The organism is Brucella pseudogrignonensis (assembly GCF_031454375.1).
GTDB lineage: Bacteria > Pseudomonadota > Alphaproteobacteria > Rhizobiales > Rhizobiaceae > Brucella > Brucella pseudogrignonensis_A.
Genome location: NZ_JAVDQT010000006.1, coordinates 173015 through 230685 on the forward strand (window position 1 = coordinate 173015; position 57671 = coordinate 230685).

Here is a 57671-nt window from a genome sequence, read left to right on the forward strand (position 1 = left end):
ATCGTTTAGCAAAGGTGGCACGATCCGTCGGACCGCCTGAGGAATGATGACATAACGCATGGTTTGGATATAAGAGAGGCCGAGCGATCTTGCTGCCGCAACCTGACTCCAGTGAATGCCTTCAATGCCCGAGCGATAAACCTCGGCCACATATGCGCCAAATGTTAAAGTCAGTGCGATAATTGCGTAAGTCTCAACTGACAGTCCGCTGAGTATCGGTAGACCACTTAAAGGTAACCCAAACCCCACCAGATATATGGTGATGATAGCGGGCATCCCCCGGAAGATATCTGTATAGAGTATAGCGAGTGCTCTGATAGGTGCGCCAGTTTTGCCCGGAACAAGTCGGGCGATTGCAACGATAAGCCCCCAAACAAGAACGCAAACTTCGGCAATCAGGAAGATATAAATGTTAACCCAGAAGGCCTTGAGTATCAGAGGGAATGACTGCCAAATGAGCGAAGGCGAGAGGAAGGTTTTGCTGACCGCAAGATCATTGGCCAGCAAAAACTGGGTGAATGCGACAATGACGGCTGCGAATACGGAAAACCCAATTGTATATTGGGCGTAATCCAGCGCCTTGGCGGTTGCAACGCGTGCCTCTATAAGTTGATCTGCCTCAAGCGCTCTTCTTACTTCCTGTGTTTTCAGAATAGTGTGCACAGCTGGCCAGCAAAGCGCTAATATGCAGATGATTGCTATTCCTGGTATAGCGCTGGCTAAAAGTGGCTGCACATCAAGTGTTACAGATTCGTGATAGGCTTCGCGGGCTGTAACCCACATACCAATTGAAACCAGAAAGAAACATATGACAGCAGAGGCTGTCCACCCGCGCACATCTTTTGGCGCAGCACCTGCGCCAAAAGAACGTTTGCTATTTTGAGATTGTAGGGTCGGTTTACCCGAAGAAATCGAAGTCATACCATTCCTCCAACGATTATGGTTGAAGGTAAGGTATTGCTGTCGGATCAGCGCCCCATATGCCAGAAAGATAGCTCGATGCCATTTTCTTTAGCGTGCCGTCAGCGCGCATGTCATCTATCACCTTATCAATGGCTTCTTTGTTTGGGGAGCCTTTCGGCAAAATTGCACCGTAAGACTCACCTGTTTCATATTGTCCGGCGATTTCCAGTGCGCCGTTCGATTTTGCTGCTTGCGCCAATAGGATGGCAGTATCGGTCACAGCCGCATCAATCTGGCCAGCCATAAGTGCTGCAAACATTGCAGGGTTCTCGGAATAAACACGAATGTCTTGGGGTTTTATGCGATCGCTTACAAAGTTTGCACCGGTGGTCCCTTGCAGAACGCCAATGCGGAATGTTTTCATCGCATCTGCGTCGACTTTTTTACCGGCTTTTACCAGAACTCCAATGTCGGAAGAGAAGTAAGGCGATGAAAAATCGATAACTTTCTTGCGCTCGTCCGTGATGGAGAGCGTTGCCATGCCCAGATCTTTCTTCTGGTTGTTATTCGCAATCATCGCGGGCACTGAGGAGACGACAAGCTTAACTTCGTCGAAGCCGGCACGATGAGCAATGTTTGCTGCAAGGCAATATTCGAAGCCATCAAGGATCTGGTCCGGAGTATCGCCATTCAACCAACCAGGATTTGGAAGGGCGATCTCGGCAGTAATCACGCCGGGGTTCGCGGGAGTGAGTGATATATCCCCTTTCGTGCCTGATAAAATGCACTTTGAAATGTCATTAGCCTTTGCCAGACCAGCGGATGAAACTAGAAATCCACACGCAATAAGCAATGCCCCAGAGAGTTTTCTGGTGGTATTCATACCGTTCCCCTTTTTGATAGGTCGATTGGTTCGGCACTCTAATCAAAAGTTCATAAAGCCCGCACACCAGCAGACTAACAGCAGAGCCAGCGAAAGTTTGTCGCTCGCGGGACTGAAACTTCTTCGATTTGGCCAATTTGAGGTAATTTAGAACTATACTACTTGAATTTGGCTATAGGGGCGTCAAAATCGGCAATGAATATCAGGGAGTCGTAATGCGCCGGGAGATACAATGAAACGCAGCCAAGATTATCCTCTTACAATTCGACCAGTGGTAACGCTGTCTGATGAGTATCCGGCTGGCTATGTTGATCCGTTTCATTCCCATGAACGAGCACAATTGAGCTTCTCGATTTCAGGCGTTCTTTGTATCACGACGGAAGATGCGAGCTATATTTTGCCGCCCAATCGCGCTATCTGGATCCCTCCCGGTGTGCGCCATCAAACCAGTTGTCGAGAGAATGTCAGGTTTCACGTTGTTTACATCGATCCTACACTCGATAACTTGCCTGAAAAATGCCGTGTATTCGAGGTGTCTGATCTGATCTGCGCGCTGATCGGCGAGATTGTAACCTTCAACTTTGCCTATGATGAAACGGGACGCGAGGGGCAGATTGTCCGGTTACTTCTTGATGAAATCCCGCGCATGCCGACGATGAATATTCATATCCCCATGCCGCGCGACAATCGCATCTTACGCGTTTGCAATCAGTTGATCGAGAACCCAAGCGATCAGAGTGATATCGACTATTGGGCATCTATTGCCAATATGGGACGCCGTACTTTCACCCGTATTTTCAAGAATGAGACCGGTATGGGAATGGCGACATGGCGTTTGCAGGTTCGGTTGATGCACGCAGTTTCTTTGCTGCATGCAGGCCATTCAATCACATCAGTGGCCTTTGGTATCGGCTATGAAAGTGTTTCGGCTTTTACCTCAGTTTTTCATCGTTCTTTCGGCTTTCCACCGAGCCATTATCGGGCAGCGCAGAATTTGTCGCGGCGTTCGATAACGGCCTGAATGAGAAAGTAAAAGACCCGATAGAACGAGCAGTTCAAAGTGGACAGTTGCTAGGGTCGTCTGGCCAAGACAATTGATAGGAACAATCCAGTGAACAAAACTCTTCTGGCTGCACAATCCGAACTCGATCTTTCGCCCATTGATGAGGAGATTGGCCTTTTTCTCGCAAAGATGCGTGAAGGTTGGGCGAAGCATCCCTCATTATCGTCTGTATCGACGGACGAAGCGCGTAAGATTGCTGAAGCTGTTCGAGAACCATTTCGTCAGGGTGGGCCCGAAATGGCAGATGTTCGCGAGTTTTCGATCCCAACGCGGCACGGTGCGATGCGCACGCGCCTATACAATCCCGGTCTTGATGATGAGGCACCGCTGCTCATTTATCTCCATGGCGGAGGGTTCACACTTTTTAGTATTGATACACATGATCGCCTGATGCGGGAATATGCTGCTGCTGCGAATGTTAAGGTTCTTGGGTTGGATTATTATCTCTCACCTGAATACAAATATCCCGTAGCAATCGATCAGGTCGAAGATACTTTAACCTGGCTGAAAACGGCGGATATTGGCATCGCTCTTGATCGCGTGGCAATTGGCGGAGATTCTGCCGGAGGCAATATTAGCATGGCTGTTGCAATACGCTTGCGGGAAAAGGGTGAGGGGGCCTTTCTCAAAGGTGTTTTGTTCAACTATGCAGGTTTTTCGACCGAATGCTCCGATGAGGCTGAAGCATTGCATGGTGGTTCTGGCTCGGTCATGGATCGCGATGAGATTAACTATTATTATTCGAATTACACTCGCTCTACCGAGGATTTGATAAGTCCGGAAATCTATTCGCTCAAGGCCGATGTCCGTGATCTTCCGCCCACATTTTTTGTTATTCCTGACCGGGACATCATTGCCGACAATAGCTACGCGATGGTAGCCAAGTTGCAGGATACTGGTGCAAAACCAGATTATAAAATTTACAAAGGTGCAACGCATTCATTTCTTGAAGCGATGTCCATGTCGAGTTTGGCACGGGAAGCAATCGCTGATGGCGCCCGATTTATAAAAAACGTTCTCAAAAATTAAGATGAAGGAAGCGCACATTGACTGACCAAGCGGGGCAAGCTTTGTTCTCTGATCAGGATATTCGGGAATTGGTTGCATTTCGACATGATCTGCATCGCAATCCAGAAATATCGGGCGAAGAGTATGAGACAGCGCAACGCGTCGTCTCATTTCTCGAACCTCTTAAGCCGGATCGCATGTTAACGGCGCTCGGGCAGACTGGTGTGGCTGTTGTGTTTGAAGGTCGTGAGCCAGGCCCATCAGTTCTGTTTCGTTGTGAACTTGATGCTTTGCCGATTGCGGAAACGAATGGCCTCGCTCACGCATCGGTTAGGGCTGGTAAGGGTCATATGTGTGGACATGACGGTCATATGGCTACGATGGCAGCCTTTGCGCGTGTTGTTTCCCGAAACCGCCCCGCCAGGGGGCGCGCAATTCTGCTGTTTCAGCCCGCTGAAGAAACAGGGGCGGGTGCTTTAGCTGTTCTGGAAGATCCGGCATTTGAAGAAATACGACCAGATCTGTCATTTTCACTGCATAATATGCCCGGCTATGACATGGGCTATTGTGTATTGAAAACAGGTCCGGTCAATTGTGCATCACGTGGTATTAGAGTGCGTTTAACCGGACGGACAGCGCATGCATCGACGCCCGAAACCGGAAAATCGCCCATGATGGCGTTGTCGCGCCTTATGCCGAATTTGGCAGCATTTTCGGAAAACATGCCGAAAGCGGGGCAGGAGATTGCTCCTTCATTTGCGATGATTACCGTCACTCATGCTGCGCTGGGCGAGCCCACATTTGGGGTTGCGCCGGGTTCTGCCGAAATATGGGCAACGCTTCGAACCTTGACGGATAGCCGCATGGATGTACTGCAAGCCGATGTTGAGGCGCTTGTGCAAAAGGTGGCGTATGAGGACGGACTTGATGTCGTGATAGACTATCATGATGTGTTTCCGCATTGTGAGAACAGTCCTGAGGCGGTGGAACATCTTATGGTCGCTATGACTGATGAAGGTGTGGCTTTTGGTCCCGGAGATTTACCAATGCGTGGATCGGAGGATTTTGGACGATTCCGCTCTGTGGCGCCTTCGGCGATGTTTTTCTTAGGCGCAGGACACGCAGTACAGGCTCTTCATAGTCCGGACTACGATTTTCCTGATGAGCTTATACCGATTGGTGCCAGCGTATTTTCGCGTGTGGTGCTTAATATTTTGGGCCACGCTGACAAACGATAAACCGGCTTTTCTGATGCCTCTATGATCGCTTCTGCTGAGAAGGGATAATGAAAGAATAAAATGAGTGATAAGTTCAGTACCTGGTCAGATCAGGATTTATCGGATGTCGTTGGCGCCTATCCGATGGCCAGTATTCTGGGGTTAGATGAAGATCCTTCCACGCTTGATATGCCGGTTTTGCTTGAAACGGATGCATCGGGTAAGCCCTCAAGTCTGTTGGGCCACTTACCGCGCCGGTCGGCCCTCGTTCGGGGAAAAGGTGTTGTCGCGCGCGCTATCTTCATTTTTCACGGTCCGGCGGGATACATTTCCCCCGCAATGGCCGGGCGGTCAAACTGGGCGCCGACGTGGAACTTTATAACGGTCAAAATCATCGCTGATATCAGCACTGATGATGGGCTGACTGATGAAGCACTTCGCTGTACAGTCGCGCATATGGAGCAGGATCAACCATCGCCGTGGTCTATTGATCAGATCGGCGCGCGATATGAGAAGCTCAAGACAGCAATTGTTGGCTTTAGGGCGCAGATTGTTTCTGTATCGGCACGCTTCAAGCTCGGTCAGGATGAAACATCTGAGACTTTTGAGCACATTGTTAGCAAACTTGATGATGCAAGCCTAAAATACTGGATGTTGCGAATGCGCGAAGCCGACAATACCGAATAGCTTTCGGTGGTTGCCAGTAAACAGGCTGCAAAGGTCCGAAAAGACAAGTTCACGCCTTGGCTCTGCATTTTAACTGAGGTGGCGTGCGAGGAATCCGTAGAATTCTTCATTGTCCGTGTGGGCAACATTCAAACGGATTCCCCGCCGCACTGGATTGTCTTTATTGACGCAGAAGACACTTCCCGGGGCGATGAAGATACCATCTTTTGCGCCGCGTTTTGCCAGCTCAATGTCATCGATATGCGAAGGAAGTTGCAGATAGAGATAATACCCGCCGCCATTATCTGAGAAAACGCGATATCCCAGCATTTCCAGTTGCTTCATAGCACGGTCAGCTGCTGTCTCGATACGATGTGATAGCCGCTTAAGATGTCGTGCGTAATGGCCCTCCATAAGCAGCCGATGGATAAGTCGCTCAACATGGCCGGAACTGTTGACGCTTGTGAGCATTTTGAGCTCAGTCAAAGCATTAATCCACTCGGCGCTTCCGACAATATAGCCGCTGCGCAAGCTGGCCGAGAGTGTCTTTGAAAAAGTGCCAATCGACATGACCCGGTTGAGTTGATCGAGGGTGACAAGGCGACTCGGGACGTTTGAAGCTAAATCAGAGAAAGGATCGTCTTCAACAATCGTAATGTTATGTTGGGCTGCAGCGTTCAACAGAGCGTGGGCCACGGGTAGGCTGATTGAGCTTCCCGTTGGGTTGTGCCCGATTGATTGGGTGAAGAAAAATCGTGGGCGTTCTGATGCCGCTTTTGCGATGAAATCAGAGACGTCGGGTCCATCAGCGTTTCTGCGTATACCGACCATTCTTATCTGTGCCAGTTTTAGTTTCGCAAAGAGTGGATAATAGCCAGGCTCATCAACCAGCACGACATCGCCAGGCGACAGAAAGGCACGAACGATAAGATCAAGCGCGTGATTTGCACCAAAGGTCATCAGTATCTGCTCAGGTGACGCATTAACGTGCTGTGAGGCCAATTTTTTCGAGATTTCCTGACGAAGCGGTGGAAAACCAAGTGCGGAGCCGTAGGCGTCTGTTCCCATGATGTGAGCGATGCCTGACGCGCCCAAATGACGCTTTATTTCTGACTGTTCTGCCCATGAAGCTGGCGGGCGTCCATCGCCGACACGAATTGTAAAATTCTCGTCTAACTGGGCGCTGAGAAGAGTGGCAATATCAACGGCCTCTGCCACATGGCGCGGGCGCTCATTTCGTTGCATATCCTGCGGCAAACAGACCACAAATCCCGAACCAGGTCTCGCTACGGCTAAACCTGCGGCGACGAGTCGATCATAGACCTCAATGATAGTATTCTTAGAGACATTAAACCGTTCGGCTGCTTTACGGATCGACATCAAACGACTTCCAACCGGCCGCAATCCTTGTTTAACCTCGCTGCTCAACAGCGTGAATAGTTGATCGGTCAATGTACCCGATTGTTCAGGCGCAATGTTAGGGCTTGTCAAAAAGCTGCCTCCGTATTGGGTACAGTTTGGTAACAATTAAGTTTAACTGTACCTGTTCAATCATAGCAATAACGTTGATTTCTGATCAAGAGGAAGAATACATGGGAGGCGGCATTGGCCGACATTCACAACAGCGGAACACATCAGCTTAGTTCGCGTATTGAGGGCCTGCGCAATTTAGAACCTGAAGAGCGCATGGCACGCGTCGTTGAGGCGGCACGGCTGAATGACGCGCAACAAAAGGCGTTTGAGCCGGGTTCATTGCCGCTTTCGCTTGCTAATGGAATGATCGAGAATGTTATCGGAACCTTCGAACTGCCGATAGGCATCGCAACGAATTTTACCGTTAATGGCAAAGATTACCTGATCCCGATGGCAGTGGAAGAGCCTTCTGTCGTCGCTGCTGCGTCCTATATGGCAAGGCTTGCACGCGAGGGTGGAGGTTTTTTCACTTCCAGCAGCGGACCGATTATGCGCGCGCAGATTCAGGTTATTAATGTGACCGACCCTCACGGCGCACGGGCGCGGATTTTGCGAGAGCGGGATGCGATTATAGCTGCCGCCAACGCACGCGACAAAGTGCTGGTTTCGCTTGGTGGTGGCTGCCGTGATGTCGAAGTTCATATCTTTGATGATACGCCGGTTGGGCCAATGCTCGCTGCACATCTAATCGTTGATGTTCGCGATGCTATGGGTGCGAATACCGTTAACACCATGGCAGAAGCCGTTGCGCCACTCATCGAAAAGGTTTCGGGTGGTGTGGTGCGCCTGCGTATTCTGTCCAACTTTGCCGATCTTCGTTTGGCGCGCGCCAGTGTTAGGCTTTCACCTGATATTCTCAAGACGGATGAATATGAAGGTGCGCGGATTGCGCAGGGAATTGTCGAGGCTTGCGCCTTTGCGATTGTTGATCCATATCGTGCTGCCACCCACAATAAAGGTATTATGAACGGCATTGATCCGGTCGTGGTAGCAACAGGCAATGATTGGCGCGCAATTGAAGCAGGCGCCCATGCTTATGCAGCGCGAAGCGGTCGTTATACCTCACTCACCCGATGGGAAATTGATAACGAGAACCATCTTGTCGGTACACTGGAACTGCCAATGGCCCTTGGTATTGTTGGCGGAGCAACCAAAACCCACCCGTCTGCTCAGGCCGCGCTGCGGATTTTAGGTGTTTCGACGGCGCAGGAACTTGCTGAAGTGACGACAGCGGTCGGGCTTGCACAAAACATGGCAGCGCTGCGTGCTCTCGCGACCGAGGGGATCCAACGTGGTCACATGGCTCTTCATGCTCGTAATATCGCGATTGTTGCCGGAGCTGTTGGCAGCGAAATAGAGCTTATAGCTGCCAAGCTGGCAGCGGATCACGACGTGCGTGTGGACCGAGCAAAAGAGCTTATTAACGCAGTGCGCCTTGAAAAATCTTAAATAAAATAACGGTTTGCAAACGCTAATCGATTTCATTCCGCTGAATTCTACGCTTTATCGGGCGATCAGGCAGATAGTTCAGACTTTGGGAGAAACATGATGACAGAACAAAACGAATTCGACAGCTGGAAGGCCCGTCGCACCGGGCCGCTGACTGGCGTAACAGTTCTGGATATAACACGCGTTGTCGCTGGACCGTTTTGTTCGATGCTGATGGCAGAGCTTGGCGCAACAGTCATCAAGGTGGAACACCCCGCTGAACCAGATTATGCGCGTACTTTTCCTCCCTTCGTCGGTGACGATGAAGAGCAGCTTAGTGCATTTTTTACGCAGTTTAATCGCAATAAGCTGGGTATCACACTCAATTTGAAGTCGGATGAAGGGAAGGAGCTGTTGCGTAAATTAGTGCGCAAGGTTGATATTCTTGTCGAGAATTTTCGACCGGGGACAATGGAAAAACTGGGCCTTGGCTATGATAGCTTGAAAGCAATTAATCCCAGGCTTGTTTATGCAGCTATCAGTGGTTTTGGACGTACAGGGCCAAACTCGTCACGGCCAGCATATGATAATACTGGTCAGGCTGCGGGTGGCTTGTGGTCAATGAACGGCTACGCAGATCGTCCGCCTGTGCGTGTAGGCACAATCATCGGTGATCTTGCTGCATCGCTTTACGCTGCAATTGGGGCAATCGCAGCATTAAGGGAAGCTGAACGCACGGGGCAAGGCCAAGTCGTCGATGTATCGCAGCAAGACTCAGTTTTGACGCTGACAGAAAATGCGGTTGTTCGCTATACCACGCAAAAAGAAGTGGCTACACCACTTGGCAACGACCATCCCTTCGTGCGGCCTTATGGTCAGTTTCGTTGCAAAGATGGCTTTGTCTTCTTTGGTGGCTACACTGACAAATTCTGGGCCATCACATGTGCCATGTTTGGCAATCCTGAAAAGGCAACGGATTCAGCGATTGATACAATGGAGAAGCGGTTTGATCCGGTCATTGCGGACACTGTGGTTAAGCCTTTGCTTGAGGGATGGTTCTCCAATTATACCAAGGCCGAACTTGAGGATATGGCGGGCGACAAAGTACCATTGAGCGCCATTAAAACAATCGCCGAGGTCGTTGAGGATCCACATATCGCCGCGCGAAACATGATTGTTAATGTTCCTGTTGCTGGCAAACTGATCGGTATGTTTGGTATGCCAATCAAACTTTCAGGCAAGCAGGAAACGGACCATGAAAAGGCGCCAGCACCCGGCGAGCACAATGCTCTGGTCTTGGAAAGACTGATTGGAATTGATGCGGATGAACTCAACCGTCTCAAGGTTGCGGGGGCCATCTGATGTCAATCGATTATCACAACGACAAAGGCGTTGCTACCATCTGCATCAACCGGCCCGATAAACTCAATGCCTTGACGCTTGCGATGTATGACGATCTTGGCAAAGCTTTTGATGAAGCGGCTAAAGATGAAGCAATACGAGCGGTCGTACTCACGGGGGCAGGAGACAGGGCGTTCTGTGTGGGTGCTGATCTGACCGAGTCAATTCCTGCATTGGCGGAAGGCCGCTTCGATATCTCTGAATGGGATCCGGCCCATCTGAAGGTTGAAGGCTTTTTTAAACCTGTGATCAGCGCGATCAAAGGGCTTTGTCTTGGTGGCGGGTTCGAGATCATGCTCGCTACCGATATTCGTATTGCAGCGCATGACGCTCAATTTCAGTTGCCGGAAGCAGGTCATGGTTTCGTGCCTGCGGGAGGCACACTTGTGCGATTGGTTCGTCAGGTTGGCTACGCACATGCGATGGAAATTATGCTGACGGCAAAGCGATTTTCTGCGGCGGATATGTACAGAGTGGGCGTGGTTAATCACCTCCATGGCATTGCCGACGTCGACGAGGTGGCACATGAGACAGCGCATCACATTGCTTCGTTAAGCGCAACGGCTGTGCAGACTATCAAAGAAGCTGCGCTGACGTTGCAGCACTTACCTCTCGTGGAGGCTTATCGGCAGGAAGCTGCTCTCGGGCAACGTACTTTCACAAGTGAAGACGCGCAGCGCGGCCTCGCAGCTTTTGCCAATAGATCGAGACAAAAGTGATGATCATGCTGCGGCGGATAACAGAGCAGCTTTTGTGGTGATGTGCTGATGACCCATATTTCAATCGTTGAAGTCGGCCCGCGCGACGGGTTGCAAAATGAAAAACACATTGTGCCAACCAATGATAAGTTGCGGCTGATCGAACTTCTATGTGATGCCGGATTGTCGCGCATTGAACTCACCGCATTTGTGTCACCGCGATGGGTTCCACAAATGGCAGATCATGAAATGGTGTTGCGCAATGTGCCTGAAAGTTCGGGGTTAAAGAGGTCCGTTCTGGTGCCCAATGAAAAGGGCGCATTAAGCGCTTTGGCAATCGGCGTTGAAGAAATTGCCATCTTTACCAGCGCCTCAGAAACCTTTGCACAAAAGAATATTAATTGCTCGATTGCTGAAAGCTTTGAGCGGTTTGCACCTGTGGCAGCTCTCGCACAAGAATATGGGGCGAGATTGCGTGGCTACATATCCTGCACCACGGAGTGCCCATTTGAAGGTCTCATAACGCCACAAGCCACAACTCAAGTGGTTGCTGCTTTAATGGCCCTGGGCTGCACGGAGGTTTCTCTTGCGGATACTATTGGCCGTGCTTCTCCAGATCAGGTCGATGCCATGTTAAAGAACGTGAGGGCACAATTTCCGGCTGAGGGCTTGGCATGTCATTTTCACGATACGTCAGGACAGGCGCTCAATAACGTCGACGTCGCTCTCAATCATGATATACGTGTCTTTGACAGTGCTGCCGGGGGGCTTGGTGGCTGTCCTTACGCGCCCGGTGCTGCTGGAAACCTTAAAACCTCTACTCTCGTCACACATCTTCAAGAGAGAGGATATTCAACCGGAGTTTCGCTGTCCGCATTGGAACAAGCAGAAAGATTTGCTGTGGGCTTACGCGCCGATTTGGTTTGAGTGTTGGAAGTATATGCATTGGGAGGTGCATGAATATGGGAATATCTCTGAAGATTTTAGGCTATACGCTCTGTCTGACCAGCTTGCTCGCCACATCTGCAAGTTATGCTCAGGAAAAGATCAGTGACGGTGTCGTTCGGATTGGTCTGATTGAAGATATGAGCGGAGTTTATGCCGATATCACAGGCATGGGAGCCGTTACGGCCGCACAGATGGCGGTAGACGAGTTTGGTGGAACCGTTCTTGGTATGCCAATTGAAATTATAAGCGCAGATCATCAGAATAAACCGGATATAGGTGGGGCAATCGCGCGTAAATGGCTAGATGAAGACAAGGTTGATGCAATTCTTGACGTCGCTTCATCATCGCCTGCATTGGCAGCTCTTGAAGTTGCCAAGCAAAAAAATAAACTGATCGTTTTGAGCTCTCCTGGTTCATTGCGCATAACAAATGACCTTTGTGGTCCATATGTTATGCATTGGGCCTACGATACCTATGCTATTGCCCATACGACGGGACAGGCTCTCGTTGATCAGGGTATGAATAGCTGGTATTTTGTAACGGCGGATTACGCTTTTGGGCATGGTCTTGAGAAAGAAACAGGCGATGTGGTTAAGGCGCGTGGTGGCACTGTTTTAGGTAGCACCCGTCTGCCGATTGGAACCACAGATTTCGCTTCAGTTCTTCTGACGGCTCAGGGTTCAGGTGCTAATGTCGTAGCGCTTGCAAATGCTGGTGCAGATACAATCAACTCGGTGAAACAGGCTGCGCAGTTCGGTCTTACGCAGGCAGGGCAAAAAGTTGCAACACTCGGTGGCTTTATCAATGACGTCCATGGGCTGGGACTTGAGGAAGCACAAGGCTTGACCATTGTCGAAGCGAGTTACTGGGACATGAATGATGAAACCAGAGCTTGGTCCAAGCGGTTTTATGAGCAGCGCAACGCAATGCCCAATATGTTGCAAACAGGTGTTTACTCGTCAGTGCTGCATTATCTTCGCGCGATTGAGAAAGCAGGAACCGATGATACCGAGCAAGTCGTCGCAAAAATGCGGGAACTGCCCGTCAATGACGTTTTCTACAAGAACGGTTATGTCCGTGAAGATGGTCGAATGATGCATGACATGTATCTGTTTGAGGTAAAAACGCCCGCGGAATCGAGTGGTGATTGGGACTACTATAAGTTGTTGGCTACTGTTTCACCTGACAAGGCGTTTCAGCCTTTGGACAAGTCACAATGCGCACTGGTAAAAAAATAAATGGTTTGCATTGATTAAGTATTTCGGCGGCCAGTTTGCTGGCAAAGTCTAGCAAATGGGCTGCCGCGTATGACTGTAAGGAAAAATGTCCCCATGCATAAAGACTCAGGCCCGATCGATAAAAACATACGTACAACTACTGCTAACCTGCCAGCCGATAAAGTGACTATCAGATCAAACTGCGAGAAAAGAAAATGGAATTGCCTGCTTTAAAGTCAGGCATCAATCCATTCAATCGTTGGTTTAAAGGCCAAAACCTTGGGGAAAATAGATGAATTTGAATGTAACAACGCCAAATAAGGGCAGCATTCTGTCCAATGAAATTGATCTGGCAGATAGCCCGGTTAAAAAGAAAGTTGTGGTTGCCGCGGTCGCTGGCAATGCGTTGGAGTTCTATGACTTCATCGTCTATGCGTTTTTTGCTGTCTATATTGGCAATGCTTTCTTTCCGGCAACGGATCCGTATGTCAGTCTGTTGTTGAGCGTTGCAGTCTATGGCGTTGGCTTCTTTTCCCGACCATTAGGTGCAATTTTTATCGGCGGTTTTGCTGATAGGATCGGTCGTAAACCGGCCATGCTGCTGACTATCATGCTCATTACAGTTGGGACTTTGGGGCTTGCCTTTACACCAACATATGCAGCAATTGGTGTCGCTGCTCCTATTATCATCGTTATATGCAGATTGATTCAAGGTTTCGCTTTGGGTGGCGAGGTTGGACCATCGACGGCATTTCTGGTTGAGATCGCCCCGGAAAATAAAAAAGGCTTCTTCGTTAGCTGGCAGCTTGCAAGTCAGGGTGTTGCTGCGATGATGGCAGGGTTAATAGGCCTGCTGATGTCCTTAATTTTACCTCTCGAACAGCTTGCCGATTGGGGTTGGCGGGTTCCATTCCTTTTTTGTCTGCTGCTTATCCCTATTGGTATCTACTTGCGTCGCGATATGCCGGAGACACGCGAGCAGGGCACGTCGTCACGTGAACATCAGGGCTGGGGCGAGCTGCGTGGCTATACAGGGCTGATCATTCTGGCGATATTAAGCATTATGGGCCTGACCGTTTCGACATATGTTGCTCAATATATGACGACATATGCAATCACCACGCTAAAGCTTTCACCTTCTGTGGCAATCGGTGCAACAATTGCGGGCGGCTTGGCAGTTTTGATTTGTAGTCTTATTGGCGGCTGGATGTCTGATCGTATTGGGCGGTGGAGCGTGATGTTCTGGCCTCGTGTTATGACGGCTGTCATCATCGTGCCGCTATTTATTTGGCTGACGCTGCATCCGTCACCTACGACACTTTTTCTTACATCCGCAATCCTTGCAGGCATAACTTCAATCAGCGGAGCTGCTACCTTCATAGCTATTCCGGAATTGCTGCCCCGGTCGATACGTGCAACAGGTCTGTCGATTGCCTACGGTCTGAGTGTGACGATTTTTGGTGGCACCACCCACTTCATCATTACTTATTTAATTAAAACGACTGGTAATCCGATTTCTCCGGCTTGGTATGTGATGGTTACAAGCCTAATTGCCGCTGGTGCTATTTATCTTATTCCCGAAAGCAGTAAGAGCCGGCCTTGAACGGGTTAGTCTTCAAACCTTGAAATCTCCCGTTTAAAAAGGTCTGTTATGTCTTTGCTTAATCTGGAAAACAATTCGGAGTTTCTGCAAGAGCTTATCAGCTGGCGGCACGAACTGCATCGATATCCTGAGCTTATGTATGCGTTGCCCCGGACCGCGTCTTTTGTAGCCAATAAACTTCGTCAGTTTGGCTTTGATGAGGTCGTTGAAGATATAGCGCAAAGCGGTGTTATCGGTGTTTTGCATGGCAGAACGGGACCTGCAAAAAATCAGCAGCATCGCATTCTGCTGCGGTCGGATATGGATGCTTTGCCGATTGAAGAGCGAACAAGTCTTGGATACCGTTCGCAATTTCCGGGCAAGATGCATGCATGTGGCCATGATGGCCACATGGTTATGTTATTAGGTGCAGCAAAACTTCTTGCGGGTGCTCGCGATTTTGAAGGCAGCATTGTCTTCTGTTTTCAGCCCGCTGAAGAGGGTGGGGCAGGTGCTCAGGCAATGATTGATGCGGGTTTGCTGGAAAAATACCCGGTTCAATCAGCGTTTGGTTTGCATAACTGGCCGGGGATGCCAGTTGGATCTTTTGGCATTGCACCACGTGCTATGATGGCTGGCGCGGATGCGCTCCTGATTACGATTGAGGGTACAGGTTCACATGCCGCACAGCCACATCTTGGACGTGATCCAATAGCCGCTGCTGGTTATCTTATCACCCTGTTGCAGACGATTGTGTCACGCAAGCTGGACCCACTGGATCCTGCAGTCGTTTCGATCACATCTATTCATGGCGGCGAGGCGTGGAATGTCATCCCAGACACGGTGCAGATGCGTTGCAACATTCGCAGCTTTTCGGAAGATGTCGCCGCAACCATCGGTAATGAAATTCAGTCTTTATGTTTGCAAACCGCGAATGGCTTTGGTGTCAATATTGAAGCAGTCCTGCCTGAAGGATGCATTCCGTATCCGGCTACGATCAATCATCCGGCACAGGTCGATATTGCAGTAGACGCAGCCAAAGCGGCGACAGATACGGGCCTTGTCAATGCAGACATGAAGCCGACTATGGCGGCAGAAGACTTCGGCTTTATCCTGCGCGAGGTGCCGGGGGCATTCATGTTCATTGGCAATGGTGACAGCGCATCACTGCACAGCTCAGAATATGACTTTGATGATAAAGCTATACCATTCGGTGTGGCATATTGGCTGAACCTCGTGAAGAAGTCGTTAGTATAACATGCACCAGCACGAGGTGTGCTCCATTTAAAGGAAGCAGTTACCGGGTTCGGTGCCCACAGTTATGGTTTTTAAGTGCATCTGTGGACTAACGCTTTTGGTTCATAGTCAATCTGTCACGAGACTAGGGTTTGCCAAATTCTACGACAAATTGACTAATGCCAGATGCGAGAAATTGAACTGCAAGGCAAGTTAAAAGAAACCCCATAATTTTCGTCACCGCTTGCATGCCATGATCACCGAGAAATTTTTCAATCCAGTTGGATGATAGCAAGCCAATATAGGCGATGATGGACATGATGGCGACGCCGATAGCGATCACTGTATGGCCAAATATGCTATGATCACTTGGAATCTGGGATGAGAAACCCATGACTACAGCTATAGAGCCGGGACCTGCCAAGCTTGGCATGGCAAGAGGTGAGAATGAGTAATCGAGATCCGCTTTTTTAATGTCTGCAGGATCGGCGTCCACCTCAGAAGAAGTGTCTTCACCGGAGAAAATCATGCGTAAGGCTAATATCATTATGATTATACCGCCAGCGACACGAATGCCTGGTAACGATATTCCAAATATTTTGATAATACCATTGCCCAGCAGCATAAACACCGTAAGGATTAAGAAGGCATAAATGCATGTCTTTCTGGCCTGCGCGCGTTTGTTTTCGTCGCTCATGCGCTTGGTCAATGACATATATAAAGGAATGGTTGTCAGTGGGTTCATAATTGGCAGAAGACCTATCACCACAATAGATACGTATTTTACCAGATCAGGCGCGAAATCCATTTAAAAATCCTTGTATATCCGCCGTGAATATAACTTTTCTTAACATGTATCGAAATTATGAGCGTTACGTAAACAAAAATATTGATCGTCGGCGCGATTTAATGATTGCGGTTTTTAATTTTTTTTGAACGGCATTTTATTAGCGTTTATTTTTTCTGCGCAGATTGATTAATCTAATATTTGGCCTAGGTTATATCGAAATATTCATTGCAGGTTAAATCATACGGGGGTCATGTATGTGCACACGAGTTCTTTGGTCTGATGATGATGGCTTAGTAATAGCCGGTCGAAATATGGATTTTTATAAAGATCTTATGACAAATCTTTGGACGCAGCCTCGTGGCATTGATAGAAATAACGGTGTTAACGGCGATTTGAAATGGACGTCCAAATATGGAAGTGTGGTCGCTACCTGTTTCGATATGATCTCTGTCGATGGATTAAACGAAGCTGGACTTGCCGGGCATATTCTGTGGTTGGCGGAGTCGGAATACGGTGAAGTAGATCCAAGCCGACCGCAGCTTAGTCAGGCGATATGGCTGCAATATTTTCTTGATAATTTTTCAACTGTCGCGGACGCTGTTTCCTGGATCAAGGCGACAAATGTACAAGTCGTGCAGATGGAGGACCCAACAGGTGGCGTTCCACTTGCGCTCCACCTGGCTCTTGAAGATGCTACCGGAGACTCCTGCATTATAGAATATGTTCATGGCAAGCCTGTCGTTTATCATAGTACGGATTACCGTGTAATGACGAACTCGCCTACCTATGATCAGCAATTGAAGTTGGTTAAGCAAATTAGCGGTTTGGGCGGATCACAATCACTGCCCGGATCAACAAAAGCAAGTGATCGTTTTGCGCGCGCTAGTTATTATGTCAGCCGTTTACCGAAACCAAAAAGCGACGTGCAGGCTGTTGCTTCAATGTTTAGCGTCATGCGCAATGCAGCCCAACCCTTCAGAATACCAGATCCAGATGCACCGGAGGCTTCGCAGACCTTGTGGCAAACCGTCGTGGACTTGACCAATAAGCGCTATGTATTTGAGTCGACGACGCGCCCGAACATCGTCTGGGTGAACATCAAGGATTTAAACCTGGCCAAGGGCGCGGATCAGATGAAACTCAACCTGGTTGAGGATTTGACTCTGGAAAATGGCATTGTGAGCGAGGTCAGTAAAGATTTTTCCAGTGCTGGAGAATTGAAGTTTCTGACCGTAGATATTAAAAACTAATCGCATAGACGATTAAATAATTTATGTTATGAACAGCAGAATGAATGACAAGTAGTCTGTTATTCATTCTGTTGTATGTGTATTTTTTGTTTTATATCATGAAAGTGGATAAATATTCATAATATTAAATAAAGTTCTGGACAGGTATTATTCATTTTTCCTAAGTTCACGAAAGGGATCTATCAAAGATCGATGTATTTCGTCAGATGGTTAGGAAATCTAATGTTTTCCCTGGGTGACATATTTAGACATTCGCCAGAAATCGCGCTATTCCTGTCTTTGGCGATCGGCTACTGGATTGGAAAAATTCAGTTTGGTAAGTTTCAACTTGGCGGCGTGGCAGGCTCATTGCTCGCTGCGGTAGTGATCAGCCAGGTTGGCGTGGAAATCGACAACGGTATCAAAGCTGTACTCTTTGCACTTTTTATTTACGCTGTTGGCTTTGAAAGTGGTCCACAATTTTTCCGATCGTTAGGCAAACAATCAATCCGTGAAATCGTGATGGCAACAGTTCTTGCCATTAGTGGTCTTGTGACAGTTGTTATTCTTGCACGGATTATGGGACTCGACAAAGGAATTGCCGCTGGTATTGCAGCGGGCGGCTTAACGCAATCTGCGATTATAGGTACAGCAGGTTCTGCAATTGAGAAGCTAGGTCTGGCCGCCGATGAAGTGCAACGTTTGCAGTCAAACGTGGCGATTGGTTACGCGGTGACTTATATCTTCGGATCATTTGGTGCGATTATCGTCTGCGTTAATATTTTGCCTTGGTTTATGAAGCGCAGCATTCGTGATGATGCTCTTAAAGCAGAAGCGGAAATGTTAAAGGGCGCGAAAGTTTACGGAGTAGGCGAAACGCCAGCACTCCCTGAACTTGTCGGCCGTATATATCGGATAACTTCCGCTGCGGGCAAAAATGTCAGCACGATCGAGTCTCTCACAAATGACGGTGTTATTACTGTTGGTGGTGATGCAGTCACGATTGAACGCATCAAACGAAAAGGAAAAATCATCGGTGTCGAGCCAACCACAAAGCTTCTCGCTGACGATCTAGTCCTGATTGTTGGACGTCGCAATGGTGTCATCGGGCTAGAAGACAAGCTTGGTCCAGAAGTATCTGGCAGCGAAGGCATGGAACTGGTTGTCACAACCCGTGACATTGTCGTTCGTAACAAAGATTTTGCAGATCATACTGTCGCTGAGATTATTCAAGCCAGCGGTGAACTGCGCCATGGTATCTATGTGCTTAATGTTACACGTAGCGGAAGCAAAGTTGATCTCACCAATGACACGGTTATCAAGGTCGGGGATCTTGTAACGGTCTATGGCGTACAGGAAGATCTTCAACGTTTGACCGCACGTGTTGGCCCTGCGCTTATCCCAAGTGATAAAACCGACTTTGTATTTCACGGCCTTGGTATTGCTGTTGGTTTGCTCATCGGTTTGGCTGTCGTCAAGATAGGTTCGATTCCTCTGACTCTGGGATCGGGCGGTGGTGCACTTATGTCTGGCCTCGTGTTCGGCTGGTATAAAAGCCGACATATGACGCTTGGCAATATGCCAACTGCTGCATCAACTTTACTTCGTGATCTTGGCCTCGCCGGGTTTGTCGTCGTTGTCGGTCTTCAGTCTGGCCAGCAAGCTGTGACAACGATTGCACAAAGTGGCCTGTCGATCTTTATCGCTGGTGTCATTGTGACAGTTGTGCCGCTCATTATTACGATGCTTGTCGGAAGGTACATCCTGCGTTACGAAAACGTGGCTGTATTTGCAGGCGCACTGACAGGTTCTCGTAGCGCCAACCCAGCATTTGGCGAAGTTCTCGACAAGGCTGGCAATTCTGTACCCACCACACCTTTCGCCATCACCTATGCTCTTGCAAACGTCTTCCTGACGTTGTTGGGGCCACTCGTTATCGCGTTCGTTTAAATTATTGGAGAGAGAAGCAATGAACGACTACAGCCAGTTCGCCAAGCTCAGCCCATTTGAACTTAAAGACGAGCTCATCAAATTGGCGTCCACCAAAACCGATATGGTTATGCTTAATGCTGGACGCGGCAACCCTAACTTCCTTGCGACCCTTCCTCGTCGGGGCTTTTTCAGGCTCGGTCTTTTTGCGGCGACAGAGTCTGAACTCTCCTTTTCTTACATGCAGCAAGGTATTGGTGGCTTGCCGCGCATTGAAGGCATTGAAGCGAGATTTGAACGTTTTCTTGCAGATAATCGCGATCAGGAGGGGGTCGATTTTCTACGGCGCGCCATCAGCTATGTTCGCGACCAGCTCGGCTTGTCGGCTTCAGACTTTCTGCATGAAATGGTTGAAGGAATTTTGGGTTGCAATTATCCGGTACCGCCGAGAATGTTGCGTGTCAGTGAAGATATTGTTCGCCAATATCTGATGAAAGAAATGGTTGGCGGACATATTTCAGGCAAAGATGTCGATGTGTTCGCGACCGAAGGCGGCACCGCTGCCATGACTTATGTTTTTGACACGTTAAAGAAAAATCACCTTGTCAAAAAAGGCGATAAAGTTGCTATCGGGATGCCGGTTTTCACGCCCTATATCGAAATTCCTGAGCTGGATGCTTATGGTCTGGAAGAGGTGGCGATTAATGCCGATCCAGATGCAGATTGGCAGTATTCGGACGCCGAACTGGACAAGTTGAAAGACCCTTCAATCAAGGTCTTCTTTTGCATCAATCCAAGCAATCCACCATCTGTGAAGTTGGATGAGCGTAGCTTGCAGCGAATTGCAGATATTGTGAAAAATCATCGTCCAGATTTGATCGTGTTGACGGACGATGTCTACGGCACATTTGCCGATAATTTCAAATCACTATTTGCTATTTGCCCCAACAATACAATTCTCGTCTATTCCTATTCGAAATATTTTGGCGCAACAGGTTGGCGTTTGGGAACAGTCGCGCTCCACCACAATAATGTGCTTGATAACACTATTGCCAAGCTCCCTGATGATGCCAAAGAGGCACTAGAAAGGCGCTATTCGTCAATTGTGACTGATGTATCATCACTCAAATTTATCGATAGATTAGTCGCGGATAGCAGAACAGTCGCCTTGAACCACACAGCTGGCCTCTCAACCCCACAACAGGTACAGATGGTGTTGTTTTCATTGTTTGCTCTGATGGATGAGCAAGACAGCTACAAAGCGACACTTAAGCGTGTTATCCGTCGCAGGCAGGCAGCGCTTTATGCAGAACTGGGCATAGATATGCCTGACAATGAAAATTCAGTTGATTATTATACTCTTCTGGACCTCGAGAAGATTGCAAGAAAACTTTATGGTGAAGACTTTGCGGTATGGGTGAAACAAGAGTTTTCTGCCAATGAGCTACTATTCCGTATAGCGGATGAAACGGGTATCGTCCTGCTGCCAGGGCGTGGGTTCGGTACACAGCATCCGTCGGGTCGCGCATCTCTCGCAAATCTAAATGAGTTTGAGTACGCCGCTATTGGTCGGTCATTGCGGAAAATGGCCGATGAATATCATGCTGAGTTTTTGAAGAAAAAATAGACATTACGGCTTCTACTCCCTTGCAAGATCTGTCATTTGCAAGGGAGTTTCTTATTTCGTCAGGTATATCTATGATAGCCTTTTAATCCAAAGCATTATTCATAATATCCAAAAATATCTAAATGATATATTTTCTATTCTGGAGATTATTGATTGGTCGAGGCTTCATTCAATAAGAGTGTTGGTTCCAGCTTTTCGAGTCCCTGATAAGGGTTTGCGTGGATTGCTAAGATCCATAAGCATAAAGTTGCACTACAAGAAAAAATGGTAAGAGCGGTGTTTCCTGCGCGGCGTCTGTCTGCATGTGTCGCCGCAATCGTAATGATGGTCATTGCGGTGAGAATAAGCACGAGATACCATTTATACGCATCAATGGATGTCTTCCCGACTGCCAGCCTGGTGTTTCTTGCATCCTGTAGGATATCAAAATCATTCAGTACATGCGTAACGATCGGGGCTGCAATATCCGATTTTCCAAGAGCCAGTATATTGTCTCTGATGGTTTGTAATGCAGCTTCAACGGAAGTGGCTGGACGAAGATTAATATTCCTGGTCCATTCGTCATCTATTACGGCATTTCTGTATAGTAAAAGTGCGTTTCGCATCTTGATAGCGTTTATTTCTGGTGAACCAGCGATGCCAATTAATCGCTCAATAGCAGATCTTTCATCAATAGTCGCCTGTTCCGCTTTTGCAGAGTTTGCCCATATGTCTGCGGCCACGAAACCCAAGGCCAGCGCCCAGGCCGTTGCAACAGTTCCAATGAAAGCACCAATTGGAATTGTTTGATTGTAGTCTTTGCGTTGCGCAAGGATAAACAATACGAAATATCCAACCAAAAAAAATATCAAGCCAAGGCCTGCAAAAGCCAATAGCGACTTAAAGATCGAGAACCCAAATAGCGCAGCCATTCTTTTACCGTTTCAAAAATATTAAATACGTTCGCAGTTTGACTTTAAAGCCCCTAACCGCCGCGTCCCTCATAACCGTCGCCATGCATGCTGCGTTGTTTTAGCAGTGCTTTGAGCGCTACAATTTGCTCATCAGTCCAGCCCTCTATGCCAGTGACTTCCAACCAGGCATTAAGATAGTGTTCGGGTGCAAAAACATGACCATATCCCATCGGCACGGTATCGGCTAAAGGCATATCAATCAGCAACTGAAGCATACTTACAATCGGATACCAACGAAGGTCTGGTGATACATCCGGTGCTCGTGGTGATTTCATCCAATCGGCTTCTCGATAAAGCAAACTCTTGTCAAAAAAGGTAATCGCATCACTGCCGTATTGCAGATATATAAAGCGTAGATCGCCCCACGGCTGGGTGTTTCCGTCGGGCGCTCCTGATTGATTCATAAAACGCACAAAACGTCCGTTCTGAAAAACAGGAAGCCATTCGGTCGAACCGGGTGCCCTATCTTTTGTCAGCGATCGCCATTTTTCACTTGGGAAAGGAGGGCCGCTCCATACTGCGCCATCTATAGGATCACTCAGAACATCGAAGAATGTAATTGAGCGCTGTGAATTGAACGCACCTAAGCTAAGTCCGTGAAGATAGAGCTTGGGGCGTTGTTCTTTAGGTAGCGTCTTCCAATAGTTATAAACTGTTCTAAACAGAGCCTCCGACGAGACAAGCCCGTTTTCGGGTTGAAATAGCAGGGAGAGTGGGCTGTTTAAATAGGAATACTGCAACGCAACGCTGGCAACATTGCCTTTCAGCAAAAACTCCAGTCCATCAATCGCCGACGGATCGACCCAACCAGTACCTGTGGGAGTTATGATAACCAATGCATCCCGCTCAAAAGCTTTAAGCGTGATTAATTCTTCCAGCAATAATGATGCTCTTTGCTCAGGCGTTTCAGCTATCTGTAAGCCGGCATATAGACGTATAGGTTCAACAGAAGCTTGCTGCGTAAAAGTGCTGATTTCCTGCGCCGTTGGTCCGGAGGCCACAAACTCTCTGCCAGCGCGTCCCAATTTCCGCCAATCCAGTTTTGACTGTGGATTTCCTGCTCGTTCTGCGATCAGTGGCTGCGGTCTGTCAGGCTCCACCAATGCATCCAACTGCCGAAAGGAACTGTCCATTACCTGGAATGAGTACCTGATCAGCACGCCGTTTGTGATCGTGTAGATAAGCGAAATTGTTAAAAAAACGCCGATAACAATAGAAACTCTGGGGGGGAAGAGCCGTTTAAGTTTGCTTATGATGAACTGTCCTAGCCGAATTAATCCCCGCGCCAAAAATAACAGAATGCCAAAACACACAATAGCAATCCATGTAACGCTCAGAGGATAAGCGCTATCGACTGCTTCCATTCCAACTACACGCCTGACAGCGTTTTGCCAGTCAGCGGCATGATAGAGAGCTACAAGCATGATAACGATGCAGACTGTAGCGGCGCATACCTTCCAAATCTTAGTAAGATATTGATCCGCAACTGGCAATTCGAGATACTGCCAAAGATTACGGATCGCGACGCCGATACCATAACCTGCGCTGAAAGCGATTCCAGACAATACGCCCTGCACTTCAAAAGTGCGAGGTATCAAGCTCGGTGTTAACGCAGCAGCAAACAGTACTGATCCAAAAAGAAGGCCAATCCCCGAAATGTTTCGAATTAGCGTCAGTGCGTGCCGTCGCATGAAGTTATCCCCCGAAATTCTGCAATTATAGGTTTAGTCGGCATTCGTGTATTCTGTAAATAAAAATGCGAACGAATTAATCGCTAACCTACAATGGAATATTGCGGATTCTGCCCGCAGCTAAGACTTTTTGTGATTATGCAGGACCGAGCATGATGAAAGTCTCGCTTTTGCTCACACCTTGAAGTGAACGAATTGTAGAGATGACTTCATTCAACTCGGAGATGGTTGAGACTTCGAGCTCGGCGATGACATCCCAAATGCCATTGGTGTTGCACAGGCTGGTTAGTCCGGGAACACGCTTAATTGCGGCAATGGTGGACTTAAGTGATGCACCTGACATTTCGATTAGCATAAAGGCGCGGATCTGGTCTTTTCCGATGTCATCGCGAACGCGCACCGTAAAACCTTTGATGTCACCATTGGCCATCAAGCGGTCGAGGCGTTTTTGAGCCGTCGCGCGCGCGACGCCGAGGAGTTCTGCCAGCTGTGGAACGGACGCACGACCATTGATGCGCAATTCTGTAATCAGTCTCTTATCGAGTTCGTCCATCGTTCCCACTTTCTTTTTCGTAATTATTTCTGATTAAATCGTCAGTTTATTATAAAAATAATCACTTTATATTCTTTTTTGTCAATGAGATTGTAGCTAATGATTTCATCCAAGGGGAATGTAAAAGTGACTCCTAAAATGCTGCAAGCAGGAGGAGTGCGGTATTATTCCCCGTTCAGGCCGGTTACAAGGCTGTGAAAATTGCGTCAACAGCTCCGTTCGGAGCTTTCGTAGGGAACGTTGATAATGAAAATGGCGAGACTTATTTCCACGGCGCTTGTTGCGCTTGGCATTTCTTTCTCCGCACATGCGGCAAAAGCTGATGATCTGGAAAAGATCCAGAAGAACGGCAAAATGACAATTGCGCTTTCGGGCGTGTTTCCACCTTTCAGCTTCGTTGATGAAAACAATCAGGTCGTCGGCTTTGACGTTGACATCGGTTCTGAAATTGCGCGCCGCCTGAAGGCAGAGCCTGAAATCGTAACTACTGCCTGGGATGGTATTATTGCCGGTCTGGTCACGGGTCGTTTTGATACGATCGTTGGATCGATGGGCATTACTGACGAGCGTAAGAAGGCGATCGATTTCGTCGGGCCTTACTACCGTTCCGGTCTGGCGCTGTTTGTGCGTAAGGGTGATGCGGTTAAGTCGCTTAATGAGCTTGAAGGCAAAACCATTGGCGTGACGCTCGGCGAAACTTCCGAAAAGTGGGTTCGTGAGCAGGGCAAATATGAAGTCCGCACTTATAAAGGCCTGCCAGAGATGCTGCTAGACCTCGGTTCTGGTCGCATTGATGCTGTTGTGGCTGACGATGTTCCGGTGCTTGTTGCAATTAGCAAAAGCAATGCGCCAATCGATCAGGTTAAGGACGATCAGCTGCCGCGCTACGACATTGGTATTGCCGTGCGCAAGAACAATCCAGAGCTGCGCGATGCCATGCAGAAAGCTCTCGATGACATGATGGCAGATGGCACCTACAAAACCATCTCTGAAAAGTGGATCGGCGCGGATATCCGCTAATCTTAAACTTGGTTGCGAGCGGCTTATTAGCCGCTCCACCTTCGATAAACGCGACATCACTGTTGATGCCGCTCAAGCTTCCCCCAGCTTTTGGCTTTGACACAATGTCAGGCAATCGTTTGGAGAATGCTTTCGTTCCTAAACTTTGTCATATGCATCTTCTGGCGCCTTGCCGGATTGATCAGATATGGCAGATGCTTCCTGAGTTGGAGCAGAAAGGTTGAAGGATGGATATCGCACTCATTGAGCGGATTTTTCCCTTCATTGTTCAGGCAGGGTGGGTCACAGTTGAGCTGACTGTCGTGTCATTGCTGATTGGTCTTGTTGTTGCCAGCCTGTTGGTGATTGCCAAGTTTTCGCGTTATGCAGCCGTTCGATGGATCGCAATCGCTTATATCAGCGTCATGCGTGGTACGCCGCTTCTGGTACAATTGTTCCTCGTTTTTTTCGGCGGACCGCAATTCGGCTTTGAATTCACGCCCTTTGTTGCTGGCGTGATTACAATGGGCTTCAATATCGGCGCCTATATGTCTGAAGGCATGCGCGGCGCAATTCTGGCCGTTGATAAGGGGCAGAATGAAGCGGCACGCTCGCTTGGCTTTAGTCGTGTTGGAACGATGCGCCTTTTTATTCTGCCACAAGCTGCACCCTTGATGATCCGCTCGCTCGGCGTGAACACGGTTATTTTGACAAAAAGTACCGCGCTTGTGTCCACGATTGGCGTGGTTGAATTGACTTACACTGCGCAGCGTTTTGTGACTTCAACCTATAAGCCGTTTGAGGTTTTTGCGGTGGCAGCGGCAGCATATATTGTGATTATCGCCGTCATTTCCGTGATCATTCGCGGCCTTGAAATCTACTTCAGTGCAGACAAGAGGGCAGGGGCATGAGTCTCGATTTTACCGTTGTTCCGCCCTATGCCGAACTGATGCTGATTGGTCTGACCTGGACGGTTCTAATAACGCTGCTGGCTGGCTTAATTAGTATTTTGTTGGGGATCATCATTGCGATTGTAACGTTGCATGCACCCAAACTGATCAGCCTGCCAATACGCGGCATTGTGTTTCTCTTCATGGGGACGCCACTGCTTTTGCAGCTTTATTTGCTCTATTACGGCCTGTCGCAGATTGGCATTATGGTTCCAGCTTTCTGGACCGGCGTCTTTGGCCTTGGTATGCACTATGCGGCTTACAATGCCGATATTTTCCGTGCATCACTCCAAGCCGTTGATAAGGGACAGATGGAAGCTGCACGTTCGCTCGGTTTTGGAAGCGGCGCATCGCTGCGCTATTTCATTATCCCACAGGCGATCCTGACTGCGTTACCGCAAGTCGGAAATAACAGCATTATCTTGCTCAAGGACACAGCCGTTTTGTCGGTGCTTGGCATCACGGAATTGGTGCTGAGTGCACAACGTGGCATCAGTGAAACCTACCGTCCTTTTGAGTTCTACTTCGTTGCAGCCGTTCTCTATTACCTCGTCAATCTTTTGATGGAGTGGGTTTTGAGTAAAGCGGCCAAGAAAGCGGAAGCTATCCGATGAACACACCGACCCCTATGATCGAACTGCGTCAGATCAGAAAATCCTATGGCGATATTGAAGTGCTGAAAGGCATTGATCTGACTGTAGCTAAAGGCAAAATTGTTTCTATTATTGGACCCAGTGGTTCAGGCAAAAGCACGCTTTTGCGTTCTATCAATATGCTGGAAGAAACCAACAGTGGCGAAATCTGGCTGGATGGGCATCAAGTCAATCGCCCGCTAAAGGGTCGCGCTTTTGAAAAGCACATCAACCATATCCGTCAGGAAATGGGGATGGTGTTCCAGCAGTTTAATTTGTTCCCACATCTGACTGTTCTTCAGAATATCATGGTTGGTCCGATGAAGCTGAAGGGCTTGTCGAAAGCTGATGCACTGGAACGTGCCAATAGTCTGCTTGCGAAGGTCGGGCTTGTCGATAAGGGCCATTCCTACCCCGCTCGGCTTTCAGGCGGTCAGAAACAGCGTGTTGCGATTGCCCGCGCATTGGCTATGCAGCCAAAAGTGATGCTGTTTGATGAAGCGACTTCAGCACTTGATCCCGAACTGGTTGAAGAAGTGAACCAAGTCATGAAACAACTCGCAAGTGAACATATGACCATGCTGATCGTCACACATGAAATGCGTTTTGCTGCTGAAGTCTGTGACCATGTGATGTTCATGGATGGCGGGGTGGTTGTCGAACAAGGTTCCCCTGATCAGGTTCTGTCCAATCCAACGGAAGAGCGCACACGCGCATTCTTGCGTAAGCATCTGTCTCATTAAAATTTGAAATTAATGCCTTATAGGCGTGTTGCGCTGATCGCGAACACGCTTCGATCAAAGGAGATTTGATCTATGACTGCGAATATTGCAAACGGCGCGTCCAACGCCGTAACGATGGCGCACAACCATATTAATGCGCAGCATGTCGAAGAGCTGGCGCTGCGTCTGGTTGGCTGGAATAGCGAAACCGGAACGCCGGGCGAAGCGACATTCTCCGACCATTTGGTTTCTGTATTGAAGGAAATCCCATACTTTCAGCAGAACCCAGACAATATCCGTACCGTTGCCAGCCATGGTGATCCGCTGACGCATAATGTCGTCGCACTGGTGCGCGGTAAGGGCAAGCAAACACTTGCTCTGGCAGGTCATTTTGATACGGTTGCAACGGATAATTATCACGAATTGAAATCCCTTGCCTGCGAGAGCCTCAAACTTAAAGATGCGTTGATTGCGGATTTATCCAAGCGCTCACGCTCTGCACAGGAAGAGCGCGCATTGGAAGATCTGCTAAGCGGCAATTTCCTTCCTGGACGCGGTATGCTTGATATGAAAAGCGGCCTTGCCGTTGGTATCGCTTGCGCAGAAAAATTTGCCGAAGATGAAGATCGCAGCGGTAATCTCCTGCTTGTTTTCACACCGGATGAAGAGCGCGAAAGCCGTGGTATGCGCTCAATGCGCAATGCGCTGCCAGCAATTGCGCGTGACTTCGATATTGAAATTGCAGCAGCTATCAATCTCGATGTGACGTCTGATCAGGGTGACGGTCAGGAAGGCCGCGCCGTTTATGCCGGAACCATTGGTAAGTTGCTTCCATTTGCCTTGGTTATTGGTCTGAGTTCGCATGCGAGTTACCCTTATGAAGGCGTCAGTGCACAGGCTATGGCCGCTGGTATTCTGGCTCGCTTTGAGGGTAACGCTGCTCTTGCCGATCGTGACGAGAATGATATTTCGCCACCACCAATCTGCCTTGAAGCAAAAGACTTGCGCGATGGCTATGAGGTGACGACACCGGAACGCTTCTGGATTGCACTAAACTGGCTTTACCATGCCATGACCGCAGAAGAACTGTTTGAGCGTTTCAAGAGTGAAGTTTTGGCAGGCGCCACGCAAGCGGTTGAGCGTTTTACGGCCCAGTCTGAAGCTTTTGGCAAGCTGATCGGCAAACGTGCAGGTGCAATTCCGGCTGCACCTAAGCTCATCACATTTGAGCAATTACGGTTGATGGCTGCCGAAGTTGCAGGTGACAAGTTTGAGGCACTTTACAGCGAGCAGGAAAAGCGCCTTTCGCATATTGATAATCCTTTATCCGTCAGCCGCCAATTAACTGAATGGTTGGTGGGTGTGGCTCATCTGTCTGGTCCAGCAGTTGTAGTCGGCTTTGCCGGTCTTCATTATCCTGCAAGCCATCTAGATGAAAAGCAGGTCAATGACCGCGCATTCAAACAGGCGATTGACGCGACGATGCAGCAATTCGCAAATTTTGCGGATCAGGCATTGGTCTGGAAGCCTTATTTCCAGGGAATTTCAGATATGAGTTTCTTGGGGCAGGCGACACTGGGTCAGGATCTCGTTTCGCTCAATACACCTGTCGCACGTTTAGTGGATCATCCGGCAAACGATGCATTGCAGTTCCCTGTTGTGAATATTGGCCCTTGGGGACGCGAATTCCACCAGAAGCTGGAACGCGTACATGCGCCTTATGCATTTGAAGTCTTGCCGCAGGTCGTATCGATGATCGCGGAAGAGTTTTTGTCGAAGCGTGCCTGAAGTTCAGCACTAAATCATCCGATAGAGGATTAATAATATGACCATTGAAAAGCTGAACATCGTCCCTTTCGTCAGCGTTGATAATATGATGAAGCTGGTTTTGACCATTGGTGTTGAAACCTTCCTCAAAGAACTGGCCGAGGTGATTGAAGAAGACTTCCGCCGCTGGGAACAGTTCGATAAGACACCGCGCGTTGCATCACATTCGGATGAAGGCGTGATTGAGTTAATGCCAACGAGCGATGGTACGCTCTATGGCTTCAAATATGTCAATGGTCATCCAAAGAATACGAAGGAAGGTCGCCAAACCGTAACCGCTTTCGGCGTTTTGGCTGATGTTGGTAATGGCTATCCGATGCTGTTGACCGAGATGACTATCCTGACGGCTCTTCGCACCGCCGCAATGTCGGCAGTTGCTGCCAAGCATCTTGCACGGCCTGATTCAAAGACCATGACCATCATCGGTAATGGCGCTCAGAGTGAGTTTCAGGCGCTGGCATTCAAAGCGATTGTCGGCATTGAAAACCTGCGTCTTTTCGACATTGACCGTTCTGCCAGTGAGCGCTGTGCACGTAATCTCGCCAATACCGGACTTTCAATTTCTATCTTTGGCACCTCACAGGAAGCTGTAGAAGGCGCTGATATTATCACGACTGTGACAGCAGATAAGCAATATGCAACGATCCTGAGCGACAATATGGTTGGTCCTGGCGTCCACATTAATGCCGTTGGTGGCGATTGCCCCGGTAAGACAGAGTTGAACAAGGATATCCTGTTGCGCTCCGACATTTTTGTCGAATACCCGCCGCAGACCCGCATTGAGGGTGAGATCCAGCAGCTTGATGCCGACTATCCGGTTAAGGAGCTTTGGGAAGTCATTACTGGTGGCATTCAAGGCCGCTCGTCAGAACGGGCGATTACCCTGTTCGATAGCGTCGGCTTTGCGATTGAAGATTTTTCTGCACTTCGTTATGTCCGCAGCAAGCTCGCCGAAACCGGCTTGTTTGACGAGCTTGATATGCTGGCCGATCCCGATGAGCCACGCGATCTTTATGGAATGCTGCTTAGATGCGAGAAGGCCGCGAGCAAACTTTAATAGGTAACTTTTCTCGTCGGCACATGCCTTGAACATAAGAGGTAGTTTCCGGCGACAGAAATATGTTAAACAAATATGGCGTCTTAGTTCAGCAAACAGCTAAGATGCCATATGCAGTGCTTATATCGCCATTTTCAGGTTTGGTTACTGTTGCAGTCACGCTGTCATTTGCGCATCGTAATGTGATCAAAGGCAAAGCAACTCGGCATTCAAAGGTTGCGCTCTTAATCTCGATCCTCCTTAAAAATCATGAACTGCAAAAGTAGCCAGTCTGCATGAATCCGTCACAGCCATGATACACTATGGATAACATTACCGGCTCCCGGATTTGCTCCGGGAGCTTTGTTTGTTTTATGCGTTGTTCCTCACCAGTTCACTTTGAAGCCGATGTGTCCTTTGATTGCATAGCTGTCATAGAAGTGATTGAACGATCCCGAGGGTCAGAGCCTTGCATTATCGTCCAAACCGTATCGTCAATGGTCATTGTGGCTTTTATATATCGACAAATATATATATAAAGCAAAATATTCGATATATTGAGTAGGCGGCCATGGCACAAAACTTTCTTATTCTTACAGCGGATGATGCTTTGCCGGTATTGCGTGGACTCGCATCGGCGGCCCGGCTGGAAATATTGAAAATTTTACATAATCAAGGGCCTTTGAATGTCAACGAGCTGGCTGATCGTCTTGGGCAACCGCAGTCCAGCGTATCGGCCAACATTTCGATGCTTGAAGAAGTCGGGTTGATCCAGACTGAAACGCGTAAGGCACGCAAAGGCAGTCAAAAGATCTGTAAGGTTCTGCATGAAGAAGTCATGCTGGTTTTTAATACTGAGGCTGATAAGTCAGGCAATGACTGGATTGAAGTCGAAATGCCGGTCGGGCTTTATACGGGATTTGATGTCACTGCGCCGTGCGGAATGTGTTCTGACGAGAAAATCATTGGATACCTTGATAATCCTGACACATTCCTCAACCCAGAGCGCATGAAGGCAGGATTGGTTTGGTTTACGCGCGGTTATGTGGACTATCAATTTCCTAATAATGCGCGCATCGACGGTAAAAACATATCAGAGCTGGAGCTTGTATTGGAGCTCTCTTCAGAAGTTCCGGGAACGTCAGAAGAATGGCCATCCGATATCGATGTTTTTCTCAACGGCGTGAAGCTCGCAACCTGGACATCACCAGGGGATTTCGGCGATCAACGCGGAAAATATACGCCAGATTGGTGGAAGTTGCATGGCAGCCAGTATGGTGTCTTAAAGTCATGGCGCGTGACCAATGCCGGTACATTTATCGACGGGACGCGAATGTCTGATGTAACTATTGATGACCTTGGGTTGAAGGATCACCGTTCTATCAGGATTCGTATCGGAGTTTCCGATACGGCCAAAAACCCAGGTGGTGTTAATATTTTTGGTCGAGAATTTGGTAATTATAATCAAGGCATTAAGCTTCGTGTGCGGACCTGATTGAGAAAAGGCTCTTGACGTAACTTCCTCTTCATAACAGTATTTACAAAGGAGATATATATCAGATTATCTGATATTATGGAGGAAGACTTAAAATGCGTGCAGATGTTACCGCAAATCGCGGTTTCAAAGTCGCGGAAATAGATCCGCGTCTATATGGTTCTTTCATTGAGCATCTTGGTCGAGCCATTTATACGGGTATTTATGAGCCGGATCACAAGACAGCAAATGCACAAGGCTTCAGAGAAGATGTTCTTGATTTAGTTCGAGAGCTGGACGTGCCAGTCGTTCGTTATCCCGGCGGCAATTTTGTATCTGCATATAATTGGGAAGATGGTATCGGTCCGAAAGAGGAACGCCCCGTACGCCTTGATCTCGCATGGCATACGTCTGAGAGTAATGCAGTCGGTATTCACGAATTCGCAGATTGGGCAAAAGCCGCTGGCACTGAGATGATGCTGGCTGTGAACCTGGGTTCGCGCGGCCTTGATGCGGCACGGAATTTTCTGGAATATGTTAATCATCCCGGTGGAAGTTACTGGTCAGACTTACGTCAAAAGAACGGACAAAGCGAACCATGGAACGTAAAGCTATGGTGCTTGGGCAATGAAATGGATGGACCATGGCAGATCGGTCAAAAGACTGCTGATGAGTATGGCAGAATAGCCTTTGAAACTGCCAAAGCGATGCGTGCCTTCGATAAATCAATTGAACTGGTTGTGTGCGGATCGTCATCACCCAAAATGGCTACATATCCAGAGTGGGAGGCGACTGTTCTTGATTATACATATGATGTTGTCGACTATATCAGCCTGCATATGTATTTCGAAAATCATGCCGGAAATACTGCCGAATATCTCGCCCAGAATGCGCGCCTTGAACAATACATCGATACGATTGCCGGCGTTATAACCTTTACGAAGGCAAAAAAACGTTCAAAGAAAAATGTCTACATCAGTTTTGATGAGTGGAATGTTTGGTATCACTCCCGCGAAGCTGATCGTGAAGTTCTTGAAGGTAGAGATGGTTGGCCTCATGCACCAGAACTGCTGGAGGACATCTATAATTTTGAAGATGTTTTGCAGGTAGGTTGTATTATTAACAGCTTCATTCGTCGTTCCGATGTGGTGCGGATTGGCTGCCTGGCTCAATTGGTCAATGTTATAGCGCCTATCATGACTGTTCCGGGTGGACCTGCGTGGAAGCAGACCATTTTCTATCCGTTTCTCTTCGCATCAAAGTATGGACGCGGTACAGCCTTGCGCCTGAATGTAGAATGCCCAACCTATAAGTCAGAGTATTGCGATAGCGTGCCATATCTTGATGTCTCGGCAGTAGAGAATGATACAGGCATCACTCTGTTTGTCGTCAATCGCCATGAAAATGAAGCAATCGATTTTAATATCACACTTGATGGCTATCAGGATCTGCAGGTGATTGAAGATAAGGTCATCATTCATCCTGAACTTCGAGCAGTGAACAGCCCGCAAGGGGAGGCTGTAGGGCCGGAAAATGGTGAAGGTACAGTTGCTCGCGATGGTCGCGTAAAGTCGCGTATTTTGCCGCTTAGCTACCGGATGATCCGTCTGGAGGCAAAGCATGTCAGCAGCGATTGAAATACGAAACGTTACAAAAAAATTCGGGAACCTCATGGTTCTCGATGACATCTCATTGGACGTTAATGCTGGTGAGTTTGTTGCATTTCTTGGGCCGTCGGGTTGCGGAAAGTCAACCTTGCTTCGCATGATCGCGGGCTTGGAGACTTTGTCATCTGGAGAGATTCATCTTGGTGGCAAGCGTATTGATGAACTCAAACCCGGCGCAAGGGACGTGGCCATGGTTTTTCAGTCATATGCGCTTTACCCGCATATGACCGTCCGGCAGAACTTGTCATTCGGACTTGAAAATATCAACACGTCAAAAAGTGAGATTGAGCGACGTGTAAACAGTGCTGCTCAAATCCTTGAAATTGCGTCTTATTTGGACAGAAAGCCACAACAGCTTTCGGGCGGACAGCGTCAGCGTGTTGCTATCGGTCGCGCGATTGTCAAAGAACCCAAAGCATTTTTGTTTGATGAGCCGCTTTCCAATCTTGATGCTGCGCTGCGCGGTCGAACACGCCTTGAACTCGCAAGCTTACATCAAAGGCTTGGTGCGACAATGGTCTTCGTTACCCACGATCAGGTAGAAGCGATGACGCTTGCTGACCGTATTGTTGTGATGAATGCATGCAAAATAGAGCAAATTGGTACACCAACTGAGATCTATCAACGACCTGCTACACGTTTTGTTGCCGGGTTCGTTGGGACGCCAGCGATGAGTTTTCTGCCCGTGTTATCAGCACAGGGAGACAATGACAGGACGAGCATAAAAGTCAGCGGTGTTGGGGCTCTTCGCCTTCCTATGCGTGAAGGGGGTTCAATAATTGAAACGATGGGTGTTCGTCCGGAAGACGTGAAGGTTGTTACCCCAGAGGAAAGTGACAGTGTAAAGGCTAAAGTCGAGATTGTTGAGCGACTGGGCGAACGAACCCTGCTTTATACACGCCTGCACGATGGATCCCAGTTAACCGCGCAGGCCGATGGTCGGACTTTGATCAGAGCAAAAGACGAAATTTATCTGAAGCCAGATTTGAATTTTGTACATCTGTTTGCTCAGGATGGAAGGGCTATACCGGCTAAGGTTGGTGCAGCATGAAAGAGCGCCACAGTAATACTCTTTTTGTAGTGCCATTCATGTTGATGTTTATCAGCATGCTTGTTGTCCCTTTGTTTTGGGGCATGTGGCTTTCATTGCTAAAGGTAGACCTGTTTGCACCCGGACAGTTTGTAGGGCTTCGGAATTATGAGCGTCTCTTTAATGATCGCGTCTTCCTTCAGGCATTACGCAACACCGTCGTTTTCGTAGTTTTCTCGGTTCCAACGCTTGTAGTTATCGGACTAGGGCTTGCGCTGGCACTCAACAGACCAGGTCGTCTATCCTCCATATTAAGAGGCACCTTTTTCGCCTCATCGGTATTGTCTGTTACTATTGTGACACTTATCTGGCGCATTGTCTTCATCCCGAATGAAGGGCTGATGGCGATGATCTTTTCCAAACTGGGTTTAGAGCCGATAGGGTTTCTATCTACATCGGGCTGGTCGCTATTTTCTGTTGGTGTCGCGACAGTATGGTGGTGCATCGGATTGCCAATGATGTTGTTTCTCGCAGCGTTGCAGCAGATTCCGCGCGATATTTACGAAGCGGCGGCATTGGACAATGCATCGCATCGTCGTGTTCTGACACACATAACGCTACCTCAAATTATGCGAACGCTCATTCTCGTAACGATCATTCAAATTGTGATGCAGTTTCAGCTCTTTGGTCAGGCATTGCTGATGACCAATGGCGGTCCGTCTGGCTCCTCGCGTCCGATCGTTATGTATATCTACGAAACAGGTTTTGTCCGCTGGGAAATCGGTAGAGCTGCTGCTGCGTCAGAAGTTTTGTTCATGATTATTTTGCTCGCAGCGATGGCGCAATATTTTGTAACCCGACGCAAGGAGGGGCGATCATGATCACATCCAACAAGAGTAATGATCGGATTATTCTGATTGGTGTAACAGTGCTCGCGATCATCATGCTTGCGCCGTTTTTGTGGGTCGTTGGTTTATCGTTTAAGGCAAATGCGGAGCTTGCCTTGGGATCTGAAGCCGTATTCAGCTTCCCCTATACCTTGCGCAACTACGCTGACATTGGCCAATCCAGCATGGTGTTCCGCTGGCTCGGAAACAGTTTCATCGTGGCAGTTGGTATGACTTTCGGTGTTTTGGTCCTCTCATCATTGGCTGGCTATGCTTTTGCCCGGCTTGAGTTTCCATTTCGGAAAGTCTTGTTTGTTATCGTATTGTTTGGATTGGCGGTACCAGAACAGGCGGTCATTATCGCTCGCCATCAGATGTTCACATGGATCGGTTGGCATAATACTTATCAGGCCTTGATATTGCCGGGTCTGTCAGCACCTTTCGGTGTCTTCTTGATGACCCAGTTTTTTAAGGCTATTCCACCCGAAATTGATGAGGCAGCGCTTCTTGATCACGCGTCGCGCTTTAAAATATTCTGGCGGGTTCTGTTGCCGCTGACATTACCGGCACAGGCAACACTCGGTATTTTTACATTCCTTCATGCATGGAATGATTACTGGTGGCCTCTGATTTCTGCGACAAACAAAGAAATGTACACGCTGACCGTCGGAATTGCTTCCAGTCAAACCAACTTTGCGCAGAGTGAAGGTCTTGGCTTTCTAACGGCTCAGGCAGTCTTTGCCAGCCTACCAGTGATCATCGTCTATGTTCTGTTTCAAAAACACATTGTTACCGCTGTGTCCGGCGGAGCTGTCAAATAGCTGGTGGTGGATCGGAGGAGCGATCTTTTACACAAAGCAAAAAAGGGAGAGAGAAATGAAACGAGTATTACTTGGAAGTGTATTTGGCTTTTATAGCCTGATGTCGGTTGCGCAGGCCGAAGTTACGATCAATCTGCAACGTTTCTTCGGTGCTTGCGAAGCCGAATATGGTAAGAGTACCGATGTTTCAAAAGCTGTCGGCGAATGCGGCATCATAACCACTCTGGTCAATAAATTTCAGCAAGATAACCCCGATATAAAAGTGAATGTCACGACCGTTGAGTGGCCCGGATATGACCAGCTCAATGCGCAGCTGGCCTCTCGGTCTGCCCCCGACGTTGTGAGTATGCATTATTCAATCATACCTGATTATCAGTCGCGTGGGCTCATAGAGCCGATTGACGAATTATTGGCCAGCTCAGGGGTTGATTTGGCGACTTTCACCGAGGTGGCCAAAAGTGGCGTGGCAAAAGAAGAGGCTGTTTATGGTCTGCCTTTTGACACCTGGACAATGTTGTTTCATGTCAACATGAACCTGATGAAGGAAGCAGATTTGGTAAATCCGGATGGCACACCAATTCTGCCCAAAACTGTCGATGAATTGTTCGTGCAAGGCGCTCAATTTAAAGAGAAGACCGGAAAGCCATACTTTGTGCAAATCACGGCTAACGAAAGCGCGGCCTATGCAAGGTTATTCTACACGTGGTTGCAGCAACAGAATTCAGATTTCTTCGCCAATCCTTCAGAGGTCAAGCTAAACACACCAGAGGGTGTTGCGGCGCTTTCGCTCATGAAAAAGATTTATACGGAAGGTCTGAGCACTAAGGATATGGATTATGCTGCATCGGTGGCAGCTTTTAGTCAGGGTGCAGGTGGTATTGCTATAAATGGAACGTGGCTTATTGGAACATTCGATGAGCAAGCAAAAAAGCCGGGCAATCCTCTGTCTGATGGATATCGTGTCTATCCGGTATCTCAGCTCTTTCCTGAGAAAGATGCAACGTATGCCGATGGACATGCATGGGTTCTTCCAAAAAAAGATAGATCAGATGAGCAGAGTGCGGCAATTGGCAAACTGTTTAAGTTTTTAGCTAACAATGAAGCCGATTGGGCTCGCACTGGGCATTTGCCTGCAATCCAGTCAATTATTGATTCCGAAACATTTGCAGCGATGCCACACCGGTCTGAAGTTGAGAAAATCGCAACCACAGGTCAGACGCTGCCACCACAAGTTCAAAGACAATTTGCTATTCAGGACATCTTAGCAGAAGAACTAAATTCAGCGATTGTGGGAAACACGCCTATACAAGAAGCCCTTACGGAATCAGAAAATAGAATTAACGACCTTTTGGGAGACCTATAATCAATTTGTTCCCCTCAAGTCAGGCAACAATATATGTTGGCTTGAGGGGCCATATTGAGTAGCAATCGGCTTGTAATGTTTATCTTTTATGTCAGGTTGTTACGATGTTTATGTGTCGATGCAAAAGATAGCTCATCTCGGCACGCATATCTGTTTCTGATTGGGCGGGTACCGTGTGTAAAACTGCTGAGGGTCACTTGGATCACGGAGGCGCTGGATTGAAACCTCTGATTGGCAGTTATCTAATGCGCGATGATTTGATCGTTATTTGCATGCAGACATCGGACTTCAAACAGCCTGCGTCTTTTATCAGCTCTGAAATCGCTCCTTCCAAGCCTGTTCCGGCTATAGGAGGAGCACAGTAGAAGGTACCAGCTGCAGAAAACAGGCCGCTGTAAGCACAGCGTTTATGAATTTAAAAAGCGCATCTTGATTCAAGCTTTTCGCTCTTCCAGCATAATGGAAATTAACCTGGGTCAACAATCGGGGCAGGCTATATAGTCGGCCTATCTTTCTGCGCATAGTCAATAAAATATCATGCAGCATCACCTCCGCTTATCCCTGGCGAAGTAAAAGCCATTGCGTTTGTACTGCAATTCAAATAGGTACGCAGGCGATTGAAGAACCATCTTACAGCTAATCTGGCTCTTTAAAATTATTCTAAAATATTTGTGTGATTTAGTGGCAATCCGCGGGGTAAAGTTGGATTATACCGACAGAAATCTCAGAACATATCTTGATCATCGTCGTGAGCTTGTTGATTACGCAACGACGATTGTAGGTGATCGCGCGCAGGGCGAAGATGTTGTTCAAGAAGCCTTCCTACGGTTGAATGCCGCTACTTTTGACCGACACCTTGAAGAGCCTGTTGGTTATCTGCGCCGTATCATACGCAATCTGGCGATTGATTTAACCCGACGCGCAGTTAATGACCGACGTCGTCATGACAATACCACCGATTTTGAGGCTGTTGCTGAAGACCGGCCCTCTCAGGAGGACGTAATCGCGCATCGCGACGAGTTGCGTGTGGTGATGGATGCGATGGCTGAGCTTCCTGAAAGAACGAGAGTTGCCCTCGAAATGCACCGGTTCGAAGGCTTCAAACTGAAAGAAATCGCCGCACATCTTGGAGTTTCTGTCGCTTTAGCTCATGCTCTCATTTACGAAGGGCTCGATCATTGTCGTAAGCGTTTGATAGATCGCAATTGAAGATATGTGTCGATAATTGAAAAAGTGCCGCTCGATTTCGTTCTTGATATGAGGGGTGATTTTGAAAGTACAAACAGCAAATGTCGAATAGTTTCTAGGGAGTCAGACTTATTTCATCGAGTGAGATATCAGAGCGTGCAAATCGCGAAGCACTCCATTGGTTAATCGCGCTACAGGAAGAGCCAGATGATGCTGACCTTCTTGATCGTTTCAATGCGTGGCTAAAAAGCAGTGCGGAAAATAACCGAGCATGGAATGAGGCACAGTATGTCTCGAATGCGCTCGCGAATGCAATGGGTTCGACGGTTCTTAGCGGCACGGCTAAAGCATCGCAGCGGCCAATCTCTGGGCGGCAAGCTGGCAGACAATCCCGTCTGTGGCCAGCAATCTATTCAGTAGCTGTTCTCGCGGCTGTTTGTCTTACTGTTGTTATCCAGCCGAGTTTTAGCATTTGGTTTTCAGCGGATTGGTCAACTGGCAAAGCTGAAACGCGCAACATACATCTAGAGGATGGCAGTCTCGTTCATCTTGGCGCTGGTAGTGCCTTACAGATTGATTTTGACGAGGGATTCCGGCGGGTCAAGCTCCTATCCGGAGAAGCGTATTTTGAAGTTGAGCCCGATAAAAATCGACCATTTCAAGTTGTCGCGGGAAATGTCGATGCAACAGTTCTTGGCACTGCATTTGATGTCAAGATAATGAGTGAAGCCGTAGCTGTCGCGGTTAATCATGGTCGCGTTGCTGTTGATAGTTCCGCTGCAAATCAACAAGTTGGATCGCCGCTGGAAGCTGGAGATTGGGTGCGCATTGATAGTAACGGGCAGGTTGCACGTGGAAATGATATGCCTGAACTGGTTGGAAGTTGGCGCAGCGGCATGCTTGCAGTCAAAGACCAGACCATTTCCGATGTCGTTGATGAAATCCGGCGGCAGTATAAAGGCAAGATAGTCCTGGCCAGCGATGATCTCGGTAATAGGCGGGTAACCGGGGTGTATGATCTTAATAAACCCATGGATGCGTTGACTGCTCTTGTGCAAGTTCATGGCGCACGTATCCGGCAGATCAGTCCCTGGCTGACAGTTGTTTCAACATTTTAAGCGCGTTTTTGAAGAAAATTGAAAACATGAGTATTTTTATCTGAAAAAACTGAAACCTGTTTCGTTCTTTAGGTAAGAGGCTTTCAGGCAATGCAATTGCATTGCTCCTCATACTGAAGAGTGAAGGGTTTTGGAAATGCGTGCTAAGGGCATTGTGAGACGAGGTGTGGTTGCGGCGTTGTGGATGAGTACCGCAGTTGCGATCATTGGAATGGCTACCCCAGCTCTTTCGCAGCATGCCGAGAACAAGTCTTTTACTATCCGCCCACAATCTCTTCAAAATGCTCTCGTTGTTTTTGGACAGCAAGCTGGGATGCAGGTATCAGTTGATGCTTCTGCATTGCGTGGCCTCACCTCGGCAGGTGTTTCCGGATCGTTAACTCCACAGGAAGCACTTACACGTCTTCTGACAGGTTCAGGGTTAGAATATAGATTTGCGGGACCCAAGACAGTTCTGATTGCAAAACCCGGCATACAGGCCAGTGGTTTAAATGCTGAAGGTACCACTGTTCTGAATACAATTACAGTTCAGGGTAGCGGCAACCAGACTGAAGGTTCCAATCTCTATACGATTGAGTCCATGAATTCTGCGACTGGATTGGCGCTCTCGCCCCGAGAAACTCCGCAATCCACAAGTGTGATTACACAACAGCGCGTCAAAGATACGAATGCGCAAAATATTACAGATGTGTTGAAATCCAGTCCTGGCATTTTTGTAAATGAAACAGATGGTTACCGATCAGAACCATATGCCCGTGGCTTTTATATCGACCGCTTTCAATATGATGGCGTGACGATCAATGTGCAGAATGGCTGGCATGGCGAGCATTCCAATGAGAGTGCTTTTTACGATCATGCTGAAATTGTCAGAGGCTCGACTGGCCTTATGACCGGCGCTGGCAATCCGTCTGCTTCCATTAATTTTGTTCGTAAACGTGCTGACTCCAAAACTGCGCAGGGTTCGATCACAGCAAGTGCGGGTTCTTGGGACAATTATCGAACGATTTTGGACTATTCTTCGCCTTTAAATAAGGAGGGTACGGTTCGTGGGCGCGTGATAGGCGTACTGCAAAATAAAGAAGCGTTTTTTGATCGCGAGCACATGAAACGTGGCGCGATCTATGGAACCGCAGAAATAGATGTATCTGAAGATACGCTTGTCACCATTGGCGCGGATTATCAAAAACGAGATACCGATGGTGCGCAGTGGGGTGGAATACCGGCCATGATGAGTAACGGCCAGCCTGCCAACCTCCCGAGATCATTCTCTACATCAACGGATTGGACTTATTATAAAGCTGAGACATGGAATGTCTTTGGGCGCCTTGATCACGAGTTTGATAATGGCTGGAAACTGCGTGCGGATGCGCTGCAACGTGGCAGCAACTATGATATGAAGGGTAACTTTCCGCGTGGGGTACTTAACCCGGATGGTAGTGGGATCAGCTTTGCGCCAAGCTATATGATTGCGGATGCAGAGCAGCGTGTCCTTAATCTTAATCTGTCAGGCGACTTCGAACTGTTTGAAAGACAGCATGACTTCACGGCCGGACTGACGAGTGACTATGCCAAGCAGAATTACTATTTCCGCTCGAGAAAATCGCTCACCCCGATTGCGAACCTCTTCGACTGGAACGGTTCGATGGCAGAACCAGAATGGACAAACCCTTATTACTACCTCACGGAAACCAAACAGCAGGCGGCTTATGTTGCGACACGGCTATCGTTGTATGATGGTCTTCACGCGATCGTCGGCAGCCGGTTTACAAAGTGGGAACAGAACACTTATGGAACCATCGCCACCGGCAATGAAGTTATCCCTTACGTTGGATTGACCTACGATCTGACTGATAATTTGACTGTTTATGCGAGTTATACGGACATTTTCGCCCCGCAAACCAATCTTGACAGGTATGGCAATTTTCTCGACCCCAAAACCGGAAAAAGCTATGAAATTGGATTAAAGGGTGAGTTTCTGGATGGCCGACTGAATGCTTCTGCTGCGATCTTCCGAACGCTCCAAGACAATGTCGCCGTTGCAGATACCGGCTATTACGTGCCCGGCACATCCAGTCAGGCCTATCGAGGGGCTAAGGGTGTTGAAACGAAGGGTATTGAAGCCGAGATTGGCGGAGAGATTGCTTACGGCTGGAATGCCTGGCTGAGTGGCACCTATATGGAAAGCAAAGATGCTGACGGAGTTCGGGTCAATCCACAAATTCCACGCGCTACCGCCGGTCTGTTTACCACTTATGACTTGAAGGATCGCTTGGACGGGCTGACGCTGGGCGGCGGGGTGCGTTGGCAGGGCGGAACATCCAGGCCAATATCTACTGGTACTGAGACTGTAGACTTCAAGCAATCTGGATTTGCGACGGTCGATCTCCTTACAAGATATAAATTTACCGACAGCATGGAAGCACAGCTCAACGTTAACAACGTATTTGATAAAAAGTACTCGCGATTAACAGAAGACGGGCTCCTGTTTTACGGAGCACCCCGCAATTTTAATCTTACTCTAACTGCAAAATTCTGAGCACAGATAATGTGTGATGAGGCTTCCCCGCAGTTACTGAAAAAGCGTCCTGTGCGTCTATCGCGCAGGCAGCTCTTGATTGGGGGGATCGCTGTCCCCTCACTATTCTTTATCGACCCGGCAAAAGCAGACGACGGCTTTCCTGTTACGATCAGGCATTCGTTTGGGGAAACGCTTGTTCGTAAACCTCCCAAGAGAATTGTGACAATTGGGTGGTGTGGCGAGGATCCGGTTATCGCATTGGGCGAAGTGCCGGTTGGCATGACGGGTTATCCTTATTGGCCGGATAAAATCGCAGATTGGAACACACAGTATATTGGGTCTGAAAAGCCAGTTCTGATGAACTATTTGGTAAATTACGAACAGATTGCTGCGTTGCGCCCAGACCTCATTTTATCTGTTTTTTCGGGAATAGATGGGCTTGCCTATCAAAGGCTATCGCAGATCGCTCCAGTTGTTTGCCCTTTAAATGGTGCCTGGACAAGCGACTGGCGTGAGCAAACCCTATTGGCAGGACACGCCATGGGGAAAACGTCGCAAGCGACGCAGTTGATAGATGCGGTTGATCAGTCAATTGATGATTTGAGAACAAGACACCCGGAAATTGCAGGTAAGTCTTTCGCGCTTGTCTCACATTTTCCGCGGCAAAATGGCTTTGATGTCTATTTGTCTGGTGATAGCCGTTTCGTAATGTTTGAACAGTTGGGTTTGCGTCCATGCCAAGGTGTTGTTAATTTGGGAAAGGCGGAAGGCGGTCGATACGTCAAACCGGTCAGTCTTGAGCAGCTTGATGTGCTGGACTGTGACATCTTAATAGCCTGGTTTTCTGAGGGGGCAGAAGCGGCACTGAATAGACAGCCAATATTCCGTACTTTGCCCTCGGTTCAGCGAGGAACAGTTGTGGCTTTAGAGGACCCGGCAGAAATCTGGTCTGTGTTGACGCCGACGGTCCTCTCAATACCCTATGGTTTTCCCAAACTCGTGTCACGTCTGGCTGCTGCCGCGCGTAAATTGTAGTAGCAATAAACTATTCTCTGGTTCCCTACGACATGAAACGGTTATGCGTTAACCATTAGAACTTCGTCGACATACCGAAATTGAAGTTCTGCACCTTATCAGAGTCAGCTTTGGTAATTGGGAAAGCGTAATCGAAGCGCAGAGGTCCGAATGGCGACGCCCACATAAGACTAACGCCCGCTGACGAACGCAACTTCATATCCTCACCGAGTGCCCCACTTGTATCATTGCCATAAATCGTTGCGGCATCTGCAAAAACGCCGCCGCGCATACCTAAGCTATCTGGTACAAGTGGCAGGGGAAACTGTAGCTCCGCAGTTGCGTTGAAATAAGTATTGCCACCAAGCCAATATTTTTTACCGCTGGTCGATTCCTGATAGGGTCCGATATATTTAAAGCCGCGGATTATGTCAGTGCTGCTTTTGAACAAATCAAAAATGCGCGTTCCGTCGCCGCTATAGTCGTAGATATAACCACCACCTACGCCCAGCATACCGACGATATCAGCTTCCTGTGCGAGTGTCTGATAGTAATTGCCCTTGAAAGTCGTCTTGATGTACTTCGCGTCGCCGCCGAGACCTGCAAATTCCTGATTGAACTTTGCAAAGATACCATCATGTGGGTTCTTCATGTCATCAATCGAATTATAGGTCAGCGAATAACTGATCGAAGAACGAATCCAAGGGCTGTTATTGACAGCATCGATAATCGCTGGCGCATAGTAACTCTCAGGGTCGCTCACATCATCATCCAGCGTGTATTTGTCCTGAACGAGATTATAAGCGATACCACCTGTAACGTTCTCGGTGATTGGAAGACCGAGCCGGACCGTACCACCTGTCTGCTCAACATAGTACGTGCTATTAGCCGTATATGTTCTGCGAAAAACATCAAAACCCGCTGCGACACGTGAGCCAAGGAAGTATGGCTCTGTGAACGAAAGCGCATAGTTCTGTACATCATCTGTTCCGACCCCGGCGCTTACTTTTATAAACTGACCACGACCGAGAAAATTGCGCTCCGTTATGGAGGCTTCAACAGATGGGCCGGGAGTATCACCACCTGTTGTATAGCCACCACCGATGGAGAATTCACCGGTCGACTTCTCGACAACATCAACAATCAGAACAACCTGATCAGGCTCTGCACCCGGAGCGGTTGAAACATTGACTGTCTGGAAGAAATCAAGCGCTTCAAGACGACGCTTTGCGCGCTGAACCATGACCTGATTGAAGGCATCGCCTTCATTCATGTCGAATTCGCGACGGATTACGTAATCGCGTGTCTTGTCGTTGCCACGGATTTCAATGCGCTCAACATAAGCGCGTGGACCCTGATCAACGCTATAAACAACCGAAATCGTGTTGTTTTCGAAGTTACGATCACCGCGTGGCTCAACTTTCGCAAAAGCATAACCGCTACCGGCTACGTTTTCGGTGATCGCAGTAACCGAGTCTTCAACTTCCTTGGCGCTGTAAGCCTTGCCCGAGCGGGTCTTTACGAGGCCATTGAGCGCCTGCGTATCAACACCTTCAACGGTGCTTTCAACAGAAACATCACCGAAGTTATAGCGATTACCTTCATCAACATTGATGGTGATCGTGTATTCATTGGTCGAAGGATCAAGCGTCGCGTTTGAAGACAAGACGCGGAAATCTGCATAACCACGGTTGTAGTAGAAACGACGCAGCGCTTCTTCGTCAGCCTGCAAACGGCCTTCATCGTAAACGTCATTACGGGTCAACCACGACAGCGGGTTCGAACGCTTGGTGGAGATGACATCGCGCAGACGGCGCGAACCGTAAGCATTGTTACCGACAAAGTTAATGTCCGCGATCTTGGTGCGACCACCTTCCGTGATCTCATAGACCACATTGACGCGACCTTGACCGAGATCAACGGTACGTGCATTCACGATCGCATCGCTGCGTCCGATATGCGCGTAAGCACCCTTGATGGCTTCCTTATCGGCTTCCATGGTTGCAGCATCATAAGGCGAACGCGCCTTGAGCTGGACTGCACGTGCCAGATCAGGATCCTTGATCTTCTTATTGCCCTGGAACAGGACGTTATTGACGACCGAACGCTCATCAACATGAACGACGAGCGTGCTGCCGGACTGGTTGATGCGAACATCAGAGAACAGGCCCATTGCATAGAGACGCTTTACAGCTTCATCGATGTCATTAGCGTTGAAAGCTTTGCCCGGCTGAATGCCGATATTATCACGGACCGTCTGCGCATCAACACGCGCGTTGCCGCGCACTTCAATGCGATTGACAACAGCAGCATGAGCAGCAGTGACCGATGCAAGAGAAAGCGCAGCCGAACCTGAAGCTACCAGAGCAACTGACATGGCGAGCGCTGAAGCGGCACCAAGAATCTTGGGGTTTTTCATGCAGGATTAGCTTTCTTACGCGATACTAAAAAACGAGGGCCAGACAAGATGTTTATGGAAGGATTTTCCAGAATCTGTGTCTTTGTGCACGCGATGATATTGAGTGTTGCACTGCTTACAACGCGTAATTTGTAACATTTGTTTGCTGAAAGTTGCTCTAGCAATTAAACATAACTGAAGCTGGTAATGCGCGCTAATGAAGCGTATCAGACTTTATCTTGCATACTTTAAAAAGCGATTTTACCAGAAAAAGTACGCCTAAGAATAGTGCTGCTACTATAGCTATCATGATGAAACGCAGGATCAACAACGCACCTGCAATTGTATATATTATGTCCATATAGGTGGCCTGTGAATTGATCGGGTCTATCAGTTTTTTTGGTAGCTTCTGAGCCTATGGTAGGCCTTCACAATGCCGTTAAGCGGTATGGAAAATTCTTTTCTTTTTGAAGAAATGGCGTCGAAACTGATTATTTTTAATTGAGTGCCAGCTAGAATTTGATCCATGCTTTTATCTGCGACCACCATCGGCACAATGCATCCATCTGGAGCGCAGGTGGAAAAAGGTATGCGATGGTCAGATGGTGTATTGTCTATCACCAGAGTAACGCCTTCCGAAACGGCTAGGCCAAAAGGCAATAACAACAATGCCTTATTTGTATCCTTCTTATCAGGTTGCAGCACCTCAATGCCGAGCTGATCGCCAACTTTCTGACTGATTGAACAACGCGGTCCTTCCGCATAACGCCGACAATCAAATGTCCAGTTGCCGTATCTCTCGATTATAGCATCCGCTTCGCTCGACCATTGAGGAGAAGTTCTCACTTCTTCCGCCGTACCAGCCGTTTGACTGATTTCAGTCGTATCATTCTTTTCCGGCACTTCCAAAGCGATTGAAGGCGACGTCATATCGCTCGCGGTTTGCAACGCGGCAGCAGCAGTCCCTACGTCATAAGTAAACGCAGCAACAATCAAAATGTAAAGAAGCTTCTTCATCAAGAATTCGCCAAGTTTCGTCTTAGAGAGGGGAAAACGCGGAGAGCAAATGTCGCCACGCACTGCCGTTTTTTAATTCATTGATTGACCACTGGCGCCAGGCAAGGTCATGACACCACTGCGTGCGATCAGGTCGTCTCAAAGGCTCATCAATTCGATGAGACCCCATTGGATAAGCAACGGAGCCTTCGTCTTCGACGCAGACCGGAACTCCGGCGAGAACAGCTTCAACTGCTGTTGTTGAGCAGTATGTTACGACAAAGCCAGCGTAGGTAAGATCAGTCTGAAGATCACGCCGCGAGCAGATCGCCCCATCAGGCACAGGCGTATCGGCCAAAGGGTGTGGTCTATAGACAACAACGTGCCCAGCCTTTCGCAACTCATCAGTTCGGGACTGTGCCCACTCCACGATATCAAGGCCGTTTAGCGACGAGTCTCCGGGGACCTGCCCTATGAGCAACGCATAGCCTTTTCGCTCCTGCCACGGTCGCAAATGATGGCTGAAATGCTTCTCCCACCGTTCACCGCCATCATTGGCTGGCGGAAAATGGCCTCGATTGTTGAAGCCATTCAGCGCGAGGCTGACCCACTCATTGCGTGGTTGGATGAAACCACGCTCCATCACAATGAGCGGCGTATTCTTTTGCTGCGCCATCTTAATGATTTTGGGGCGCTTCCAGCTCCAGATCACAGCTATATCGGCATTACTTGGCTTCCACTTAGGGCCGACTTCGGTTTTGATTCCGGTTCTCTGCATCCCGCGGCGCAAAGCATCACTTGCCTCAATTCGATATTGAAACTTGGGATAGGAAAGCCACGAACCCGGGTAGTAAGGCCAACCGCGGGGATACGTGTGAAAGCTGGCAGTCCGTAAATACAATTGTCTGTCTTTCGAATAACTGGATGCTCGGCTTGGACGGCCAAGTGAAAAAGAACGCGTAAGGAAAATCGGATTTAGTTTCCCGAAGAAGCCCCAAGTGGCTCTCTCTCGATATGAGGACCAGATCCAAAAGGCGGCCTGGGCATCAAATGCGGCATTGGATTCAGAACCGCTTGTAATTTTTCCAATTGGTCCGCTCGCAAGGTTGCTGACAATTTCGCCAAAGCATCCTTAAATTTTGCAGCATCCTGCCCATGACGGATTGCGTCATCGGCTTCCTGATGAAGCAGGCCCATCACATCAATATGTGCCGGGGAAAAATCTTTTGGTTTTGGCGGTTCGCGCATAGCAATGAGCGATGTTGTGAAACCGATCCAAGCTTCGTTCTGCCCGGATTCCAGACCGATATATGTCGCAACTGCATTCAGTTCCGCAGCCAAAGCAAGTCCCGGATGGAGAGGTGGCTTCTCGCCCATCCAGGGCTTATTTGCCGGATTAAAGGGCGGTTGCCCTTCTGGAGAGGAACCTTCAAATTCATGCGGTGGAAAATTCTGAGCAAATGCGAATTGTGGGATAATAGCTATCTGCGTGAGCAGAAGCGTAGCCAAAAGATAGCGCTTCACGATCTTTCCCTTCATATTCAAAACATGAAGAGGCTAATTATCGCAGCTGTGTAATTCTCTTCCGTCCAGCATGTTTCTGAACGTGAAAACGGCACCGAAATTTGTATCCCAACATTGCTGAACGCTATTCAGCAATGTTGGGATACAAAAAAGCTCAGCCAAAACTGACAAACTCATTATAAATGTTTCCATAACAAGTGATGGAACTCAATGAACGCGCAGCCACATATCTTAATTGTCGATGACGACCCAGAAATACGCAGCCTCCTGTCTCGCTATATCAGTGAGCAGGGTTTTCGCGTTTCTGTTGCTGGTGACCGCCGCGAGTGCGAACGAAAGTTACAGGAGACAAACCCGGATCTCTTAGTTCTGGATGTCATGTTACCCGATGGTTCAGGGCTGGATATTTGTCGGCGGCTGCACAATGAAAACTCAACCCTTCCAGTAATCTTATTGACTGCACTTAAAGAAGACGTTGATCGGATTATTGGGCTGGAAATCGGCGCTGACGATTATCTCGGAAAACCTTTTAACCCGCGTGAACTGATAGCGCGCATAAAGGCCGTGCTCCGCCGCACACAGCAACTTGGCACATTGCCAAGCGACGAAGTCACAATTTATCATTTTGGCGAGCTTACACTAAATCCGCAGCTGCGGACTGTGGTTGTGGCGGATTGCGGCGCAGTCGATCTGACTGCGGCTGAATTCGACCTTCTTAAAGTGTTTCTGGAAAGACCGGGACGGCTATTATCACGTGATCAGCTTTTAGATTTTACCCAAGGACGCGGACGCGGCCCACTCGACCGTTCCATCGATGTTTTGATGAGCCGTCTGCGCAAGAAGCTGGAGCCTTATCATACGTCCGACGTGTTCAAGACAGTGCGCAATGGCGGATATCAAATGACACTACCCGTCTCAACATCCGTTGTTAAGCAATGAACTCACTTCGCAACCGAATAGCCCTCTTGCTGATCTGCGTCATTATAATGGTCGTTGGATTGGTCATTTTTGCGGCCGATCGTGTTTTAAGTCCACCGCCTCAGCCGTTAATGTTTGATCCAATCGCGCGCCAGATCGTCGTTGCTGCTGCACTCGCCGAAGAAGACGCAGATAAGGCGAGATCTTTGGGAGTGCGGATCGAAACTGCGCCTGATATTCAGGACGTTGACGAAAGAGCAACCGACTTTATTGCTAAATCTCTTCGCTCAAGTGGTCGCAATTGGGAAATCATTGTCAGCCATACCGAAAACCCACGATCTGATGCTGTTTCCGTCTATGTTCAGCCGGGCAAATGGCTGATTACTCAAATACCCCGCATGGGCCCGCCTCCGGGCAGAAACAGTATTCTGGCGATGTGGGTCGTTACGATTATTCTTGGTAGCGGTTTGCTCGCTTTATGGGCCGCGAACAAAGCCACAAAATCATTGCGCCTTCTCGAAGATGCCGTCTCCCATATTGGACCTGACGGCACGTTAAACCATGTGCCCGAAACAGGGTCAGCGGAAATTCGGGCGACAGCGCGCGCACTTAATAATCTGTCGCTTCGCCTGAAGAATGCGATGGAAAGCCGTATGCGTCTGGTCGCGGCTGCAGGCCATGACTTGCGCACGCCCATGACAAGAATGCGATTGCGCGCCGAATTTGTTGCAGATGCACAAGAGCGTGCGAAATGGCTTTCGGATCTCGAAGAACTGGACCTGATTGCTGATAGCGCGATCCGGCTTGTGCGCGAAGAGGTTGGCGGCGCTGAAGAAACGCAGCCTTTGCGTGTCAACGAATTGATTGGCGGTCTTGTCAGTGAGCTTTCAACCCTCGGTTACTCAGTAGAACTCAGCAAACGTGATTATGATAAGCAAACGACTGTCGTTGCAAACCCGATTGCATTAACCCGCGCATTGCGAAATCTCATCATCAATGCAGCCACACATGGCGAGCACGCCAAAGTGTCGTGGTGCACAGATGGAAAGAATGTAGTCGTTCAAATCGAAGATGATGGCCCCGGGATACCCGAGGAGATGATTGAACACATATTCGAGCCTTTTTTCCGTGTGGATGCAGGTCGGCGCAAGAAGCATCCCGGTGCGGGACTCGGCATGGCAATTGCCAAGGAAATAATCGAGCGTCTTGGCGGCACCATCACTGTTGAGAATAAAACGCCCAAGGGTTTTATGCAGCGCGTCATGATAAAAGCCGCTCGGAAATAGAAGCCGAGAGCATGTTGCAAACAACATCAAAGCGAGCCGAGAAACATTCGGACAACAATCATTACAAAACGAAACTTGCTTTAGATGTGGCTAAAAGTAAATTGAATGTGGGTGCGGCAGTACCCAAAACTGATCGGACAACATATGTATCTATGGCCCGCAAGACCCCGTGCAATGTTCTCCAAAATGATCAGCTTACGCGACGCAAAGTTCACTTTGCCCATCGCATAAAAGCCGGGGACGCATGGTATCCGAACCTTCTGCGTCCTCGGCATTTTCATTGCCTCTTCCAGAGAGGAAGGTTTGGTGGTCAGGCTAACTCCGTGTCATCAGACCAAAGATCAATCCGGGCGTTCCGTGCTTTCAACAGGCAAAATGCCGCTTGTAAAGATCGCGATACATTGACTGAGATAGGCACGTCTTTCCGTATCCGATGGCCAGAAAAGCTCCTGCCTGTGTTTGATGATGATCGCGCCGAAAATCATATCCATCAGGATTTTTGCAGCATTCCAAGGATCGCCGAGAACAATCCGTCCAGCATCCTTTTGCCTTTGCAGCCAATCTGCAAGCAAACGACGCGAATATTCTCCTCCGCGCTCATGCAGCACTTCTTCAAGCTCAGGAAAGCGCTCTGCTTCCAGACGCACAAGACGGATGATCGCAAGGCGCTCATGGTCCTGCTCTTTGCTCAAATCCAGCAGGAATATTGCCCAGAGCGCGTCAAAGATCGACAAATGGTCATAGTCGCCGGGCAGCGCAAGCATGGTCTTACGATGGTTGTCGATGATTGCCGAAAAGATATCGCTCTTACTTTTAAACAAAGAATAGAGCGTTCGTTTAGAGATATGGCAATTAATAGCGATGTCATCCATCGTCACATTCGCGTATCCATTAGCAATAAAAAGATCACGCGCAAGATGTGCAATTTCAACGGTACGCTGTTCATCAGATTTCGTTTTTGGACGGCCGCGTTTTGCTTTCGTTTCCGTCATCAGGCCCTCACTTATCATCACAATTTCGCGCGTTGCATATCATTTGGTCCGATTACGGGCCACGCATGATTGACTCATTATGCAAATATAATAATGGTACGACTTCGTTTTATAAATAAGGTTATACGATGTTCCCCCCCTGCGTCACCTATAAAAAAATGAAGAATACCATAAAGTCAGTACGCTATGGCTGCATGGTTTCCGCTGCCTTTTCGCTCATATTGCTTTCTGCATGCTCTCAAGAAGGAACGACAAGTGCCGGTGTCGAGTCCGCACCAAAGCCGCAAGTGGGCGTGGTGACCTTGCAACCACAGTCGATCTCCATAACTGCTGAAATGCCCGGGCGTACGACGGCTTCACTGACATCAGAAGTGCGTCCACAGGTTAACGGCATCATTCAAAAACGCCTTTTCAAAGAAGGCGGTGAGGTAGATGAAGGCGAAGCGCTTTACCAGATTGATCCGGCCAGCTATCAGGCCGCTTATGACAGTGCGGCTGCGGATCTTCAGAAAGCAGAAGCCTCTGTCCCAAGTGCACAGGCTAAGGTCACGCGTTATCAAGGCTTGATCAAACAAAATGCTGTCGCACGGCAAGATTTTGACGAAGCCGCAGCTTCTCTAGCGCAGGCGAAAGCAGATGTCGCGGCAGCGAAAGCAGCACTCGACACTGCGAAAATCAACCTCGATTACACATCCATCAAAGCGCCGATCAGTGGCCGGATTGATAAATCAACCCTGACGCCCGGCGCACTTGTAACCGCAAGTCAGGATACCGCGCTTACAACTATCCGGACAATTGACCCGATCAATGTGGATGTGACGCAATCCAGCACCAACCTTCTTAATTTACGGCAAGCCATCAAAGATGGACGCATAAAGATTACCGGCGAAAATGTGAGTGTTCGCCTCCGTCTGGAAAATGGTGAAACATATCCTTTGGCGGGTACACTCGAATTTGCTGAATCTGCCGTGAGTGAAACGACCGGCACATTTACTGTACGCGCGCAGTTTCCAAATCCCGACCGGCTTTTGCTGCCGGGAATGTATGTCCGTGCCCTTGTTGAAGAAGGCGTCGCGCCGAATAGCTTTCTTGTCCCGCAACGCGCCGTCTCCCGCAACACCAAGGGCGAGCCAACCGCCTTATTCGTGAACGCTGAAAACAAGGTTGAAGAGCGCGTTTTGCAGGTTGACCGAAGCGTCGGCAATAACTGGCTGGTGAGCGCAGGCGTATCGGCCGGCGATCGCGTGATCGTCGAAGGCTCTCTCATGGTTAAAGCCGGTCAGAATGTCGAAGCCGTGACGGTTATCGTTGACGACACCACCGGCGAAGTCCGCGAGCGCAAGTCTGCACAGGCACCAGCAAGTTCAACTGAAAACAATGCGGTGAAGGAATAGACGATGTCACGTTTCTTCATTAACCGCCCCAACTTTGCCTGGGTGATTGCAATTGTCATTATGCTGGGCGGGCTGCTCGCGCTCAACTCACTATCCGTTTCCCAATATCCGCAGATTGCGCCAACGACAGTCCGCATCAATGCCACTTATGCGGGTGCGGATGCAGAGACAGTCGAAAACTCAGTTACGAAAGTGATTGAGCAGGGCATGACCGGGATCGATAATCTCGACTACATGACTGCTACGTCAACCTCGACAGGATCGGCATCCATTTCGCTGACATTTACCAGTGCAGCTGATCCCGATGTTGCGCAGATGCAGGTGCAGAATAAGCTACAGCTTGTGCAGTCGCAATTGCCTGAAAGCGTTCAAAGTCAGGGTATTACGGTCAGCAAATCGTCTGACAGCTTTCTGATGGTCATTGGCTTTGTCTCGCAAGACGGCAAACTCAATGCAACTGACCTTGCCGATTATATCGACAGCACTCTCAACGATACGCTCAAGCGTGTTGAAGGTGTTGGCGACACACAAATTTTTGGTTCAGGCTATGCAATGCGCATATGGCTCGATGCCAATAAGCTCGCAAAATATGCGCTTATGCCGAGCGATGTGACGACGGCACTCGAAGCGCAGAATACACAAGTCTCTGCCGGTCAGCTTGGAGCTCTTCCTGCAAAACAAGGCCAACAACTCAATGCGACGGTTACAGCCCAGAGCCGTCTCCAGACACCAGAACAGTTTCGCAATATTATTCTCAAAAGCACAACAGACGGATCGCTTGTTAGACTTAATGATGTTGCGCGTGTAGAACTGGGTGCAGAGAGTTACACCAACTCTTCCAGCTACAATGGCAAGCCAGCGGCTGGTCTTGCGATCAATCTCGCAACGGGTGCAAATGCCATCAGCACGGCTGAAGCCGTTCAGCAGACCATCAACAACCTGTCCGGCACATTCCCGGAAGGCGTTGAAGTCGTCTACCCCTATGACACGACGCCCTTCGTTCAGTTGTCCATCGACGAAGTTATTAAAACCCTGATCGAAGCCATCATCCTCGTCTTTGTGGTGATGTTGGTCTTCCTGCAAAATATCCGCGCAACACTGATCCCAACACTCGCGGTTCCAGTGGTTCTGCTTGGTACATTTGGTGTTCTGGCTCTGTTTGGTTACTCCATCAATACGCTGACAATGTTTGCGATGGTGCTCGCTATCGGTCTTCTCGTCGATGATGCGATTGTCGTCGTCGAAAACGTTGAACGTGTCATGGAGGAAGAAGGGCTTTCGCCTAAAGAAGCGACGCTCAAGTCCATGCAGGAAATTACTGGCGCTCTTATCGGTATTGCAACGGTTCTTTCTGCTGTTTTCGTTCCAATGGCATTTTTTGGTGGTTCCGTCGGCATTATCTATCGCCAGTTTTCGGTCACCATTGTTTCAGCGATGGTTCTTTCGGTGGTCGTGGCACTTGTGCTCACGCCGGCGCTTTGCGCAACACTTTTGAAAAAAACTGAAGGACATGCTAAACAAACTGGCATAACCGGCTGGTTTAACCGGGGATTTGATCGCACAACCAATGCCTATCGCAATGGTGTGAGTGGAATTCTCAATCGTTCAACACGGTTTCTTGCCGTCTTTGTCGCAATCGTTATTGCGATGGGTTGGCTTTTCACCAAATTGCCGAGTTCGTTTCTCCCGCAGGAAGATCAGGGCATTTTGATCACCGGCGTCCAGCTACCTGTTGGCGCGACGCAAGACCGTACCGAGCGCGTCTTGAAGCAGGTTACTGACTACTATCTCGAAAACGAAAAAGATGCCGTTGATGGTGTGATGAGCGTAGTAGGTTTTGGCTTCGGTGGACAGGGTCAGAACGTCGGCATGGCCTTTGTCCGGCTGAAAGATTTTGACGCCCGCAAATCGGCTGATCTGTCTTCAAGTGCGGTTGCCGGTCGAGCGATGAAAGTCTTTTCGCAGATTCGGGATGGTAAGGTTTATGCACTTGCACCGCCTGCAATTCAGGGTATGGGCAACTCCAATGGCTTTGATTTTTACTTGAAAGACGTCAATGGCGTCGGTCATGCGAAGCTGATTGAGACACGCAATCAACTGTTGGGGCTAGCCCAGCAAAGTGAAAAGCTGACCAATACACGTCCGAACGGTCAGGAAGATACACCACAATTCTCAATCACGATTGATCAGGAAAAAGCGAGCGCGCTCGGCGTATCATTGTCTGACATCAACACAACGCTTTCGACCGCATGGGGCAGTTCTTACGTCAATGATTTCATTGATCGTGGACGGATCAAGCCGGTCTACATTCAGGCCGACAGCGATTTTAGAATGCAGCCGGAAGATCTGGAAAAATGGCAGGTGCGCAATTCAAGCGGCACGATGGTTCCATTCTCAGCATTTGCCACCGGTCATTGGAATTACGGTTCACCGCGCCTTGAACGCTATAATGGTTCGTCAGCTGTCGAGATACAGGGTGAAGCTGCATCAGGCGTTAGTTCCGGTGTCGCGATGGATGAAATCGACGCCATCATGAAGCAATTGCCCGCCGGTTATTCCCATGAGTGGACGGGGCTCTCTTATCAGGAGCGGCTTTCCGGAAATCAGGCAACAGCGCTTTATGCTATTTCGGTGCTGGTCGTGTTCCTGTGTCTGGTGGCACTTTATGAAAGTTGGTCTATTCCTTTTGCCGTCATGCTGACGGTTCCTATCGGCATATTCGGCGCGCTGCTGGCAGCAACGATTTTTGGCCAATCAAACGACGTTTATTTCAAAGTGGGGCTGCTTACGACCATTGGCCTTGCAGCGAAAAACGCGATCCTCATCGTCGAATTTGCTATTGAACGGCAGGCCGCGGGCATGGGCGTTATCGAAGCAACGCTTGAGGCTTCCCGTCAGCGTTTGCGGCCAATTCTCATGACCTCATTTGCCTTTATCTTAGGTGTAACACCCTTGGCTATTGCCAGCGGTGCCGGTTCGGGTGCGCAAAATGCCATTGGTATCGGCGTGATGGGCGGCATGATTGCCTCTACTTTCATCGGTATTTTTCTTGCTCCACTGCTGTTTGTGACAGTTCGACACATATTCAAGGGCAAGGCCGCTTCTCATCAAACAGTTTCGCCGCAGTTACAGACGGAAAATCATCATGACAAAACCTAACAAACCACTGGCTGCGAACGATATGCAACAGAATTTACAGTGCGCTGAAAAGCGCCCCTTCAGCCGATATTTAAGAGTGCTGAGTGCAGTGCTTCTGATGACAGCTGTTAGTGGCTGCGTTGTCGGGCCGGATTACCAAAAGCCCATTGTGAACATGCCATTCAGTTGGGGCAATAAGGCCACCGCCAAACAAGAAAAGCCAGCGCAGCTGGCTGAATGGTGGAAACGTTTCAACGATCCATTGCTGAATGCACTGGTTGATGAATCCGTGGAAGGTAGCCTGACAGTCGCAACCGCGAAAGCCAAGGTGCGCGAAGCGCGTGCATCTTACAGGCAGAGTGTTTCAGGCCTGTTTCCTTCAGCGGATGGCACTGCAACTGCAACACGCAGCAGAACAGCTGGTGGTGATAGTGGCGCCTCATCAACCAGCAGCCTGTTTAAGTCAGGGCTTGATGCAAGCTGGGAAGCGGATCTGTTCGGTGCCAACAAGCGCTCTGTGGAAGCAGAAAAATATGGTATGGATAGTGCCGAAGAAGAGTTGCGCAACACATTGCTGACGCTGATTGGTGACGTCACCACCAATTATGTCGAAGCGAGAGGTTATCAGGCTCGTATTGCTTTAGCGAAACGCACAGCTGCCTCGCAGCGCAAGACTGCACAGCTGACCCGTGATAAATTTGAAGCCGGTGCTTCGTCGGCAGTCGATCTTTCGAACGCATCGGGACAGGCCGCATCAACTGAAGCTGCTATTCCTGATCTTGAATCGTCCTATACGCAATCGGTTCACCGGTTGTCGGTACTGACGGGCCGCGCACCATCAGCTCTTGCTGATCGCATGAAACCTGTCAAAGCGATTCCGAAACCAAAATTACCAATGCCGACAGGCATTCCGGCCGATATTCTGCTGACCCGTCCCGATGTGCGTCTGGCAGAGCGTCAATACGCGCAATATACTGCAAAGGTCGGGCAGGCAGAAGCAGCACGCTATCCGAGCGTCAGCCTTACCGGCAGTATCGCAACTTCCGGTTCGCAACTTGGTGACCTTGGCAAAAGCTCTTCAATCAGCTGGTCTTTTGGCCCAAGCCTGAGCGTTCCGATCTTCAATGCCGGAAAACTCAAAGCAGCCGTTGAGGTCGCCCAAGCACAGCGCGATCAGTATTTTATTGCCTACAGATCATCGATCCTCACCGCACTTGAAGACGTTGAAAATGCTATGGTTTCGCTTGCGCAAGAACGCATCAAGTCGTCGAAGCTCTCCGTTTC

At 48.8% G+C, this 57671-nt stretch carries 47 protein-coding genes and 1 pseudogene (2 of these 48 running past the window's edge); 36 read left to right on the forward strand and 12 right to left on the reverse strand.

The window, feature by feature from the left end:
• On the reverse strand, window positions 1-921 hold the 5' portion of the coding sequence (locus tag J2782_RS16870) for an amino acid ABC transporter permease (RefSeq protein ID WP_310014668.1). It extends 207 nt beyond the left edge of the window; the window shows 921 of its 1128 coding nt (coding positions 1-921); it begins with the start codon at window positions 919-921; the stop codon falls past the left edge of the window.
• A gap of 16 nt (window positions 922-937) precedes the next feature.
• Complete coding sequence (locus tag J2782_RS16875; protein WP_310014669.1) at window positions 938-1786, reverse strand: ABC transporter substrate-binding protein; 849 nt, start codon at window positions 1784-1786, stop codon at window positions 938-940.
• 232 nt (window positions 1787-2018) lie between these two features.
• Between J2782_RS16875 and J2782_RS16880 the strand changes: the two genes are divergently transcribed.
• The 4 genes from J2782_RS16880 to J2782_RS16895 all read left to right on the forward strand — a co-directional run bounded on the left by J2782_RS16880 (window position 2019) and on the right by J2782_RS16895 (window position 5761).
• Window positions 2019-2807, forward strand: coding sequence for an AraC family transcriptional regulator (locus tag J2782_RS16880; RefSeq protein ID WP_310014671.1), 789 nt, complete (start codon window positions 2019-2021; stop codon window positions 2805-2807).
• Between the two features lie 90 nt (window positions 2808-2897).
• Entirely contained in the window at window positions 2898-3878 is a 981-nt protein-coding gene (locus J2782_RS16885) for an alpha/beta hydrolase fold domain-containing protein (RefSeq protein ID WP_310014672.1), read from the forward strand.
• A gap of 17 nt (window positions 3879-3895) precedes the next feature.
• A complete protein-coding gene (locus J2782_RS16890; RefSeq protein WP_310014674.1) occupies window positions 3896-5095 on the forward strand; it encodes an amidohydrolase in 1200 nt (399 codons plus the stop codon).
• A gap of 60 nt (window positions 5096-5155) precedes the next feature.
• The gene (locus J2782_RS16895) at window positions 5156-5761 is read left to right on the forward strand and encodes an FMN-binding negative transcriptional regulator (protein WP_310014675.1); all 606 of its coding nucleotides are present in this window, start codon (window positions 5156-5158) and stop codon (window positions 5759-5761) included.
• Between the two features lie 69 nt (window positions 5762-5830).
• Here J2782_RS16895 and J2782_RS16900 read toward each other — a convergent pair whose 3' ends face one another.
• Window positions 5831-7231: an aminotransferase-like domain-containing protein gene (locus tag J2782_RS16900; RefSeq protein WP_310014676.1), complete on the reverse strand. Its 1401-nt coding sequence runs from the start codon at window positions 7229-7231 to the stop codon at window positions 5831-5833.
• A gap of 114 nt (window positions 7232-7345) precedes the next feature.
• On the opposite strand from J2782_RS16900, the gene J2782_RS16905 reads away from it, so the two are divergent.
• From J2782_RS16905 to J2782_RS16935, 7 genes are all read left to right on the forward strand, one after another.
• Window positions 7346-8662 (forward strand): hydroxymethylglutaryl-CoA reductase, degradative, encoded by a 1317-nt coding sequence (locus J2782_RS16905; RefSeq protein WP_310014678.1) that lies wholly within the window; start codon window positions 7346-7348, stop codon window positions 8660-8662.
• A 96-nt stretch (window positions 8663-8758) separates the two neighbouring features.
• Entirely contained in the window at window positions 8759-10003 is a 1245-nt protein-coding gene (locus tag J2782_RS16910) for a CaiB/BaiF CoA transferase family protein (RefSeq protein WP_310014680.1), read from the forward strand.
• Complete coding sequence (locus J2782_RS16915; RefSeq protein ID WP_310014682.1) at window positions 10003-10761, forward strand: enoyl-CoA hydratase/isomerase family protein; 759 nt, start codon at window positions 10003-10005, stop codon at window positions 10759-10761. Before J2782_RS16910 ends, J2782_RS16915 begins: the two co-directional genes overlap by 1 nt.
• 48 nt (window positions 10762-10809) lie before the next feature.
• Window positions 10810-11667 (forward strand): hydroxymethylglutaryl-CoA lyase, encoded by an 858-nt coding sequence (locus J2782_RS16920; protein WP_310014684.1) that lies wholly within the window; start codon window positions 10810-10812, stop codon window positions 11665-11667.
• A gap of 35 nt (window positions 11668-11702) precedes the next feature.
• On the forward strand, window positions 11703-12926 hold the full coding sequence (locus J2782_RS16925) for an ABC transporter substrate-binding protein (RefSeq protein ID WP_310014687.1): 1224 nt from the start codon (window positions 11703-11705) through the stop codon (window positions 12924-12926).
• Between the two features lie 271 nt (window positions 12927-13197).
• Window positions 13198-14508, forward strand: a complete 1311-nt coding sequence (locus J2782_RS16930; RefSeq protein ID WP_310014688.1) for an MFS transporter — start codon at window positions 13198-13200, stop codon at window positions 14506-14508.
• A gap of 48 nt (window positions 14509-14556) precedes the next feature.
• On the forward strand, window positions 14557-15744 hold the full coding sequence (locus J2782_RS16935) for an amidohydrolase (RefSeq protein ID WP_310014689.1): 1188 nt from the start codon (window positions 14557-14559) through the stop codon (window positions 15742-15744).
• Window positions 15745-15868: 124 nt separating this feature from the next.
• On the opposite strand, the gene J2782_RS16940 is transcribed toward J2782_RS16935, so the two are convergent.
• A complete protein-coding gene (locus tag J2782_RS16940; RefSeq protein ID WP_310014690.1) occupies window positions 15869-16531 on the reverse strand; it encodes a MarC family NAAT transporter in 663 nt (220 codons plus the stop codon).
• A gap of 236 nt (window positions 16532-16767) precedes the next feature.
• Here J2782_RS16940 and J2782_RS16945 point away from each other — a divergent pair, with 236 nt between their 5' ends.
• The 3 genes from J2782_RS16945 (at window position 16768) to J2782_RS16955 (ending at window position 21298) form a co-directional block, all read left to right on the forward strand.
• Window positions 16768-17763: a linear amide C-N hydrolase gene (locus J2782_RS16945; RefSeq protein ID WP_310014691.1), complete on the forward strand. Its 996-nt coding sequence runs from the start codon at window positions 16768-16770 to the stop codon at window positions 17761-17763.
• Between the two features lie 222 nt (window positions 17764-17985).
• A complete protein-coding gene (gene aspT / locus J2782_RS16950) occupies window positions 17986-19692 on the forward strand; it encodes an aspartate-alanine antiporter (RefSeq protein WP_310014694.1) in 1707 nt (568 codons plus the stop codon).
• A 19-nt stretch (window positions 19693-19711) separates the two neighbouring features.
• Window positions 19712-21298 (forward strand): bifunctional aspartate transaminase/aspartate 4-decarboxylase, encoded by a 1587-nt coding sequence (locus tag J2782_RS16955; RefSeq protein WP_310014695.1) that lies wholly within the window; start codon window positions 19712-19714, stop codon window positions 21296-21298.
• A 146-nt stretch (window positions 21299-21444) separates the two neighbouring features.
• Here J2782_RS16955 and J2782_RS16960 read toward each other — a convergent pair whose 3' ends face one another.
• From J2782_RS16960 to J2782_RS16970, 3 genes are all read right to left on the reverse strand, one after another.
• Entirely contained in the window at window positions 21445-22209 is a 765-nt protein-coding gene (locus tag J2782_RS16960; protein WP_310014696.1) for a bestrophin-like domain, read from the reverse strand.
• Window positions 22210-22262: 53 nt separating this feature from the next.
• Window positions 22263-23942 (reverse strand): alpha/beta hydrolase, encoded by a 1680-nt coding sequence (locus J2782_RS16965; RefSeq protein WP_310014697.1) that lies wholly within the window; start codon window positions 23940-23942, stop codon window positions 22263-22265.
• 136 nt (window positions 23943-24078) lie between these two features.
• Entirely contained in the window at window positions 24079-24495 is a 417-nt protein-coding gene (locus J2782_RS16970; RefSeq protein WP_310014700.1) for an Lrp/AsnC family transcriptional regulator, read from the reverse strand.
• A 252-nt stretch (window positions 24496-24747) separates the two neighbouring features.
• Between J2782_RS16970 and J2782_RS16975 the strand changes: the two genes are divergently transcribed.
• From J2782_RS16975 to J2782_RS17050, 17 genes and pseudogenes are all read left to right on the forward strand, one after another.
• Window positions 24748-25515 carry a transporter substrate-binding domain-containing protein gene (locus tag J2782_RS16975; protein WP_310014788.1) on the forward strand — a complete coding sequence of 256 codons (768 nt, stop codon included), beginning with the start codon at window positions 24748-24750 and terminating at the stop codon, window positions 25513-25515.
• Window positions 25516-25742: 227 nt separating this feature from the next.
• Window positions 25743-26405: an amino acid ABC transporter permease gene (locus tag J2782_RS16980; protein ID WP_310014703.1), complete on the forward strand. Its 663-nt coding sequence runs from the start codon at window positions 25743-25745 to the stop codon at window positions 26403-26405.
• The gene (locus tag J2782_RS16985; RefSeq protein ID WP_310014704.1) at window positions 26402-27058 is read left to right on the forward strand and encodes an amino acid ABC transporter permease; all 657 of its coding nucleotides are present in this window, start codon (window positions 26402-26404) and stop codon (window positions 27056-27058) included. The genes J2782_RS16980 and J2782_RS16985 overlap by 4 nt, the downstream gene beginning before the upstream one ends.
• Window positions 27055-27819 carry an amino acid ABC transporter ATP-binding protein gene (locus J2782_RS16990; RefSeq protein ID WP_310014705.1) on the forward strand — a complete coding sequence of 255 codons (765 nt, stop codon included), beginning with the start codon at window positions 27055-27057 and terminating at the stop codon, window positions 27817-27819. Before J2782_RS16985 ends, J2782_RS16990 begins: the two co-directional genes overlap by 4 nt.
• A 114-nt stretch (window positions 27820-27933) precedes the next feature.
• Complete coding sequence (locus J2782_RS16995) at window positions 27934-29586, forward strand: M20/M25/M40 family metallo-hydrolase (RefSeq protein WP_404989667.1); 1653 nt, start codon at window positions 27934-27936, stop codon at window positions 29584-29586.
• A 37-nt stretch (window positions 29587-29623) separates the two neighbouring features.
• Window positions 29624-30682 (forward strand): ornithine cyclodeaminase, encoded by a 1059-nt coding sequence (locus J2782_RS17000; RefSeq protein WP_310014708.1) that lies wholly within the window; start codon window positions 29624-29626, stop codon window positions 30680-30682.
• Window positions 30683-31232: 550 nt separating this feature from the next.
• A complete protein-coding gene (locus J2782_RS17005) occupies window positions 31233-32156 on the forward strand; it encodes an ArsR/SmtB family transcription factor (protein WP_310014711.1) in 924 nt (307 codons plus the stop codon).
• A gap of 95 nt (window positions 32157-32251) precedes the next feature.
• The gene (gene arfA, locus J2782_RS17010; RefSeq protein WP_310014713.1) at window positions 32252-33772 is read left to right on the forward strand and encodes an arabinosylfuranosidase ArfA; all 1521 of its coding nucleotides are present in this window, start codon (window positions 32252-32254) and stop codon (window positions 33770-33772) included.
• A complete protein-coding gene (locus J2782_RS17015) occupies window positions 33756-34853 on the forward strand; it encodes an ABC transporter ATP-binding protein (RefSeq protein ID WP_310014715.1) in 1098 nt (365 codons plus the stop codon). The genes arfA and J2782_RS17015 overlap by 17 nt, the downstream gene beginning before the upstream one ends.
• Complete coding sequence (locus J2782_RS17020) at window positions 34850-35713, forward strand: carbohydrate ABC transporter permease (protein WP_310014717.1); 864 nt, start codon at window positions 34850-34852, stop codon at window positions 35711-35713. The genes J2782_RS17015 and J2782_RS17020 overlap by 4 nt, the downstream gene beginning before the upstream one ends.
• Window positions 35710-36540 (forward strand): carbohydrate ABC transporter permease, encoded by an 831-nt coding sequence (locus J2782_RS17025; RefSeq protein ID WP_310014720.1) that lies wholly within the window; start codon window positions 35710-35712, stop codon window positions 36538-36540. Before J2782_RS17020 ends, J2782_RS17025 begins: the two co-directional genes overlap by 4 nt.
• Window positions 36541-36595: 55 nt before the next feature.
• Window positions 36596-37903, forward strand: coding sequence for an extracellular solute-binding protein (locus tag J2782_RS17030; protein WP_310014722.1), 1308 nt, complete (start codon window positions 36596-36598; stop codon window positions 37901-37903).
• A 702-nt stretch (window positions 37904-38605) separates the two neighbouring features.
• A complete protein-coding gene (locus J2782_RS17035) occupies window positions 38606-39112 on the forward strand; it encodes a sigma-70 family RNA polymerase sigma factor (RefSeq protein WP_310014725.1) in 507 nt (168 codons plus the stop codon).
• Between the two features lie 125 nt (window positions 39113-39237).
• Window positions 39238-39366, forward strand: a pseudogene (locus J2782_RS22895) (FecR/PupR family sigma factor regulator); the annotation flags it as partial.
• A gap of 39 nt (window positions 39367-39405) precedes the next feature.
• Window positions 39406-40209 (forward strand): FecR family protein, encoded by an 804-nt coding sequence (locus tag J2782_RS17040; RefSeq protein WP_310014727.1) that lies wholly within the window; start codon window positions 39406-39408, stop codon window positions 40207-40209.
• A 184-nt stretch (window positions 40210-40393) separates the two neighbouring features.
• Window positions 40394-42745 (forward strand): TonB-dependent siderophore receptor, encoded by a 2352-nt coding sequence (locus J2782_RS17045; RefSeq protein WP_310014729.1) that lies wholly within the window; start codon window positions 40394-40396, stop codon window positions 42743-42745.
• 9 nt (window positions 42746-42754) lie between these two features.
• Window positions 42755-43762 (forward strand): iron-siderophore ABC transporter substrate-binding protein, encoded by a 1008-nt coding sequence (locus tag J2782_RS17050; RefSeq protein WP_310014731.1) that lies wholly within the window; start codon window positions 42755-42757, stop codon window positions 43760-43762.
• Between the two features lie 55 nt (window positions 43763-43817).
• On the opposite strand, the gene bamA is transcribed toward J2782_RS17050, so the two are convergent.
• The 4 genes from bamA to J2782_RS17070 all read right to left on the reverse strand — a co-directional run bounded on the left by bamA (window position 43818) and on the right by J2782_RS17070 (window position 48659).
• Entirely contained in the window at window positions 43818-46160 is a 2343-nt protein-coding gene (gene bamA / locus J2782_RS17055) for an outer membrane protein assembly factor BamA (protein WP_310014732.1), read from the reverse strand.
• Between the two features lie 369 nt (window positions 46161-46529).
• The gene (locus tag J2782_RS17060; RefSeq protein WP_310014735.1) at window positions 46530-47156 is read right to left on the reverse strand and encodes an invasion associated locus B family protein; all 627 of its coding nucleotides are present in this window, start codon (window positions 47154-47156) and stop codon (window positions 46530-46532) included.
• 22 nt (window positions 47157-47178) lie between these two features.
• Entirely contained in the window at window positions 47179-47913 is a 735-nt protein-coding gene (locus J2782_RS17065) for a hypothetical protein (RefSeq protein ID WP_310014736.1), read from the reverse strand.
• A 197-nt stretch (window positions 47914-48110) separates the two neighbouring features.
• On the reverse strand, window positions 48111-48659 hold the full coding sequence (locus tag J2782_RS17070; RefSeq protein ID WP_310014737.1) for a hypothetical protein: 549 nt from the start codon (window positions 48657-48659) through the stop codon (window positions 48111-48113).
• Between the two features lie 210 nt (window positions 48660-48869).
• On the opposite strand from J2782_RS17070, the gene J2782_RS17075 reads away from it, so the two are divergent.
• The gene (locus J2782_RS17075) at window positions 48870-49598 is read left to right on the forward strand and encodes a response regulator (RefSeq protein WP_310014738.1); all 729 of its coding nucleotides are present in this window, start codon (window positions 48870-48872) and stop codon (window positions 49596-49598) included.
• 110 nt (window positions 49599-49708) lie between these two features.
• Entirely contained in the window at window positions 49709-50863 is a 1155-nt protein-coding gene (locus J2782_RS17080; protein ID WP_310014741.1) for a sensor histidine kinase, read from the forward strand.
• Window positions 50864-51204: 341 nt separating this feature from the next.
• Here the strand turns inward: J2782_RS17080 and J2782_RS17085 are convergent, their stop codons facing one another.
• Window positions 51205-51855, reverse strand: coding sequence for a TetR/AcrR family transcriptional regulator (locus J2782_RS17085; protein WP_310014743.1), 651 nt, complete (start codon window positions 51853-51855; stop codon window positions 51205-51207).
• Between the two features lie 158 nt (window positions 51856-52013).
• On the opposite strand from J2782_RS17085, the gene J2782_RS17090 reads away from it, so the two are divergent.
• The 3 genes in view from J2782_RS17090 to J2782_RS17100 are tightly spaced (at most 22 nt apart) and all read left to right on the forward strand, a layout consistent with a single transcriptional unit that may run on beyond the window.
• Window positions 52014-53249 carry an efflux RND transporter periplasmic adaptor subunit gene (locus J2782_RS17090; RefSeq protein WP_310014746.1) on the forward strand — a complete coding sequence of 412 codons (1236 nt, stop codon included), beginning with the start codon at window positions 52014-52016 and terminating at the stop codon, window positions 53247-53249.
• A gap of 3 nt (window positions 53250-53252) precedes the next feature.
• Window positions 53253-56408: an efflux RND transporter permease subunit gene (locus tag J2782_RS17095; RefSeq protein ID WP_310014749.1), complete on the forward strand. Its 3156-nt coding sequence runs from the start codon at window positions 53253-53255 to the stop codon at window positions 56406-56408.
• A 22-nt stretch (window positions 56409-56430) separates the two neighbouring features.
• Window positions 56431-57671: the 5' portion of an efflux transporter outer membrane subunit gene (locus J2782_RS17100; protein WP_404989668.1), read on the forward strand. It continues 283 nt past the right edge of the window; 1241 of the gene's 1524 nt are visible here — the first part of the coding sequence; it begins with the start codon at window positions 56431-56433; its stop codon lies beyond the right edge, outside the window.

Excerpts from the sequence above, each read along its gene's own strand:
- J2782_RS16875 (WP_310014669.1), bottom strand. The coding sequence starts at position 1,786 with ATGAATACCACCAGAAAACTCTCTGGGGCATTGCTTATTGCGTGTGGA.
- J2782_RS16880 (WP_310014671.1), top strand. The coding sequence starts at position 2,019 with ATGAAACGCAGCCAAGATTATCCTCTTACAATTCGACCAGTGGTAACG.
- J2782_RS16895 (WP_310014675.1), top strand. The coding sequence starts at position 5,156 with ATGAGTGATAAGTTCAGTACCTGGTCAGATCAGGATTTATCGGATGTC.
- J2782_RS16910 (WP_310014680.1), top strand. The coding sequence starts at position 8,759 with ATGATGACAGAACAAAACGAATTCGACAGCTGGAAGGCCCGTCGCACC.
- J2782_RS16915 (WP_310014682.1), top strand. The coding sequence starts at position 10,003 with ATGTCAATCGATTATCACAACGACAAAGGCGTTGCTACCATCTGCATC.
- J2782_RS16920 (WP_310014684.1), top strand. The coding sequence starts at position 10,810 with ATGACCCATATTTCAATCGTTGAAGTCGGCCCGCGCGACGGGTTGCAA.
- J2782_RS16925 (WP_310014687.1), top strand. The coding sequence starts at position 11,703 with ATGGGAATATCTCTGAAGATTTTAGGCTATACGCTCTGTCTGACCAGC.
- J2782_RS16930 (WP_310014688.1), top strand. The coding sequence starts at position 13,198 with ATGAATTTGAATGTAACAACGCCAAATAAGGGCAGCATTCTGTCCAAT.
- J2782_RS16935 (WP_310014689.1), top strand. The coding sequence starts at position 14,557 with ATGTCTTTGCTTAATCTGGAAAACAATTCGGAGTTTCTGCAAGAGCTT.
- J2782_RS16940 (WP_310014690.1), bottom strand. The coding sequence starts at position 16,531 with ATGGATTTCGCGCCTGATCTGGTAAAATACGTATCTATTGTGGTGATA.
- J2782_RS16945 (WP_310014691.1), top strand. The coding sequence starts at position 16,768 with ATGTGCACACGAGTTCTTTGGTCTGATGATGATGGCTTAGTAATAGCC.
- aspT (WP_310014694.1), top strand. The coding sequence starts at position 17,986 with ATGTTTTCCCTGGGTGACATATTTAGACATTCGCCAGAAATCGCGCTA.
- J2782_RS16955 (WP_310014695.1), top strand. The coding sequence starts at position 19,712 with ATGAACGACTACAGCCAGTTCGCCAAGCTCAGCCCATTTGAACTTAAA.
- J2782_RS16960 (WP_310014696.1), bottom strand. The coding sequence starts at position 22,209 with ATGGCTGCGCTATTTGGGTTCTCGATCTTTAAGTCGCTATTGGCTTTT.
- J2782_RS16965 (WP_310014697.1), bottom strand. The coding sequence starts at position 23,942 with ATGCGACGGCACGCACTGACGCTAATTCGAAACATTTCGGGGATTGGC.
- J2782_RS16970 (WP_310014700.1), bottom strand. The coding sequence starts at position 24,495 with ATGGACGAACTCGATAAGAGACTGATTACAGAATTGCGCATCAATGGT.
- J2782_RS16975 (WP_310014788.1), top strand. The coding sequence starts at position 24,748 with ATGGCGAGACTTATTTCCACGGCGCTTGTTGCGCTTGGCATTTCTTTC.
- J2782_RS16980 (WP_310014703.1), top strand. The coding sequence starts at position 25,743 with ATGGATATCGCACTCATTGAGCGGATTTTTCCCTTCATTGTTCAGGCA.
- J2782_RS16985 (WP_310014704.1), top strand. The coding sequence starts at position 26,402 with ATGAGTCTCGATTTTACCGTTGTTCCGCCCTATGCCGAACTGATGCTG.
- J2782_RS16990 (WP_310014705.1), top strand. The coding sequence starts at position 27,055 with ATGAACACACCGACCCCTATGATCGAACTGCGTCAGATCAGAAAATCC.
- J2782_RS16995 (WP_404989667.1), top strand. The coding sequence starts at position 27,934 with ATGGCGCACAACCATATTAATGCGCAGCATGTCGAAGAGCTGGCGCTG.
- J2782_RS17000 (WP_310014708.1), top strand. The coding sequence starts at position 29,624 with ATGACCATTGAAAAGCTGAACATCGTCCCTTTCGTCAGCGTTGATAAT.
- J2782_RS17005 (WP_310014711.1), top strand. The coding sequence starts at position 31,233 with ATGGCACAAAACTTTCTTATTCTTACAGCGGATGATGCTTTGCCGGTA.
- arfA (WP_310014713.1), top strand. The coding sequence starts at position 32,252 with ATGCGTGCAGATGTTACCGCAAATCGCGGTTTCAAAGTCGCGGAAATA.
- J2782_RS17015 (WP_310014715.1), top strand. The coding sequence starts at position 33,756 with ATGTCAGCAGCGATTGAAATACGAAACGTTACAAAAAAATTCGGGAAC.
- J2782_RS17020 (WP_310014717.1), top strand. The coding sequence starts at position 34,850 with ATGAAAGAGCGCCACAGTAATACTCTTTTTGTAGTGCCATTCATGTTG.
- J2782_RS17025 (WP_310014720.1), top strand. The coding sequence starts at position 35,710 with ATGATCACATCCAACAAGAGTAATGATCGGATTATTCTGATTGGTGTA.
- J2782_RS17030 (WP_310014722.1), top strand. The coding sequence starts at position 36,596 with ATGAAACGAGTATTACTTGGAAGTGTATTTGGCTTTTATAGCCTGATG.
- J2782_RS17040 (WP_310014727.1), top strand. The coding sequence starts at position 39,406 with ATGGGTTCGACGGTTCTTAGCGGCACGGCTAAAGCATCGCAGCGGCCA.
- J2782_RS17045 (WP_310014729.1), top strand. The coding sequence starts at position 40,394 with ATGAGTACCGCAGTTGCGATCATTGGAATGGCTACCCCAGCTCTTTCG.
- J2782_RS17050 (WP_310014731.1), top strand. The coding sequence starts at position 42,755 with ATGTGTGATGAGGCTTCCCCGCAGTTACTGAAAAAGCGTCCTGTGCGT.
- bamA (WP_310014732.1), bottom strand. The coding sequence starts at position 46,160 with ATGAAAAACCCCAAGATTCTTGGTGCCGCTTCAGCGCTCGCCATGTCA.
- J2782_RS17060 (WP_310014735.1), bottom strand. The coding sequence starts at position 47,156 with ATGAAGAAGCTTCTTTACATTTTGATTGTTGCTGCGTTTACTTATGAC.
- J2782_RS17065 (WP_310014736.1), bottom strand. The coding sequence starts at position 47,913 with ATGCAGAGAACCGGAATCAAAACCGAAGTCGGCCCTAAGTGGAAGCCA.
- J2782_RS17075 (WP_310014738.1), top strand. The coding sequence starts at position 48,870 with ATGAACGCGCAGCCACATATCTTAATTGTCGATGACGACCCAGAAATA.
- J2782_RS17080 (WP_310014741.1), top strand. The coding sequence starts at position 49,709 with ATGTTTGATCCAATCGCGCGCCAGATCGTCGTTGCTGCTGCACTCGCC.
- J2782_RS17085 (WP_310014743.1), bottom strand. The coding sequence starts at position 51,855 with ATGACGGAAACGAAAGCAAAACGCGGCCGTCCAAAAACGAAATCTGAT.
- J2782_RS17090 (WP_310014746.1), top strand. The coding sequence starts at position 52,014 with ATGAAGAATACCATAAAGTCAGTACGCTATGGCTGCATGGTTTCCGCT.
- J2782_RS17095 (WP_310014749.1), top strand. The coding sequence starts at position 53,253 with ATGTCACGTTTCTTCATTAACCGCCCCAACTTTGCCTGGGTGATTGCA.